Raw genomic sequence first — 57671 nt, 5'->3', positions numbered from 1 at the left:
GTCAGCAGCACGCCAAGCCGCTCGCCGGCCTGGGCGATCGCCTCTTCGGCCAGCGCCACGCTGAGGCGCGCCCGGCGACGGCCGAGCACCGGGCGGACGGTGAGCTTGCCGGAGAACTGTTCGGATTCCTCCAGCGCCGCCTCGGCCCCCGGCAACGCATTGCCGCCGTCTTCGGCCACCACGCCGCGAAACGCGAACTGCACCAGGCTGTCGGGGTTCTGCAGCGCCAGCGGCGAGAGGTCGGCGTCGAGCTTCTTCGAGCCGGCGCCGAGGAACTGGAAGAGGCGCTCGTTGGTGTAGATGTCGACGATGCCCGGCTGCACCACGTGATGGATGGCCTCGTGCGCCATCACCGCGGTGAGTCGGGTGGCAAAGCCCGCGTCGGAGGCGACCTGCGCGGCCTCGGTAGCTGAGTCATCGGGCACCTGGCGGACGCCTTCGGCACTGCCTATTTCACCCTCGGGGCGATAAACCGTAGGCACCTCGGGCGGATTGAGCATCTGCTTGGGCGACGGATTCTCGCTGCACACCACGATATGGCCCTGGCCGTAGTGAGCGGTGGCGCCGGTGGCGCACAGGTCGGTGCTGTTGGTCGGGTCGCAATGCACCGTGCCCGAGCCGGGCGGGTCGGACACCGTGCTCTGCCCCAGAAAGCTGGCCGCGGCGCGGTAGCGGTCGGCGGTCTCGGTGCGGGTTTTTGCGCTGTTGCTGCCCGGCCCGAAGCTGTTCTCGAACTGCCGCTCGATGGGCGGGGTGGGGTTGGCCAGCAGGTCGGCGGCGCGTTCGAACACGCCTTGGGCCTTGAGGCGCGCGGCATCGATGCGCGTCACCTGGTCGGCGGTGCAGGCACAAGCCGGGCACACGGCGCTGGCCGGCACCGGCGGCGCCGCACTCGGCGCGGTGGGCGGCATGCCGGGGATGCGGCCCGGCGGCAGCGCCGGCGTGCCGCCGGGGACCCCCGGCACACCGCTGGGCACCGGCGAGGGGGCCGGCGCGCGGCGCAGCACGGCCGCCCCGCCCCGCTGCTGGACGACATGGGTCAGCTCATGGGCGAGCAGCTGCCGCCCGGCGTGGGTGCCGGGCGCGTACTGGCCGTCGGCAAAGGCGACATGGCGGCCCACCGTGTAGGCCCGCGCGCCCACGGCCTGCGCCGACGCGTGGGCCTGCGCGTCGGTGTGGATGCGCACATCGCCGAAGTCGCGGCCAAAACGCGGTTCGAAGGCGCGCCGCAGCGACGGGTCGAGCGGGCGGCCGGGCGCCGCGAGGGTGCGGCGCACCGCGGGCGGCGCGGCGCCTGCGCCGGCGGGCGCACTCGCCCGGCGCTGGATGCGCGGTGTGGTCAGGCCACGGGTGGCCGGCTGGTCATGCCCGGGGTGGCGGGGCGCGGATGGGCGCATTACCTCGGCGGCCACGCGGTCGGCCTCGGCTTCGAGCGGGTCGTCGCTGCGACCGATGGCCAGCTTGCGCTGCAGTCCGAGCGCCTGCTGGCGGGTGCAGTCTTCGCACTCACCGCTCAGCGGCCCCGCCGCCGCGCCGCAGGCGCACTGCCGCTGGAGCACGCCGGTGTTGTCGGGTGTCGCCGAGGGCGTTGCCTGCAGGGCGGTGGTGTGGCTCATGGCTTGACCCCCCGCGCGATGCCGCCGGCGATGGCCTGCCCCATGGCATGGCCGTTGCCGCCATGGGGCACGGGAACGGACCCCGCGCGAATCCGGGGGCGATCCCCGCCGCCGGTCAGCGCGCCGAGCGCACCGGGCTGGGCGAGCAGGCGCTGCAACTCGGCCTGCACGCCGGCGGCGACGGCGTCGGCGTCGTGCCGGTCGATGCCGGTGAGTACCAGCCGGTCGATATGGAGGACCAGGCGTGTCATACCCACCCCCGTGTTTCGGCGTCGGTGGGCGACTTCTCACGCTTGGCCGCTTCGAGGTGGGCGGCGCGCAGCAAGTGGGCCATGCTCACCGGGGTGCCGGCCTCGGCGGCAAGGAAGGCGGCCGACAGCGCGATGTTGCGGATATTGCCGCCGGTGGCGTTGAGGCGGGCCAGCTTGGCGTAGTCGAGCTCGCCCAGCGGCGTCGTGGCGGGGAAAATGCTGCGCCAGATGGCTTCGCGCTGGACAGCGTCGGGGTAGGGGAAATGCACCACGAAGCGCAGGCGACGGCTGAAGGCGGTGTCGAGCGCAGTCTTGTGGTTGGTGGTGAGGATGGCCAGCCCGCGATAGGCCTCCATGCGCTGGAGCAGGTAGCTGACTTCGATGTTGGCGTAACGGTCGTGGCTGTCCTTGACCTCGCTGCGCTTGCCGAACAGGGCGTCGGCCTCGTCAAAGAGCAGCAGCGCGCCGATGTCTTCGGCCGCGTCGAAGACCTTGCGCAGGTTCTTTTCGGTCTCGCCGATGTATTTGCTGATCACGGCCGACAGGTCGATGCGGTACAGCGCGAGGCCGAGCTCGCCGGCCAGCACTTCGGCGGCCAGCGTCTTGCCGGTGCCGCTGTCGCCGCTGAACAGGGTGGCAATGCCGAGGCCCCGCGCGCTCTTGCCGGCAAAGCCCCAGTCGTGATGCACGGTGATGCGGTGGCGCGCATGTACGGCGAGCTGCTGCAGGGTGCGGCGCTGTGCCTCTGGCAGGATCAGGTCGTCCCAGGTGGCACGCGGGTCGATGGCCTGGGCCATCTCGCTCAGGGCCGTGCCGTCGCCGCGGCTGAGGCGGTGCAGCGTGGCGGCAGCCCGGGCCGGATCAGTGTGATCGATCTGACGCGCGCAGGCGGCGATGCGCCGGGCGCCGAGACGGTACTGGCTGGCGAGTCCGTCGAGCGTATCGGCGAGCATGTCGGCGGCATCGCCGAGGGCGGCTTGCCACAGCTGGCGCTGGCCGGGGGCGTCGAGTTTGTTGACCATGAAGTGCAGGCGGTCACCACCGATCTGCGGCGCATGCGTGCCGCTGACGATGAGCAGCCCGTCGATCTGCGGAATGAAGCGGCTGAGCGCGGCAGCGGCGGCATCCTCGCCCTGCACGATCAGCAAGCCGGCACCGAGCAGCGCGGCTTCGCGCTGCCACAGGCTGACCAAGGAGGCCTGCTCGTGCGCGGCGGTGGGAATGTCGGCGGCGCGCAGTGCAAACAGTGCGACGCCGAGCGTCTGGGCCAGCGTGGCGGCGACATCGCGCTGGCCGTCGGTATCGTCGCCGGAGAGCATCACCACGGGCAGGCGACCGGCCTGATCGGCGAGTTGCTCGGCAGCGCGCTCGGCGATGTCGCGGTGAGCCTCGGCCATCAGGCTGGCCGGCGGCACGGCCTCGAGCAAGGCGGCAAGGCGGTGATCGAGATAGTTGAGGCCGGCGATGAAGTGCAGCACACGTTCGTCGAGGCGCAAGCGGCCGGCGGTGAGGCCGGCGCTCTCGTCGACCTCGACCAAACGCCAGCGCCGCAGCGGCGCGACCGGGGTGAGCGCGCTCCAGTGCGGGTCGGGCAGCACCGCCAGCGCGAGGCCGAAAGTGGCCCATGGCCGCAGCGGCTGGCCCGTAGCCTCGCCACACAGCGCCGCCAAGCGGGCATCCATCTCGGCGCCGGCCACCAGCAGGAGCAGATCTCGCTCGAAGTTGCTGAGTTCGAACAGCGTCACCAAGGTGTCGATGGCCGACGGGCTGGGCAGGCAGTTCGCCGCGCTGTCGACCTGTTGCTCGGCCTCGGCCACATCGGCCTCGCCCAGCCGCGCCCTGAGCCGGGCGAACTCGGCCACCAGCAGGCGCTGGTTGGCGGTGGTCCAGTCGAGCTCGAGTGGGGCGTTCATGGCCGGATCAGGTGATGGTGATGCGGTGATTGAAGAAGGTCGGCGGCGTAGTGCTGCGGTCGGCCACCGGGCTTTCGATGCCATCGATGCGCAGGCGAGCCAGCGGCGCACCGGGGTCGGCGTCTTCGACGATGAAGTCGAGCGTGGTGGTGGGCGCGACAAAGCTCTCGGGCCCGACTTCGACCTGCCCGATGAGCAGCGAGACGGTCTGTCCAGGCCGCAGCGCAGGGGTGAAGGTGAGTGTGATGTGCGCATCGCCGTTGCCGTCGCGCACCACCGCCTGCGGCAGATTGGTGATGTTGGGCGCGACGATGGCGGCGAGGCGGTTGGTTTCGCGGGCGATGGTGTCGCCCGGGCGGATGACATGGCCGGTGACGTCATACACACCGACCGGGAAGTCCGCCGCGCGCGACACCGGAATGACCAGCACCATGCGATCCGAGGCGTTGGGGCCGCTGGCGGCGATCAGTTCATCCACGCCGAAGCGCTCGTTGCGCAGATGCACTTCGCGCGCCGTGCCGTCGAGGTGATGGCCTTCGAGGCTGGTCGATTCGCCAAGGCGCACCACCGGCTGATGGCCGGCCGGCACCACGGCTTCGAGCATGGGCAACGGCGGGATCAGGCTGGGGGTGACAACCACGCCCCGCTCACGGCCGGAGACTGGATCGACCTCGCCGCGGCTGAGCACGGGCAGCGTCGGGCGGGTCGGCCGGGTGGCCTCGATCAGCACCACGGAAACCTGGTAGGCCGCGGTGGGCCGATAGTTGGACTGGGTGGCGGTCCACAGCTTGGACATCTCTTCGGTGTTGAGGAACTGCGGGGTGATCTTGAGCTGCTCGACCTGATCGGCCAGCCCGCACTCGGCCAGCGCACGCAGCGCCGGCGGCAGGTCGAGGCCGACATCGGGCGAGGGGTTGAGCGCGGTCTGGATCATCTCGCGCGTGAGCACCGGAAACTCGTGCATCAGCTGCATGGCGTAGCCGAGCAGGATTTCGGCGTGTAGGTCGCCGCCGCTGTAGGCGGAGATGAGGTAGTGCAGGTCGAGCGCCAGCGGCGCATTGGACAGGCGATGGCGACCGCTGGGGTCGCGCGCGGGCAGGCCCTCGTTGCGCCAGCCGGTGTTGGGGGTGACCTGATAAAGGAACAGGTTGAGGCCGCTGGCCTCGGTGCCGCCGGTGGCGACCACACGGTCGGGTGGCAAGACGGTGACCGACACCGTGCTGCCGGTAATGCCGGCCACATTGTGATTGACCAGCCCATCATTGAGCCGATCGCGCAGCACGGCGGTGACGCCGGCAATGGCCAGGGCGGTACTCATGAGGGGCTCCGCTGGCGCTTGGCCAGATAGGCGTCCAGCGACATCGGCGCCTGCGCGCTGCGCGCCGGGCGCCTGGGCGGCGCGGGCGCTTGCACGGCGGTGACGTCGATACGACCGATGTGGACATGGACTTCGGTGGGTTCGGCCGCGACGGGCGTGGACCGCGCGGGCTCGGTCGTTCGCGGGGCGACGGAGCCCGCGTGCGCCGGCAGCAGCGGCTCGGGCAGCGCGTCAGGCGTTGAGTTTCCGGGCGAGGTGCTGCCTTCGGCACGATGCGGACTAGCGCCCCGCGTGGCCGACGTGGTCAATGTGGCCGGCGCGGTGCGGTCGAGCAGGCGTTCGGGCGATACCGACGGGGCGGACCATACGTCGTCGCCCGCACCGGCCAGGTGCGGCGGCTGACGAACCGGCGTCGACTGGGCCGCCGGGGGCGGATCGGGCAGGCGCCCTGCGGTTTGTGGGGCATGCGTTGGCGCCGGCACCCGACGCTGCGCTTCCGTGGGCTCAGACGAGTCGGCCACCGTCCGCACATCGGCCGGGGTGCGCGTTGGCACAGCCGGGCGCCTGGGCGCGTCATGTCGCGGTGGAGCGGTGCGGTCACCGGTGGCGACGGCCGATACCCTGCCGGCAGGCGAGTCGGTCGTATCACCCGGTGCCAGCAGCGCCCCCGCGCCATCGTCCATGGGCACCACGGGGGGCGGCGCCTGGAACGGCAGCCGGGCCATGGCATGCACCGTGGCCACCGGCTGGCCGGTGGCGTGGCGGGCGAGGCGTCGGAACAGGCCGCTCATGCGCGCACCCGGTCGAGATAGGCGGCGCGACGGGCGTCGCTGAGGGCGAGAATTGCCGGCTCGGTCCAGCCGTAGGCGCTGGCCAGGGCGTGGATATCGTCGAGCAGGCGGCGGGCATGGCTGTCGAGCTCTTCCCACAGATAGCTGGCGATGTCGAAGCTGGCCTCGGCTTCGTGCGCGCAGACCGGGCAGGCGATGGCCAGCGAGAGGTCGGCCCAAGGGTCGGCGGCTTCGATGGCGGCTTCGGCGGCCTCAAGCAGCTCGGCCAGCGCGGCCTCATCGCGCGGCAGGCCGTCTGCTGATTCGGCGCAGTCACGCAGCAGTTGCCGGGCAGCGGCTTCCGGGTCGTCGGCATTGACCAGCGCGGCCAGATGCCGACTGGTCGGGCGCAAAAAGCGATGGCCAGCAACGACGATCGGGTCCGTACTGGCGACCGGCATGGGTGGCAGATCGGCCGCGTCGAGCGCGAATTCCATCCGCTCGCCGCAGGCCGGGCAATCAACCCACGACGCCAGATGCCCGCCAAAACTGGCCCGGCGCAACGCCATCAGCGCGGCGTTGCGCGCGCCGATGGGCATATCGGCCAGACGGTCGGCCGGCTGCTCGGGGGCAGCCAGGGCGTAGAGCAGCAAGGCGCGATCGATCGGATGGCGTCGTGCGCCCTGCTCCCAGACCGACAGGAGGCGTTCCGGGCGGATGGCGAGCATGGTCTCAGGCCGGTTCGGTGAAGCTCGGCTCGGTCGGCTCGGTCACATCGTAATCGCGCTCCCAGCCCTCGTTCTCCAGCTTGAGCGTCTGGATGGCGACGGCGTTGGCGTTGGCATCGAGATCGGGCAGCGCCTGGTATTCAGACACCCAGCAGCGATACACCTTGTAGGCCAGCACGAGTTGCCCGGCTTCGTTGAAGACCTGAATGATGAGGTCTTTGCGGAAGTCCTTGAGCGAGACCTCGGCACCGAGACCGGAGCCGAAATTCCATACCTTGTTGGCCCACTGCTCGAACTCGACGTCGTGGGTGACGCCGCGCTCCAGCGTGATCGCCTCGAACTTGGTGCGCCCGGGCGACTTGCGCGAGGTGCTCGGATCGCCGCCTTCGCGGTGCTCGACCAGCTCGGTGCTGCGCTTGAGCGCGCCAACCTTGCTGATGCCGGCGACGGCGCGACCATCCCAGATCACCCGGAATTTGAAGTTCTTGTACGGGTCGAAACGCTGCGTATTGACGCTGAACTGTGCCATCTGCGTTCTCCTTGATCAGACCTCGACCTGGCCGGCCATTTGCTGGATTTTGAGCACCACGAACTCCGCCGGCTTGAGCGGCGCGAAGCCGACGAGGATGTTCACCACGCCGCGGTCGATGTCATTCTGGGTGGTGGTCTCGTGGTCGCACTTGACGAAGTAGGCATCGCGCGGGCTGGCGCCCTGGAAGGCGCCCTGGCGGAACAGGGTCTGCATGAAGGCGCCGATGTTGAGCCGGATATTGCCCCACAACGGTTCGTCGTTCGGCTCGAACACCACCCATTGCGTGCCGCGATACAGGCTCTCTTCCAGGAACAGCGCGAAGCGCCGCACCGGCAGGTATTTCCACTCCGAAGCCAACAGATCGGCACCGGCCAGCGTGCGCGCGCCCCACACCAGATGCCCGGTGACCGGAAAGCTGCGCAGGCAGTTGAGGCCGATCGGGTTGAGCTGGCCGTTCTGCGGGTCGGTCATGGTGTAGGTCAGGCCCTGCGCGCCGGAGAAGCTCGCCGCCAGCCCGGCCGGCGCTTTCCACACCCCGCGCTGCACATCGGTGCGCGAGATGATGCCAGCCACTGCGCCGCAGGGGGCGAAGTCGGCCAAGCGGTTCTCGGACAGCGGGTCGGGCATGCGCAGGCGCGGGAAATAGGCCGCCGCGTTGATGGCGGCATCGTTCCCGATCACCCCGCGCAGCGTATTGACGCCGGTCACCGCGGTGGCGATGGCGGTGGCCGGGTTGGACGTCCAGGCGGCCGGCGCGTCGACGATCAGCATCGCCCGGCGGGTCTGGCAGTAGGTCGCGGCGGCGGCCCAGGTGGCGTTGGCCAGGTCGTTGGTGGGCGTGCGCGGCGGGATGCACAGCAGGTTGAAGAGGTCGGCCGATTCCAGCGCGAAGATGCCGGTGCGGGCGTTCTGGTCGCCGGTGATCTGAGCGTCGGCAATCGGGTTGCCATCGCTGCCAAGCGTGCCGGCGGCGGTGGCGGTGCCGTCCGGGTTGGCCACCGACACCGTGGCGTCGGTCGGGCTTTCGGTGGCCGGCGCCGAGGTTCGCACATTGACCAGCGCGGACTGTTCGTTCAGCACGGTATTCACGAAGCGCGGGCTGGTCGGGTCCACCGACACATTGCGGAACTGCTCCGAGGCAATCGCCCGCGTACCGCCGGGGCGATCCAGCTCTTCGATGAGCAGGTTGAACAGCAGGGTGTCGGCGGTGTCGCGGGTGAGGTGATCCACGGTGGCGCGCAGCGCGCTGCCCCAGGTGCCGGGGCTGGCCGCTTCAAGCACCAACGAACCCCCGGCGGTGGCGAGCGTGATGGTCGCGGTGCTGGTCGACACCGTGCCGTTGAACACCCGCACGATCAGCGCGTCACTGCCGCCGTGCTGGAAGAACTGATTCGCCGCATAGCTCAGGGTGCTCGGTTGCCAGAGCCCGCCGAACAGGCGCGAATACTCGGCAAAGCTCTGCACCCGCACCGGTGTATTAACCGGCCCGCGCAGAGCGCGACCGATGAAGGCAGTGATGGAAGTGGCAACCCCGGTGATGGTGCGCACCCCGCTGGGCACTTCTTCCACATAGACGCCGGGATAGGTCAAGGCAGACGGCATGGTCGTGACTCCTCTGTGCTGAGAAGCCGACAAGCGCCATGGCGACAACTTGCCGGCCCGGTTCTCTATCAGCCCGGCGGGCTCGCGGAGGCCACGGCCACGCGATGCCACTCGGACGGTTTCCCAATCGACGCTGACGACAATGGTTGCCGCGACGGCGCGTGGATTAACGCAGCCGGGTCACGGTGACGTCCTGCCCCGAAACGTCGCTGCCTTGTGTGGCGTCGACGTGGGCCGAACGGTTGATTCAATGCCTTTTCAATCTAGAAACGATGCCATTCGAATGCAACCTGCAAGACTGAAAAACAGTCGCCGACGCCCGACACGCCACTCAGCGGCACTTCAATAAAATGCCTTTGGGGTAACACATACCGTCATCGACCACGTTAAAAAATGTGTCGACAAATCCGGCAGATAGCGAGGGGCATTGGAACCCGCAGGCTACCTGGACATCCAATACGGATGCACGACTGAACCCGGCATCCGCTTCACAATTTCGTTTGCAACAAGATGTTTTCTTCCGGCCTGGGCGGCTATAAAAAAACGGGCGTGCCTTTAAAAGGCACGCCCGTGAGCGATTTTCAGCCCGCTCGCCCTTGGCGAAACGGCGTGCGACAGGCGCTACTTTGCGGCTGCGCCAGCCGCCCGCTGATCCGCCTCGGCGTCGAGCTGACGCACCAGCGCGTCGAGTGCGGCGTGGTCGCCGTCGGCATAGCGCACACATTTTTCGTAGTCCGCCAGGCGCACACACACCTCGGTGCTCGCGCGATCGAGCAGGCGCATATGGCTGGTGCCGACCGTGCCGTCGTCTTTCAAATACACCGAATACCGCGCCACCAGATCGGTGGGAAGATCGAAAAAGCGCATGCGGTAGAGCGTGTTGAGCACATCAATCAGGTCGGCCGCGGCGTAATCGAACGAGGTGACCCTTTCCCCGCGGGTAAGCGTGGCATGCCCGGTACCAGGCAGCACCCACTGACGCACTTGCGCACCCCGTACCGGCCCCGGCGACTGCCGAACCGTGACGCGCACGCCATCGAACGGATAGTGCAGCGGCGGCCCCTCGGGCCCCTGGCTTGCGTCAGCGGCCATGGCCGTTCCCGCCACGACGCCGGCCGACACCAGGAGCACACGGGCCAGCCGGCGCCAGACGCGAAAAACCAGCCCCGTGCAACGGGGGCTGGTTGCCTTGCGGCGGTGCGTCATCAAGCGGCGCGACGACGGCGAACCTGCCAGCCGACCAGACCGAGACCGGCCAGCATCATGGCGTAGGTTTCGGGTTCTGGCACCGGGGTGACGGCGGTATAGCCCAGGTCGGTCAGGATGCCCACTTCCACCGCCGAGAACACACGCGGCGACGGACCATCCGGACCGGCATGCGTCATCATCATCGCTTCGAGTGCCGGGTTGTCGGTATCGAGGTGGGAGACGCTCGAACCATCGCTCCAGACCGTCGGGCTGTAGAGGCCCACGGCCTGTCCGCCGTTGGCCGCCATGGCGTTGGCACCGTAGAAGAACATGCCCTCGGCCGGGCTGGCGCCGCCGACGCTGGCGGCTTCCCAGGCGGCCTGATTGAGGGTGTAGTCCGGGTTGATCATCATCGTGCCGTTCTTGTTACCGAGGAAGCGGTCGTATTCGCTCCACGCCAGGTTGCCGGCACCGAAGGCCGGTTCGCCGTTCTGGCCGATGCTCGACGAAAAGCCGATGGCATGGGTAAATTCATGGAACACGGTGGAGTAGAAATCGTACAGGCCATAGGGCGCGTCGCTGCTCAGGTCGAGGTGCCAGGGCTGACCCCAGTTGACGTCCACTGTGCCGTCGGCCGCCCCGTCATTCAGATCCACCCCCGTCACCAGCTTTTCGCGGACAACTTCCTGATAGGTAAAACCCTGGGAAACACCGTCCCACTGGCCGGCAGAGCCCGCCGACGCGAGGGTGCTGGAGTTCGGATCGTCAGACGAACTCACCGCCAGCACGATGTTGCCGGTGTTGGTGAAGTACTGACCAAACAGGCTGGAGAAGGCATTGCCAGCGGCAGTCAGCGCGTTCTGACGGTCGGTGCCGTAGGTCGCGTCGAGGAAGCCCGCGCCCGGGGTGTTGTTCGAGTAATCAAAGGTAAAGCTGATCGCGGCATTGGCGCTGCCACCGAAGGCCAGGCAGCCGGCGACGAGCCCACTGCTGAGCATCATGTGCGTGAGCCGTGACAGGCGCCCGCGGGTTTGCGAAAGAATCTTCATTCGAAAGTTGTCCTGAAAAAAGTCATTGTGGGGTGCCGCACATCCGGCTGCCGATTGCCTCGAGGCGGTTTTTACCTGTCATGAGCCGGGCCGATAGCAGGAATGCGGCGCAACATGCCATCGGTCTTTATGCGCAGCAAGACTAGCATGCTTATTGCATTGCTCGTCAATCGTCTCTATGTGAATTTGTGACATCTGGATACGCCACAAGATGGCGTGGCGGCGTGCTTGCGCAAGGTCGGTCAGTCGACGCATCTCAGCGCAAAAAAGCCAGACGTCATCTGAACTTCAGGCGGGGTCTTGCGTATCCGGACCGGCGCTGGCCGCGTCCGTTGTCGGCCGCGCATCCGTCGCGCCTGCTTCCGTGAGGGGATGGCCGTCCGTCGGTTCGACCTCGAGGGACATCTCGGCGCTCGGTTCGGGCTGCGCTGCGGCAAGCGCCTCGTCTTCCATCTCGGTGAGCGATTTGGCGGGCGCAGGGTCAAGCACGGCCCGAGCATGGCGGAGCAGGCTGCGGTCGGCGTCGTCCATGTCGGGGATGAGGTTGTAGTCATCCATGTAGACGTCCAGGCCATCGACCTGATTGAAATGCGCATGCGAGAAGAGCTGTGCCATGGCCTGGCGCTTGAGCGCGGCAGGCACTTTGGGGCGCAGGAAGGCACTGAAGTCATCGGCCAGGGTGAGCGACGCGGGGTCGGGCAAGGGCAGTTCGTCCCGCGGGTCGGGCGCCGGCGCGGATGTGCCGACGGGTGCCGGCGCAACAACCGGTTCGGGCGGCGCCTCGCCGCGCGCGATGGCTTGCTTGCGCTGCGACCAGCGACGCAGGAAGCCGGTCTCCTCGGCAGCGGGCGCGGGCGCGGGCGCGGGCGCGGGCGCGGGCGCGGGCGGTTTAGTGTCCCGGTCGGTCACGGTGGTCTCCGGTGGCGGCGTAGCGCTTGCCGCGCTTTTTCTCGGGCTCGCGCCAATGGGCCCGCGCAAAGGCGGCGATGATCTCGCACCAGCCTTCGGGCAGCGGCAGGCGTTCGACGCTCTCACCGGCATCCATCCAGCGCGCCGCCTCGTAGAAATTCGCGCTCACCGCCGCCACCGTCGGCGGTCCGTCGGGCTGGTCTTCGTTGGCGGGCCGCAGCATGAAAAACAAGGAGGGCTCATCGGCGCAGGTGTTCATGTGATACCCCTCGGCTTCATCCCCATGCAGCTCGAGCTTGAGCCCCGAGACCACCACCTGGTCCGGCCCATCGGGCTGCGGCACCTCGCCAAAGGCCAGGCCAACCAACGCCCAGCGGTGGTCGATCCACGGGTTGCCGTCCACCGTTTGGCGCGCGAAACACACGGCAAGCTGGTCGGCGCCGTTGAGCGTTTCAACACCTGGATTTGGTACGTCTGGCACGATCGCTTCTCCCGACGGCCTGTTCACCGTGAACAGGCCCTAAAATACGCCTTCAAACATAAACCGAGACGGCCCGGTTCCGCCAGGGCGCCCCCGACATGACGGAGACACCACCCATCGACACCGACGCCCCCATCGACATTCCGCTTGGCAGCGGACCCGATGCGCCACGCCTGTCGATTACCCGCGCGCGGCGTCCGGCCACGGCCACGGCGCAGGTGATCGACCATGAAGGCCTGCCGCGCGAGGTCGAGGTGCCGGGCGAACATGCGCTCACGGTGTATCTCGACAAGCACGAGGTGGTCACCCTGATGACACTCGGCCAGGCGCCCGAAGCCTTGATCATGGGCTATTTGCGCAATCAGGGTCTGGTCGAATCGCTGACCGACCTGTGCTCGGTGCATGTGGACTGGAGCACCGGCGCCTGCGCGGTGACGACCCGAAGCCAGCGCCCGCCCACCGAGCGCATGGCCAAACGCACGGTCACCACCGGCTGCGGTCAGGGGACGATGTTCGGCAACTGGCTGGAGGAGTTGCGCCCGCTGGACACCGACGCGAGCTTGCCCGTCGCCACGCTCGACGCGGCATTGGCCCGCATCCTCGCGCTCGACACCATCTACAAGCGCTCCGGCTCGGTGCATGGCTGCGCGCTGCTGCACAACACGCCCGAGGCGCCGCTGCTCTATCACGTCGAGGATGTCGGCCGGCACAACGCGGTCGATGCCATTACCGGCTTCATGTGGCTGGACGAAGAAACCGGGCAGGGAAAAATCTTTTACACCACCGGCCGACTGACCTCCGAAATGGTCATGAAGGCCGTCCAGATGCGCGTTCCCTTCCTGGTGTCGCGCTCCGGACTGACCCAGATGGCGCTCGCACTGGCCCAGGAAATGGGCGTGACCTTGATCTGTCGGGCGCGCGTGGGTCGTCATCTGGTCTACACTCATCCGCACCGCATCACGAGAACCCCTGAATGAGTCACCCACGTATTTCCGGCCTGGTCCTGGCCGGCGGACTCGGCCGCCGCATGGGCGGGGCCGACAAGGGCCTGGTCATGCTCGATGGCCGCCCGATGGTGGACCACGTACTGGCCCGCCTGCACCCGCAAGTCGACGCGCTGCTGATCAACGCCAACCGCAACACCGAGGTCTATTCGCGCTTCCGCATTCCGGTGCTGACCGACCGCCACAGCGGTTTCGTCGGCCCGCTGGCCGGGCTGGATGCCGGCTTCGCGCATCTTGGCAAGGCCGACGGCTGGGTAGTCACCTGCCCCTGCGACTCGCCCTTTGTGCCGCGCGACCTGGTCGCCCGGCTGCTCGATGCGGCCGAAGCGGAAGACGCCGACGTGGCGATTGTCCGCTCGGACGATCAGCTGCAGCCGGTGTTTTTGCTCGCGCACACCCGCACCGCCGCTGCCCTGCACGCCTATCTGGCGGCGGGCGAACGCAAGATCGACCGCTGGGTATTCACCCAGAAGCATGTGATTGTCGACTTCGACGACTGCCCGGAAGCCTTCGCCAATATCAATACGGCCGACGAACTGGCACAGCACGGCCGAACCACCCCCTGATCAATCAACCGTGGCGCAACCCGCACCACGGTTGGTTTCCAACGCTCAGTGCGCGGTCGATGGCCGCCCCGCGCCGGACGCTACCGGTGCCGCACCGCTGCCACCCTTGGCTTCGCGATACCAGTACTCGTGGTGCTCCCTGGCCCAGGTTTCGTCCACATAGCCGGTCTTCATCGACTCCAGCGCGCCTTCCATGCCGACGCTGCCGATGTAGATATGGCCCAGCGACAAGGCGATGAAGATGATGGCCCCGCTGGTGTGGATGATGTGCGCCAGCTGCATGTCCTGACGGATCTGGCCATAGCCCGGGAAGTCGAGCACCAGCCCGGTGATGCCGACCGTCAGGCCAAGAATGACCACGCCAATCCAGAACCAGGTCTTCTCGCCGAAGTTGAAGCGCCACGAAGGCACATGCTCACCCGAGAGCAAGCCGCCGGCCTTGCGAATCCACAACGCGTCGATGGCCTGCCACACGTTGTCGCGAGCAAACAAGGCCATCATCACCAGGGTCGACGCGAAGAACAGCGGGCCAACAAAGTTGTGCACGTTCTTGCCCAGCGCCGCGATCCACGAGAAGGCGCTGTAACCGATGACCGGAATGATCACATGCTTGCCGAACAGCAGCGTCAAGCCGGTAATCGCCAGCAGCACAAAGCTCAGCGCCACCGTCCAGTGGGTCATGCGCTCGACGGTTGAAAAGCGCTGGATCAATCGCCCGGTGGGCGGCCCTTCCAGCACGATCTTGCCGCGAACCAGGCGGAACAGCACCAGCGCAATGAACACGCCGGCCAGCAACCAGCCGCCGATCTGGGTGATCGGGCCGTTGCGCCACTGCCGCCAGGTCTGGCCTTCGGACTGAATCAGCGTGCGATCGGCCGGGGCGGTGAAGGTAATGGACTGGGCCGTGCCGTCGCGCACGGCTCGGTAGACGTCGGCGTTGTTATCCGGCGGCGCGGCCACCGCGGGAGCGGCGATCCAGCTCAGACCGAGGACGGCCGCCAGCAGCACGGCCCGCAATGTCACGATGAGGTGTGCGCACATGGTGTCCTCCTCAGCCCGGGGGCATGCGGCCGATTTCGGTCTGCTTGCGGGCGCGAGCGCGCATGTCACTCTCCCACTTTGCCTTGTCGCCACCGTAGGCGGCCGACTCCCAGGGGCGGGTGTCGGGCTTGCCCGAGTAGGTGCCGGCCTCGTAGTGAGTCACCTGCGGGGCTTCGCTGCAGGCCGCCAGGGCCAGCGCGGCACCGATCAGGAGCACGAGTCGGGTCGGGTTCATTTGTCACCTCCGCGAGTCTGCTGACGCTTCTGCTCGCCACTGCCATACGCCGTGTTCCAGCCGATCATCTCGGCCCCGCTACCGCCGCGACGCACCACCCGCTCGCGGAAGATATCGGCCAGGGCCGTGCCGTCACCGGCCAGCAGCGCCTTGGTGGAGCACATCTCGGCGCACATCGGCAGCTTGCCCTCGGCAAGGCGGTTTTTGCCGTATTTTTCGAACTCGGCATCCGAGCCATCGGCTTCCGGGCCGCCGGCGCAGAAGGTGCATTTGTCCATCTTGCCGCGCTGGCCGAAAGTGCCGGTCTGCGGGAACTGCGGCGCGCCAAAGGGACAGGCGTAGAAGCAGTAGCCGCAGCCGATGCAGGCGTCCTTGTCGTGCAGCACCACACCGTCTTCGGTGCGGTAGAACACGTCGACCGGGCACACCGCCATGCAGGGCGCATCGGAGCAGTGCATACAGGCGACCGACATGGATTTCTCCTGCCCGACCACCCCATCATTGATCGTCACCACGCGTCGCCGCTGGATACCCCAGGGCACTTCGTGCTCGTTTTTACAGGCGGTCACGCAACCGTTGCATTCGATGCAGCGCTCGGTGTCGCACAGGAATTTCATTCTCGCCATGTTCGTCTCCCCTTAGGCCTTCATCACCTGGCACACCGTGCTCTTGGTCTCTTGCATCATCGTCACCACGTCGTAGCCGTAGGTAGTGGCGGTGTTGACCGCCTCGCCACGGACGATTGGCGCCGCACCTTCCGGGTAATACTTGAGCATGTCCTCGCCCATCCAGCGTCCGGAGAAGTGGAAGGGCAGGAAGACCGTGTCCGGCCCCACCCGCGGCGTGACCAGCGCGCGTACCTTGAGCTGTGCGCCGGTCGGTGATTTGACCCACACCCAGTCCTGATCGACGATGCCGCGATCGGCTGCCGCGCGCGGGTTGAGCTCGACGAACATGTCTTGCTGCAACTCGGCCAGCCAGGGGTTGGAACGGGTCTCCTCGCCGCCGCCCTCGTACTCGACCAGGCGGCCGGAGGTCATGATCAGCGGGAAGTCCTTGCCCACGTCGTGGTACTTGTCCTGCACTGACTTGAACAGCGTCGGCAGGCGCCAGTGCAGCTTCTTGTCTTCGTGGGTCGGATACTTGTCGACCAGATCCGGGCGGGTCGAATACAGCGGCTCGCGGTGCTTGGGCACCGCATCGGGGAAGTTCCACACCACCGCACGTGCCTTGGCGTTGCCGTAGGGCATGCAGCCGTGGTTCTTCATGATCACGCGGATCATGCCGCCGGACAGGTCGGTCTTCCAGTTCTTGCCCTCGGCGGCGGTCTTCTCGGCGTCAGTGAGTTCTTCCCACCAGCCGAGCTTCTTCATCAGCACATGGTCGAACTCGGGGTAGCCCATCTTCAGGTCGGCATCGAGCGATGAGGAGCCATCGCCGGCGAGCAGCGACACGCCGTCCTTTTCCACACCGAAGCGGGCGCGGAAGTTGCCGCCGCCGTTCATCACATGGCGGGTGGTGTCGTAGAGGTTGGGCGAGCCCGGGTGCTTGAGTTCGGGGTTGCCCCAGCACGGCCACGGCAAGCCAAAGTAGTCGCCATCGCAAGGGCCGCCTTCAGCCTTGAGCGTGCGCGGGTTGAAGGTGCTCATGTGCTGCATGTGCAGCTTGAGCCGCTCGGGCGACTGGCCGCTGTAGCCGATGGTCCAGGTGCCGAGGTTGATCTCGCGCAGGGTGTCCTCGACATCCGGCTCGTCCCAGCCCTTGGCGTCCTTGGCGATCTTGATGTTCTTGCAGAACTCGTTCGCGAAGCCGAACTTCTTGGCGAAGGCGTACATGATGGTATGGTCGGGCTTGGACTCGAACAGCGGCTCGATGACCTTCTCGCGCCACTGCAGCGAGCGGTTGGAGGCGGTCACCGAACCGACCGTCTCGAACTGCGTTGCCGCCGGCAGCAGATACACGCCGTCGGTGCGCACCGACGCGGCCATCGCGGCCGTTGCCGACGGGTAGGGATCGACCACCAGCAGCAACTCGAGCGCCTTCATGGCTTCGAGCATGTCCTTGCCGCGGCTTTGCGAGTTGGGCGCCATGCCCCAGAACACCTGAGCCTTGATGTTCGTGGCCTGATCGATCAACTCGGGGTTTTCGGTCACGCCGTCGATCCAGCGCGACACGGTGATGCCCGGTTTTTCCATCATCGCCTGGCTGACAAAGCGACCCTTGAGCCACTCGTAATCGACACCCCAGACCGCGGCCCAGTGCTTCCAGGAGCCGGTGGCGATGCCGTAGTAGCCGGGCAGCGAATCGGGGTTGGGGCCGACGTCGGTGGCGCCCTGCACGTTGTCGTGGCCGCGGAAGATGTTGGCGCCGCCGCCGGCGACGCCGACGTTGCCCAGAATCAGTTGCAGCACACACATCATGCGGGTGATCGCGTTGCCCACCGTGTGCTGGGTCTGGCCCATGCACCACACCACCGTCGAGGGACGGTTCATGGCCATGGTCTCGGCGATCTGGCGCACCTCGGCGTCAGGCACGCCAGTCGCCTCAAACACCTTATCGGCGCTCCACGCCATGGCCTCGGCGCGAATCTGGTCCATGCCGTACACCCGGTCTTCGATGTACTTGGCGTCTTCCCAGCCGTTCTCGAAGATGTGGCGCATGATGCCGTAGATCAGCGGAATATCCGAGCCCGAGCGCAGCCGCACATACTGGTCGGACTTGGCGGCCGTACGCGTGTAGCGCGGGTCGGCCACGATCACCTTGGCGCCGCCTTCCTTGGCATGCAGGATATGCAGCATCGACACCGGATGCGCTTCGGCGGCGTTGGAGCCGATGAAGAAGATCGCCTTCGAGTGCTGCATGTCGTTATAGGAGTTGGTCATCGCCCCATAGCCCCAGGTGTTCGCCACCCCCGCCACCGTGGTGGAGTGGCAGACACGCGCCTGGTGATCCATGTTGTTGGTGCCAAACATGCTGACAAACTTGCGGAACAGATAGGCCTGCTCGTTGGAGTGCTTTGACGAGCCGATCCAGTGCGTCGCATCGGCGCCGTGCTTCTCGCGGATCGCCATCAGCTTGTCGCCGACCTCGGTGATCGCGTCTTCCCAGCTCATGCGCACCCACTTGCCGCCCGACAGCTTCATCGGCGTACGCAGGCGATGTTCGCCGTGACCATGCTCGCGCACCGAGGCACCCTTGGCGCAGTGCGCGCCGAGGTTGATCGGGCTGTCGAAGACCGGCTCCTGGCCGACCCACACGCCGTTCTTCACTTCGGCGTCGATGGCACAGCCGACCGAACAGTGGGTACAGATGGTGCGTTTGATCTCGATCTCGCCCGCGCCGGCCGCCTTAGCCGCCTCGGCCGGTTTGACCATGGCAAACGGCAGGCTGGCGCCGATGGCGCCCGCACCCGCGGTCAGGCCGGAGCGCTTGAGAAAGCTGCGTCGATCGAGTCGCTTCGGCGTGGCACGACCACTCAGCGCTTCATTCAGTCCGCTGCCTGCGGGCGTCGCGGCCCGGTTGGATTTTTTTACCAGCATGGTCGTCTCCCTTACAGACGGGTGGAGCGGTAGTAACGGGTCACGTGCGCGGTCTCGCGGTAGCCCGAGGCGCTGCCATCGGGTTCGCTGAGCGCGTCAGCCACCGCGGGCGTGCTCGTGCCCATGCCGGTGACTGCCGCCACGCCGGCGGCGCCGGTGCCGGCCGCGGCAAACAGAAAACTGCGACGGCCAAAGCTCGATGGCGCGCTCTCCGGTTCGCGGGTGGGCGTTTCGCGTGTCTCACTCATTTCTATTTCTCCCCGATTGGCGCTGTGTGCGCGCATGGCTCTTGGTTCAGGTCTCGAAACTCAGCGCCCGCGCCTCAACGGCGAAGAACGCTGCAGCAAATGCGCCGACCGCGCGGTAAAACTGCGCATCGGCCGCCACCATCAGGTCGGCACAACAACGGCCGATCCAGCGCTGAAGGTGGCGTTGAAAAAATGGGATCTGCACATCGACGCCGTGCTGGCCGTCGGTGATCAGCGCGCGCATGGCATCGCACAGCGCGGCCAGATGGTCTTCCGGCTCGCCGCAACCGGTCTCGCGCGCCAGGCCGAGCGCGGCCAGATCGTCACGCACACGGGCCAGTGGTTTTTCCATCAAGAAACCGGTTTCGTAAAAGGACGCATACGGCAGCACCGGCGGACGGCCGGTACCGCAAAACAAGGCATTCCATTCGGCGCGCACACGCTCGCCGTCACATTGGCCGGCGAGATCGCACAATTGCTCCCAGGCCGTGGCCAGTGTTTTGCCTTCGGGCACATCGGCGTCGGCCTGCAGGCGGTCGGCCCCGGCCAGCGCCGCCAGCAAGGCATCGCTGGGCGGCGCGGCCATCAGATTGGCCAGCACACCGTAGAAGCCGGCGCGGTCGGCGTCTTCGGGCAACAACTCAAACACGTCGGCGAGAGGGGCGGTGGCAGCGCTCATGACAGATCCTGGATGGTGGTTTCGCGCTGACCGTCGGCCGGCGACATCATGTCGATGACCCGGCAGTCGCCGCACATCTGCAAACGGCGACGCTGCTCGGGCGCAGCGAAATGCGGGTTGCCGATGAGGCGGTCCATCAGCGTGCGCACCGTGGCGCTGGAGCCAAAGGCCTTGCCGCAGCGCAGGCAGGTGCAGGGCGTGTCTTCGTGCAGCACGGCGGGCTGCTTGGCGGCCGCGGCGAGATTGAGGCGCGGCACCAGTGTGATCGCGTCTTCCGGGCAGGTGGCCACGCACAGGCCGCACTGCACACAGCTCGCTTCGCGGATGCGCAGGCGCGGCGCCTCGGTGTCGTCCATCAGGGCCTGCGCCGGACAGGCGCTGGCACAAGACAAGCACAGCGTGCACTTGTCGCCGGCCACGGCCACCGTGCCGTAGGCGCTGCCGGCGGGCACCGGCAAGGGCTCGGCGAGCGCCTCGGGTGCGGCCAGCGTGGCCAGGTGGGCAAAGCACAGGTCGAGCGTGGCGCGCTTGTCGAGCTGCGGATGGAAACGCGCCGGGGCACCAATGGCCGGCGCGGTGGCGCTCAGGTGGGCCATCAGGTCGTCGGCATCGGCGGTGACCGACGCAAAACGTTGGCCGGTTGTCATCAGGCCCAGGCCGGCGACCACGGCATCGGCAAAACGCACCGCCCGCCCGGCCGAGGCCTGATAGGTGGCTGGTGCGTCGGCGCTTTGCCAGATCACCACCCGACCGGCACCCGCGCACAGCGCGTAGAGCAGCAGGTCGGGGCCAACGCTGGCCGCGTCATGCACCGCCAGCGGTAACACCGGCGCAGCGAGCGACTCGGTTTCGGTCCAGATCTTGAGCGCGCTGGCCTGATCGCGACCATGCAGGAGCAGGGTCGGCGCAGCGCCACCGGCCTGCGACCAGGCCGTCAGTGCGGTGCGAATCTGCAGGCCGATCTCGACCACCGAGGGGTAGTTGTAACGCATCGCGCCGCTTGGGCAGACGCTGGCGCAGGCACCACAGCCCATGCACAGGTGCGGCTCGACGAACACGCCATTGCCGTCAGCGCGGATGGCCGAGGTGGAACAGGTATCGATGCAGCGCGAACAGGCGTCGATACGGTTGCGCGAGTGGGCGCACTTGGCGCGGTCGTAATCAAAGAAACGCGGTTTGTCGAACTCGCCGACCATCTCGGTCAACGCGAGTGCGGCTTCGGTCTGGGCCAGCGCATCGCTGCCGGGCGCGAAATAGCCCTGCGGCAGATGCGGCATGGCCAGACGCGGGGCGTCAGACAAGTCGAGCACCAGATCGAAAGTGGCTGAACGCGGCGTGAAGCTGAAATCGATGGCGCCGACCTCACACACCTCGATGCAGCGGCGCTTGTCGTTGCAACGCGCAGCGTCAACATAGGCGGCCACGCCATCGCGCACGATGGCGTCGGAGCTACAGGCGGTGAGACAGGCGCCACAGCCGGTACAGACCGAGGCATCGACGGCATTGCCGGGCGTCCAGGCAATATCAAACGCGCCCAGCCAGCCCTCGACACTGATCTGCCGCGCGCGATGCACCGGCACCCGGCGCGGGCTGGCGGCAGGCAGGGGTTGCTCGTCGTCGGCAAACACGGTGACCTGCAGCTGCCCGTCGGCCTTGCCGTGCAGGCGTTGCGCCCAGGCCATGGCTAGCGGTCCATTGCCAACAATGGCCAGCCGGCCGGCACTGGTGTAGCTGACGGAATCGACCGGCGGCGGCTCGGGCAGGCGAGCCATGGCGATCAGCGCGGCCAGACGCGGCGCGTCGGCGACGCCGCCACTGGCGTATTCACGGGCAGGGAAGAAGCGCAGGGCGCGGTCGGTGAGCGCGGCGGCTTCAATCAGTGGCGCTTCGCGGGTACAGCCGATCTGGCGAACCGCCTCGGGCAAGCTGGCCGACCCGCCGTTGCGGCACAGGCCGTCGGTGATCGCGATCCGTGCATCCGCCGCGACGCCGTCGATGGCCGCGTCGGCTACCCGCCCCTGGCAGCGGCACAGCACGGTATCGCAGTCGGTGGCGGCAGGCGCGCCCTTGCTTGTCTTGAAACTCACCTTGTCCCCTTTTGGCGTTATGCAGTCCGGCGGATAACGCTTGTCGCGCGTCAGGCCGGCTGTGATGCCGTCATTTGAGAAGACTTAAGGCAGTTTTCGTGCCAAACAGGAAAACCCTTTCCTGCGAATGGTTTAGCGATTTAGCGCGGCGCAGCAAACGAGACATTTTGTCTCACGCCGGCGGCCACCACGGACAAAATGTCTCACTCGGTCGGACCAAACCAACGGGCCCGGAAGCCCGGCGCGTTGGGGCTCTCGTCGTATTCTGGCGTGCTTCGCAGCCAGATGCAGAAGGTCGTGCCACGGCCGGGCCGACTATCGACGGTGATGCGCCCGCCGTAGCGCTGAACCAGGGTCTGGCTGATCGACAGGCCCAGACCGGTACCGTGCCCCTTCTTGGTGGTGAAGAAGGGGTCAAAGATGTGCTGCAGGTCGGCTTCGCGGATGCCGGCGCCGGTGTCGGCCACGCGCAGGCAAACGCCAACACACTCGCCGCCCTCGACCCAGTCCTCGCTGCTCAGCGTCAGCTGGCCGCCTTCGCCCATGGCCTGCACAGCGTTAACGATCAGGTTGATCAGCACCTGCTGCAACTCGCTGCGGTTGATCTCGACATCCAGCGTGGCCGCATCGCGCCGCAGCACCTCGATGCCGCGCTTGTCGAAGGTGTGCCGCGCCAGCACCAGGGAGTCGGCGATCAGCGTGGCCACGTTCACCCGCTCGGTGTAGCCCGCAAACTCGCCCGGCCGCGCAAACTGCAGCAACTTGGTGACGATCTGGCGGATGCGGTCGGTTTGCTGATGGATGAGGCGGATCTCTTCGCGCACCGGCGTGGCCGACGCACCGAGGATGTCGGACAGCACATCGAGGTTGCCCTGGATGACGGCGACCGGATTGTTGATCTCGTGCGCCACGCCGGCAGTCAGTTCGCCCACGGCGGCGAGCTTCTCGCTCATCACCAGATGCTCTTGCGCCTTGCGCAAAATGGCATTGGCCTCGGCCAGTTCGGCGGTGCGCGCAGCCACCTTGCGATCGAGCTCATCGGCCCAACGCTGCAGCTCTTCGCGCTTGCTGGCCAGCGTATCGAGCAGGTGATCGAACTCCTGCGCCAGGCGACCGAGCTCATCCCGGCTGGCGAGCGGCCCGACGCGTGCCGCGGCATCGCCCTGCTCGACACGCTGGATCACCGCGTTGATGCGCTCGATGGGGCGGAAAATACTGCGTGCCCAGCGCAGCGACAACAGGCTGCCAAGGACCGAGATCGCCACGAAAATGGCGAACAACACGCCCATCACCGTTTCTTTGGCTTCGCGGAAGGGCGTCTCGAGAAATCCGACATAGAGCATGCCGACCCGGTTGCGGTTGCCGTCCAGAAAGGGCTCGTACCCGGAGACATAGAAGTCATTGACCACGAAGGCGGTGTCCAGCCACACCTGGCCGGTGTCGAGCACCTGGGTGCGCACCGCGTCAGACACCCGCGTGCCGAGCGCGCGCACGCCTTCGAACAAGTGCACATTGGTCGTCACGCGGGTGTCGTTGAGAAACAGCGTGGCCGTGCCCTGGCTGCCCAGCGGCAGAGAGCCCTCGCGATAGACGATGGCGTTGATGCGGTCGACCATGCCGAGGTTGCGATTGAGCAAGATGCCGCCTTCGAGCACACCGATGAAGCTGCCCGTGCGGTCATAGATCGGTGCGGCCGCGTGGATCATCAGCCCGCGCTCTTCGCTGGCGCGATCATCCGGCCGCGCCGCCGGAGTCGGCACCAGCGTGATGTGCGCGCGCCGCCGCAGCGCCGGGTCAATCGCCTCGAGCTCTTCCGGGTTGAACACCTCGATGCTGGTGTGTGCCGCCCCCGACACGGCCGCCGCGACCGTCGACCAGCGCGTTCGATCGGGCAGCGGGCCGAGCGGTGCGCGCGCCGACGCGATCGGCCGCCCCCGCGTGTCCAGCAGATGCAGGAAATCCAGCCCGTAGCGTACGCCCATGCTGGCGAGCAGTTCCGTCATGGCCTGCCGCGTGCCGTCGGGAAAATCCGCGGCGAGGCGGCTCGAACCGGCCAAGGCCTGAAGATCACGGCCGACGCCCTGCTGCACCCGATCGAAATACTCGTGGGCAATCACCAGATCGGCCTGAACCTTGGCCTTGAGGAGGCGCTCGTAAGTGTCATTGCCCCAGGTCCACACCAGCGCCAGCAGCACCGGCACGCCAATCAGCAAAGGCGCCAGCACCAGCGCCAGCAATTTGGCCCTGACCGAGGCTGAAAAGCGCGCACGCAGTGCGCTGAGCGGATTCATCACGCGGCGTTGGTCGCCCATTCGGCGCACTTGCGCTCCAGCGTCTTGCGCGAGACGCCCAGCAGCTCGGCCGCACGGGTCTTGTTGCCGTCACACTGACGCAGCACCGCTTCCATGTGCCGGCGCTCGACCTCGGCCAGCGTCAGCGGCAGCGCCTCGCCACCCAGTGCTGCCGGCGCCTCGACCGGGAAATGCCCCAGAATCAGCGCCCGCTCGATGAAGTTGCGCAGCTCCCGGGCATTGCCCGGCCACGCGTAGCCGACCAGCCGGGCCGCCACTTCGGGCGTGATGGGCAGCGGCGGCAGGCCAAGCCGGGCCGCCAGCTGGCCGTTGAAATGCTCGGCCAGCGGCACGATGTCATCCGTGCGCTGACGCAGCGGCGGGATGGTGACGGTGAGCACTTCGAGGCGATAGAACAGATCCTGCCGGAAGCGTCCCGCTGCGACTTCGATGCGCAGATCGCGATTGGTGGCCGCAACCACGCGGACATCCACCGGGATCTCCTTGGTCGAGCCGACCGGCCGCACGCGCTGCTCTTCGAGCGCACGCAACAGCTTCGTCTGCAAGGCCAGCGGCAGTTCGCCGATCTCGTCGAGAAACAGTGTGCCGCCGTTGGCGTAGGTAAACAGGCCGCTGCGGCTCTCACTGGCGCCGGTAAACGCCCCCTTCACATGCCCGAAAAGCTCGCTCTCAATCAGCTCGGCCGACACCGCAGCGCAGTTGACCGGCACAAAGGGACGCTCGGCGCGGGCGCTCATCTGATGCAGCGCGCGGGCAGCGAGCTCCTTGCCAACGCCCGATTCCCCCTGGATAAGCACCGTGGTCGGCGTGGGCGCCACCCGTTTGATCAGGCTCCACACCTGGCGCAAGGCCTGCGACTGGCTGACCAGGCCCTCGGTGCCGCCCGCCAGGCCGGCCACTTCGCGGCGCAGCACGTAGTTCTCGCGTGTCAGCCGGCTACGCTCGAAACAGCGGGCCAGCGAATTGATGATCTGATCGACCCGGAAGGGCTTGAGGATGAAGTCCGCCGCACCAGCCCGCAGCGCGTCGATGGCGGTTTCCATGTCGGCAAAGGCGGTGATCAACACCACGTCGCCCGAAAACGCGCCGGCGCGCAGCTCGCGCAGCCAGGCAATACCGGCCTTTCCGGGCAAGGCAATGTCGAGCACGATGACGTCAAAATGGGCGTCGGCCAGCAGCATGGCCGCTGCCTCAGCGCTCTCAGCCACCTCCACGGCGCAGCCGCGCGCGCTGAACGCCCGCTGCAAGAAGCTGCGCATGCCAGCTTCATCATCGACCACCAATACCGCGTAGTCCGACCATTCCGAGCGCGCCTCGGCCGATTTGTCACTGTGCTGCCCTGCGCCCATGCCCACATTCCCCCCGATCCAAGAGCCTGATTAGAGCATGCGGAGCGATCAAAAAAAATGCGCGGCCCGAAGGCCGCGCACACGGTGACGATACTCGCGAGACGAAAATCAGCGCATGGCGCGCAAGCGGGCAATGCGCTCTTCGGTCGCCGGGTGGGTTGAAAACAGGCCTTTCAGGCCACCACCCGAGAGCGGGTTCATGATCATCATCTGCGCGGTTTCGGGGTGTTCATCGGCCGTATGCATGGGAATGCCCCGCGCGTAGGCGTCGATCTTGGCCAGCGCATCGGCCAGCGCGGCCGGATCGCCGGAAATCTCGGCGCCCCCCCGGTCGGCCCCGAACTCGCGGGTCCGCGAGATGGCCATCTGGATGAGCATGCCGGCAATCGGCGCGAGGATCATGATGATGATCGACACCACCGGGTTGGGACGATCTTCACCCCGCCCGCCAAAGAACATACCGAACTGCGCCAGCGCTGAAATCGCACCGGCGACGGTAGCGGAAATGGTCGAGATCAGAATGTCGCGGTTCTTCACGTGCGCCAACTCGTGCGCCATCACGCCGCGCAGTTCGCGCTCGGAGAGCATGCGGATGATGCCGGAGGTGGCGGCCACGGCGGCGTGCTCGGGGTTGCGGCCCGTCGCAAACGCATTGGGCTGCGCCTCGTCGATGATGTACACCTTGGGCATCGGCAACTCGGCCCGGCCGGCCAGCTCACGCACCATGTTGTAGAGGTAGGGCGAGGTGGCGGCATCGACTTCGCGCGCCTTGTACATCTTGAGCACCATCTTGTCCGAAAACCAGTAGGCCCAGACGTTCATCCCGCCGCCGAACAGCAGCGCCAGCAGCATGCCTTGCTGGCCGCCGATCATGCCGCCGATCACGCCGAACAGCGCGACGATGCCGGCCATCAGCAGAGAAGTTTTGATCCAGTTACCGAACATTACGTGTCCTCGTCATCAAGTGCGGAGCACACCTCCGCGCACACTTAGATGGGGGTCAGGCAGAAAGATTCAATGCGCCGATGCGAGCGCCAGTTGCGTCCCCGCCACGACGGGGCTGGCCTGCAAGAACTCGGCTGCCGATACCCGGCGTCCACCCGGCTGCTGCAACACCGTCACCCGCAAAGCGCCCTCACCGCAGGCGATGAGCACACCGTCGGCATCGGCCTTGAGCACCGTGCCAGGCACACCGACAGCGTCGGACACGGTGGCTTGCCACAGCTTGATCAGCCGTCCATCAAATTCAGCCACCGCCCCGGGAAACGGATCAAAAGCCCGCACCTGACGCGCCAGCTCAAGCGCCGGCCGGCGCCAGTCGAGGCGGGCCTCTGCCTTGGCAATCTTGTGCGCATAAGTCACGCCTTCGTCCGGCTGGCGCTCGCCTTCGAGCGACTTGATGGCGAGGCGGCAGATGGCGTCGACGATCATCTCGCCGCCGAGCGTGGACAGCGTGTCGTGCAGGCTGGCGGTGGTGGCATCGGGCGGAATCGGCACGGCCTGGCGCAGCAACATGTCGCCCGTGTCGAGGCCGGCGTCCATCTTCATGATGGTGATGCCGGTTTCGGTATCACCCGCCTCAATCGCGCGATGAATCGGCGCCGCCCCCCGCCAGCGCGGCAGCAAGGAGGCGTGAATATTGAGGCAGCCGATGCGCGGGATGTCGAGCACCGCCTGCGGCAGAATCAGGCCGTAGGCCGCGACCACCAGTACATCGGGTTCGGCGGCACGCAGCGCGGCCTGTTGCTCGGGCGTGCGCAGCTTCTCGGGCTGATCAACCGGAATGCCGTGCGCCAGCGCGACCTGCTTGACCGCACTGGGCTGCAGTTTCATGCCGCGCCCGGCGGGGCGGTCCGGCTGGGTGAGCACCAACACGACCTCAAAACCACCGTCGATCAGGGCAGTGAGCGCCGTCGCGGCAAACGCCGGCGTACCGGCAAAGGCTATTCTCATGGAGGGGTCCGTCTCGCCCTCAGGCGGTGATGCGCGCACGCTTGGCCAGTTTGTTCTTGATGCGGCCTTGCTTGAGCAGCGACAGGTATTCGACAAACACCTTGCCATCGAGATGGTCCAGCTCGTGCTGGATACACACCGCCAACAGGCCGTCGGCCTCGAGCTCGAAGGATTCGCCCTTTTCGTTCAGCGCGCGGACCTTCACGCGCTCGGCGCGCACCACCTTGTCGTAGACGCCGGGCACCGACAGGCAGCCTTCTTCGCCCACCTGCTCGCCGGAACGCTCAAGGATCTCGGGGTTGATGAAGGCCTGAAGGCTGGACTGGTCTTCGCTCACATCGATAACCACCACCCGCTCATGGACGTTGACCTGCGTGGCCGCCAGACCGATGCCGGGCGCCTCGTACATGGTTTCGGCCATATCGCGGATCAATGTGCGAATGCGATCATCCACCTTGGCCACCGGGACCGCCTTGGTGTGAAGTCGTGGATCAGGAAAATGTAGTATTGGGAGTAGTGCCATAAAAGCTTGCCGCGTTATGGGATTACGTGCAGAATTTCAAGTAATTTGCCATCCCCGATGATGCACGTTTGTCATCGGAACGCTCAACTTCCGGGATATATGACCGTCATTGATGGTACGAATTCCCGGCAGGGCGTCGGAATGCCGCCTGCATCGAAACGGAAGCGAGTGATGATCCGCATTATATTCTCTCTAGTCATTGGCGTCGCCGCCCTCGTCCAACCGGCCCTGGCCGCCTCGCCTGTCGAGCTGGCGCAGAATGCGCCAGACAGCCATACGGTGCGCAAAGGCGACACCTTGTGGGACATCTCCGGCAAGTTCCTGCGCGAGCCCTGGCGCTGGCCGGAAGTGTGGCAGCTCAACAAGGACCAAATCCGCAACCCGCATCTGATCTATCCGGGCCAGATCATCGTCCTCGACCGCAGCGGCCCCTATCTGCGCCTGGGTCGCCGGGTCGGTGATGGCAAGCTGCAACCGCAGATCTACTCGGAAGCGACCAACCAGGCGATTCCCAGCATTCCGCAAAATGAGATTGCACCCTTCCTGACCCACCCGCTGGTGGTGGACGAGAAGCGCATCCTGAATTCAGCCACCATCGTCGCCACGCAAGAAAACCGGCTCTACACCGGCCAGGGCGACACCGTGTTTGCCAAAAACGTGGCGGCTGGCGTCAATACCTGGCACATCTACCGCCCGGCCAAGCCGCTGACCGACCCGCTGACCAAGAAGATTCTCGGCTACGAAGCCGTGCATCTGGGCACCGCCGACGTCACCCAGCCAGGCGAGCCGGCCGCGCTCGAGATCGCCATGGCGCGCCAGGAAATCGGCACCGGCGAACTGATGCTGCCGGCCGACCGCCCCGAGCTGCTGTCCTACGTGCCGCACGCACCGACCGCCAGCATCGAAGGCCGCGTCATCGCCATCTACGGCGGCGTCAGCGAAACCGGCCGTCAGGGTGTCATCACCCTCGGCGTTGGTCAGCAAGATGGTGCCGAAGTCGGTCACGTGCTGGCGCTCTACCGCCATCGCGGTTCGGTGATCTACAAGGACGAAGACACCAACAAGAAGGAAACCTTCGAACTGCCGGAGCACCGCTACGGCCTGGTCTTCCTGTTCCGGGTGTTCGACCGGGTGTCCTACGGCCTGGTGGTCGATGCCACGGCACCAATTAAAGTCAGCGATACGGTACGCACGCCCTGACCAACCGGTTGTCCCCCTCCGAACTGGCCGACTGGCTACGCCTGACGCTCATCCCCGGACTCGGTGGTGGGCGTCAGCGCCGTTTACTCAAAGCCTTCGGATTGCCCGCGGCGGTGTTTGCGGCCCACCAAAGTGCGATCGCCGAACTCATCGGCGACAAACTCGCACGTGCGCTGCACGATCACGATGCCAGCGACGCCATTGCCGCCACGCAGGTCTGGGCTGACCAGCCCGGCAACACCCTGCTGACCCTGGCCGATGCCGGCTACCCACAGCGCCTGCTCGAACTGCCCGACCCGCCCACGCTGCTGTATGTCAAAGGCGATGTCAGCCTGCTGAACCGGCCGGGGCTGGCCATCGTCGGCGCCCGCAGCGCCACCCCCCAGGGCGAGTCCAATGCGGCCGCCTTTGCCGGCGCACTGGCGCGCGCTGGCCTGGCCATCATCAGCGGCCTGGCGCTGGGGATCGATGCGGCTGCCCATGCAGGCGCGCTCGACGCCGACGGCGCCACCATCGCCGTGATCGGCACTGGCGCCGACCGCATGTATCCGGCGCGCAACCAGGCCTTGGCACGGCGCATTCTCGAGCGGGGCGCCATCGTCACCGAATTCCCGCTGGGCACCCAGGTCGCCGCACACAATTTCCCGCGTCGCAACCGCATCATTTCGGGCCTGGCCCAAGGGGTGCTGGTGGTCGAGGCCGCGCTGAACAGCGGCTCGCTGATCACCGCGCGGCTGGCCAGCGAGCAAGGTCGCGAGGTCTTCGCCATCCCCGGCTCGATCCATTCGCCACAATCCAAAGGCTGCCACCGGCTGATCCGCGACGGCGCAAAACTGGTCGAAACGGCCGAGGACATCCTCGAAGAAAGCGTCTTTTCGGGTTACGCCAGCGCGCCGCCCATGCCCCTCGACACCCCGGCCGAACCGGTCGCCGAGACCGACGAAACCACCGACCACCTGCTGGCGGCGCTCGGCCATGATCCCGTGAGCCTTGATACACTCGCGGCCCGTACCGGCTTGACGGCCGATGCGCTGTACGCCATTCTGCTTTCACTGGAACTGGACGGTCATCTGGCGCGACTGCCCGGCGGCCGCTTCCAGCGACTCACATAGAGCCCCCGCTTATTCATGTTTGATGTTCTCGTTTATCTCTTCGAAACCTATATCCACGCTGAAGCCTGCCCGGCGCCGGAGCAACTGGCTCGCCGACTGACGGCCGCAGGCTTCGAAGAAGACGAGATCAGCGACGCCCTGGCGTGGCTGTCGGATCTGAACCAGACCGCCAGTGAATACACCGCCTTCAGCACGCCAAGCGCCGGTGCGATGCGCTTGTATTCGTCCGAAGAAACGGCCAAGCTGGGGCGCGAAGGCATTGGTTTCCTGCTGTTTCTGGAAGACTCAGGCGTGCTCGATGGCGCCAACCGCGAACTCATCCTCGATCGCCTGATGGCGCTGCCCGACAGCCATGTATCGATCTCGCGGCTGAAAGTCATCGTGCTGATCGTGCTCTGGAAACAGGCATATCCTATGGATTCGCTGGTCCTCGACGAATTGCTGAGCGAGGACGACGACATCTCGCCGGCACTCCACTGACGCGTGCAAGGGCCTCGGCCACTTGCACCTGCCGCCGCGACGTCCTTAAGATGTCGCGCTTAACCACTTGATTTTCCGGGAACCCTGACCGGCACCGCCGGTTCTTCCGCATGCCATGAGCAAACAACTGATCATCGCCGAGAAACCGTCCGTCGCGCAGGACATCGCCCGTTCACTGGGCGGCTTCACCCGCCAAAAAGACTATTTCGAGTCCGACGACTACGTGCTGGCATCGGCCGTGGGCCACCTGCTCGAGCTGACCGTGCCGCCCGACGAAGAGGTCAAGCGCGGCAAATGGTCTTTCGCCAACCTGCCGGTGGTGCCCTCGCGTTTCGCGCTGCAGCCCATCGCCAAGAGCGAAGACCGCCTCAAGCTGCTGACCCGACTGATCAAGCGCAAGGATGTCGACGGCCTGATTAACGCCTGCGACGCGGGGCGTGAGGGCGAGCTGATCTTCAATTTCATCGCCGAACACGCCAAAACAAAGAAGCCCGTGCAGCGCCTGTGGCTGCAGTCGATGACCACCGGCGCGATTCGCGACGGTTTCTCCCACCTGCGCTCGGCCGACGAAGTCGACGGTCTGCGTCAGGCCGCGGTGTCGCGTGCCGAGAGCGACTGGCTGATCGGCATCAACGGCACGCGGGCGATGACCGCCTTCAACTCCAAAACAGGCGGTTTCCACCTGACCACGGTCGGCCGGGTACAGACCCCGACCCTGGCGCTGGTGGTCGAACGCGAACAACGCATCCGTGAGTTCAAGTCCCGCGACTACTGGGAACTGCACGCCAGCTTCGGCTGCGCCGAAGGCAGCTACGCCGGTCGCTGGTTCGACGAAGGCTTCAAGAAGAACGACGACGAGCACGCCCGCGCCGAGCGGCTGTGGGACCTCGCCCGCGCCGAGGCGATCCGCGCCAAGTGCGACGGTAAGCCCGGCACGGTCGAAGAAGAATCCAAGCCCTCCACCCAGCTCTCGCCGCTGCTGTTCGACCTGACCAGCCTGCAGCGCGAGGCCAACGGCCGTTTCGGCTTCTCGGCCCGCGCCACGCTGCAGGTCGCCCAGGCGCTGTACGAGCGCCACAAGGTGCTCACCTACCCGCGTACCGACGCCCGCGCCCTGCCCGAAGACTATGTCGATACGGTCAAGGAGGTGCTCGGCAACCTGCCCGCCGAATACGCCAAGTTCGCCAATGAGATCAAACGCGAAGGCTGGGCTGGCCCGAACAAGCGCATCTACAACAACAGCAAGATTTCCGACCACTTCGCGATCATTCCCACCGGCACCGCGCCCAAAACACTGTCCGAGCCGGAACAGAAGATCTACGACCTGGTCACCCGCCGCTTCCTGTCGGTGTTCTACCCGGCGGCCGAATTCCGCGTCACCACCCGCATTACCCGCGTCGAGGGCGAAGCCTTCAAGACCGAAGGCAAAGTCATGGTCAAGCCGGGCTGGCTGGTGGTGGTTGGCCGCGACAAGCCCAGCGATGACGCCGAAACCCTGGCAAGCGTCGCGCAGGACGAAAAGGTCAGCACCGACGAAATCGAGGTCAAGGCCCAGCAGACGCGGCCGCCCGCACGCTTCAACGAAGCGACGCTGCTCTCGGCCATGGAAGGCGCCGGCAAGATGGTGGACGACGAAGAACTGCGCGCCGCCATGGCCGGTCGCGGTCTCGGCACGCCAGCGACGCGTGCGCAGATCATCGAGAACCTGATCGGTGAGCAATACATGCACCGCGATGGCAAGGAACTGATCCCCACCGCCAAGGCCTTCTCACTGATTACCCTGCTCAAGGGCCTGGGCGTGTCGGCGCTGACCTCGCCTGAACTCACTGGCGAATGGGAACACAAGCTGTCGCAGATGGAGCGCGGCGGGCTGACCCGCGACGCCTTCATGGAAGAGATCGCCAGCATGGCGCGCGACATGGTCGAACGCGCCAAGCAGTATGAATCCGACACCGTGCCGGGCGACTTCGCCACGCTCGAAACGCCGTGCCCAAAGTGCGGCGGGGTGGTCAAAGAGAACTACAAAAAATTCGCCTGCCAGGCCTGCGACTGGAGCACCTGGAAGATCGTTGCCGGTCGTCAGTTCGAGATCCCCGAGATCGAAGCCTTGCTGCGCGACGGCCACATCGGTCCGCTGATGGGCTTCCGCAACAAGATGGGCCGGCTGTTCAATGCCGACATCAAGCTCAATGACGAGCTGAGTCCGACCTTCGACTTCGGTCAGCCGCGTGACGACGAAAACGCTGAGCCAGTGGATTTCTCCGAGCAAACGCCGCTGGGCGCCTGCCCGAAGTGCCAGGCCAAGGTGTACGAGCATGGCATGGCCTATGTCTGCGAGAAGTCGGTCGGGCCCGACAAGACCTGCGACTTCCGCTCCGGCAAGATCATCCTGCAGCAGCCGATCGAACGCGAGCAGATGGGCAAGCTGCTCACCGATGGCAAGACCGACCTGCTCAAGGGCTTCGTGTCGAACAAGACCAAGCGCAAGTTCTCGGCCTTCCTGGTGCGCAAGCCGGACGGTGGCGTGGGCTTCGAGTTCGAACCGCGCGCACCGAAGAAACCGGCCGCCGCGAAGAAGCCCACCAAAAAAGCTGCCGCCAAGGGCGACGAGTAAGCCACCCATGCCGACGCTACCCGACGCCGCCCGCCAAGTCCTTGATTTCTGGTTCGGCGCGCCGGACAGCGCCGACTACGGCACCCACCGGCCCCTGTGGTTTGAAAAGCGCGACGACACCGACACCGCCATTGCCGGGCGCTTCGGCGCGCTGGTCGATCAAGCACTGGCTGGCGGATTAACGGACTGGGATACCACCGAGCGCGGCGCCCTCGCGCGCATCCTGCTGCTCGACCAATTCACCCGCAATGTCTTCCGCAACACCCCGCGCGCCTTTGCCGGCGACACGCTGGCCCTGAGCGCCGCGCGGGCACTGGTCGACCCCGGCCATGACGCACAGCTCAAGCCGGTCGAGCGGGTGTTTGCCTACCTGCCCTTCGAACACGCCGAAGATCTCGCCGAGCAGACCCGTGCCGTCGCCCTGTTCAAGGCACTCCACGACGCCCACCCCGGCTTCGACAGCACCTACGACTACGCCTTGCGCCACCAGGCGGTAATTGCGCAGTTCGGCCGATTTCCGCATCGCAATGCGATTCTCGGCCGCGCCAGCACGCCGGCCGAACAGGCCTTTCTGGCCACGCCCGGCTCGGGCTTCTGAAAAAACGGCCGGGAAGCCCCGGCCGTCGATGACGTGATGCGTGCTGCGATCAGTTCGCCAGCATGCTGCGCAGCATCCACGCGGTCTTCTCGTGCACTTGCATGCGCTGCGTCAGTAGATCGGCAGTCGGCTCATCGTCCGCCTCATCCACCACCGGCATGATCTCGCGGGCGGTGCGAATCACCGCTTCTTGCCCCTTCACGAGTTGACGGATCATCTCTTCCGCACTGGGCACGCCCTGCGGCTCTTCCAGTCGGGACAGCTCGGCAAAGGCACTATAGGTGCCCGGGGCCGGCTCGCCCAAGGCGCGAATCCGCTCGGCAATGGCATCCACCGCCAGCGCCAACTCGGTGTATTGCACCTCGAACATCTGGTGCAGGGTATTGAACATCGGGCCGGTCACATTCCAGTGGAAGTTGTGGGTCGTGAGGTACAGCGTGTAGCTGTCCGCCAGCAGGCGCGACAGCCCGTGCGCAATCGCCGTGCGGTCTTTCTTGCTGATGCCGATATCAATATCCATGGTGGCGCTCCTTGTTCTGTGGTGATCAATTCCTGATGCCTCAAGCCTACGTGCCTGGCATGACAAAATCCAATCGATTCTCCATATCCGGTCGATTGATCGGGTCTATGCGGTCACGTCCTGGCAGGCGGCGTTGAGCGGCAGCACGCCGGGCAGGGTGCAGGCGAGAATGGCTTTGCGAATCACGTCGATCGCACCGCTGCGCGGGTAGGTGACCCGCCAGGCCAGCGCAATCGTGCGCGAGGGCTCGGGCGCCTCGAAGGGCCGGGTGGCGAGCAGGCTGTTGCGCTCGGGGAGGTCATCCGCCGCCGTCGCCGGCAACACCGTCACACCAATGCCGCTGGCCACCATCAGGCGAATCGTTTCGAGCGAGCTGCCCTGCAAGGTGCGCTGCAGGCCGCCGACGCCACTGCACTCGGGACACACCTCCAGCACCTGGTCGCGGAAGCAGTTGCCCGCCCCCAACAGCAGCAACTGGTCTTCGGCCAACTGGTGAGCGCCGACCGCCGTCTGCTGCGCCCAAGGGTGGGTGCTCGGCATCAACACACGAAACGGCTCTTCGTAAATCGGCTGAACCACCAGCCCCGGCTGCTCGAAGGGCAGCGCCAGAATGGCAACATCGAGATCCCCGCGCTTGAGCGACTCAGCCAGACTGGCGGTGTAATTTTCCTCGAGAATCAATGGCATGCGCGGCGCCAGCGCCTTAACCTGAGGAATCAGCCGCGGCAGCAGGTAGGGCCCGATGGTGTAGATCGCGCCGACCCGCAGCGGACCGCCCAGCGGGTCCTTGCCGGCCTGGGCGATCTCCTTGATCTGACCCGCCTCAACCAGCACCCGCTGCGCCTGCTCGACAATGCGCAGCCCCAGCTGCGTCACTTTGACATCGCTGGTGCCACGCTCGAAGAGCATCACGCCGAGTTCTTCCTCGACTTTCTTGATCGCCACCGACAGCGTCGGCTGACTGACATGGCAGCGCTCGGCCGCCCGACCGAAGTGGCACTCCCGCGCCAGCGCCACAATGTATTTCAGGTCGGTCAGCGTCATGTTTTTTCCCTTCCGGAACAGTTTGGCGATTCCATGGTCTGCTTCATCATGATTATCACAGGCTATGACGTAGCCGGCCAGTCCAGGTTCCTTACGGCACCCGAGCACCGCCGGCCCAGCAGTTGAACCAGACCCCGACACCCCCAGATATGGCAGGATGCCGAGGTTCGCGATCCGCCCGCTTGCCCGGCGAGGTCGACACCCCGATGACACAGGAGGACGCATGAACCGACTCACCCCCCGCCTCACCGCGCTGGCCGGCGCCACCGGACTGGCCCTGGTCGCCTGGCTGAATCTCTCGCCCGGCCTCACCGAGGCCCACGCCACCGTCACGACCCCGGTCGCCGCGATGCCCGCCACCCGCCAGACCCTGCCGGACTTTGCCGAGCTGGTATCCCGCGTGGGCCCGGCCGTGGTCAACATCAGCGTGGTACAACAAGTCGCCAGTCCGATGGGCAATCCCGAAGACCCCTTCTACGATTTCCTGCGCCGCTTCGGCGTCCCGGTCCCCGGCATGCCGGGCGGCCCCAACATTCCGGGCGTCCCGGGCCAGGGCGGACGGCAGATCGCCCGCGGCGTGGGCTCGGGCTTCATCGTCAGCGCCGACGGCTATGTGCTGACCAACGCGCATGTGGTCGACGATGCCACCGAGGTGACCGTACGCCTGACCGACAAGCGCGAATTCAAGGCCAAGGTCGAAGGCGTGGACAAGCGCACCGATGTGGCCCTGCTCAAGATCGACGCCAAAGACCTGCCCACCGTGCGCATCGGCGACCCCGAAGCGACCCGCGTCGGCGAATGGGTGGTGGCGGTCGGCTCGCCCTTCGGCTTCGACAACACCGTCACCGCCGGCATCATCTCGGCCAAGGCGCGCCGCCTGCCGGATGAAACCTATGTGCCTTTCATCCAGACCGACGTGGCGATCAACCCCGGCAACTCGGGCGGGCCGCTGTTCAACCTGGACGGTGAAGTGGTCGGCATCAACTCGCAGATCTACTCGCGCTCCGGCGGCTTCATGGGCATCTCCTTCGCTATCCCGATCGACGTGGCGATGAAGGTCAAGGAACAGCTGCAGACCTTCGGCGTGGTGCGTCGCGGCCGCCTCGGTGTCATCATTCAGGGGCTGGACAAGGAACTGGCCGACTCCTTCGGGCTGGACGATCCGAAGGGCGCGCTGGTCTCCAGCGTCGAGCCTGGCTCGGCCGCCGCCAAGGCCAAGCTGCAACCCGGCGACGTGATCCTCGGCGTCAATGGCGACCGCGTCGCCGATTCGGCCGATCTGCCGCGCATCATCGGCGAGATGCCCCCGGGCACCACGATTCGGCTGGAGATCTGGCGCGACCGCAAGGCGCGCAGCATTGAAGCCACGCTGGGCGGCCAGGACAATGAGCGCCTCCAGGCGCGTGGCGGTGGTCAGCAAAATGCCGGCGGCAAACTGGGCCTCTCGGCCCGCCCCCTGAGCGCAGCCGAAGCCGAACAGCTCAAGGTGCCCGGCGGTCTGGTGGTCGAAGACGTCGATGGCCCCGCCGCACGCGCCGGTATCCAGAAGGGTGACGTGGTGCTGGCGCTCAACAACACGCCCGTCAAGGACGTGGCGGGCTTTCGCAAGCTGCTGGAACAGGCCGGCGACCGTTTCGCACTGCTGGTACAGCGCGGCGAGGGTCGGCTCTACCTCGGCGTTCGACTGAAGTAATCGCTTGACCCCAACAGTGCGCCGCCCGTCGGCGGCGCACTGTTGGGGTATGCCAAACCGCTATCGGACGGCACTGCGGTCATTTCACACAAACTTTTTGCGCCCTTGCGGTATAGTCTGCGGGTTTGTCCGATCGCCGCGTAGATGATGATGAATGCGATGACAGCTGCCGTCGGAGAGCGCGTCCGGCGTAGGTCAGCGGTCTCCCTGTTGCTGAGCCTGCCTGCGCTCGCATCGGCGTCGCCGATTCTGGACGAGCGCGAAAACGCGTACTTCGAACACCTGCCGGTCGTTCTGACCGCCTCCCGACTGCCCCAACCGCTGCAAGACGCCCCCGGCGCCATGACCGTCATCGACCGCAGCGTCATCGAACGCAGTGGCTATCGCGATCTGGCACGCCTGCTGCGGCTGGTGCCAGGCATGCTGGTGGGGCAGGAGCGAGGCAACGCCAGTTGGGTCAGCTATCACGGCCTCGGACAATCCATCCCGGGTGAGCTTCAGGTGCTGATCGACGGTGCACCCACCTACGTGCCGGTGAGCTTTGGCACCTCTGCCTGGAGCGGCCTGCCCGTCTTTCTCAGCGAAATCGAACGTATCGAGGTGGTGCGCGGTGCCAGTGGCAACAGCTACGGCGCCAGTGCGCTGCAAGGCGCGGTCAACCTGATCACCCGTCCGGCGGCGGAAGACCCCGGCAGCCATGTGCAGATCGCCATCGGCGACCCATCGATACGCGATGTCGAAATGGGCTGGTCCGGCGGCACCGCCCCCCTGGCCTTGCGCATCACCGCCGGCGAACTCACGGACGAGGGGTTTCGCGGCCTGCATGATCACCGCCGCACCCAGCGCGTCAGCCTGCGCGGCGACGCGCAGATCAACCCGGAAAACAACTTCAGCTTCCGACTCGGCAGCACACACGAAACCACCGGTCGCGGCTACCCGGACTCGCCCTTCGGCAACAATGCCCTGCGCGACGGCGAAGACACCGCCCACCTACTCCACCTGCGCTGGCAACATGTCGACAACATCGATAGCGAATGGTCGCTAAGTGCCTATCATCATCAGCTCGACTACCGCGACCGCTGGATCGGTGGCATCCCCAGCATCCCGGACGTTCCCCTTTCACGCGACCGCCGGGATCTGCGCAGCAGCATCGAATTCCAGCAGCGCGATCGCTGGTCAGAGCACGTTCGCGGCGTCTGGGGGGCCGAGGCCACCCAAACACAAACGCGCTCACCCTTCAGCTTCGCCAGCAACACGTCGGTCCGTGTCCCGATCTATCGCTTGTTCAGCAATATCGAATGGCAAGCCACCAATGCAACTCAGCTCAATCTGGGCCTCGCCCTGGAACGCAGCAACGATGACGGCTGGCGTTTCAGCCCGCGCCTGTATGCCAACCATCGCCTGACGCCGGCCGACACACTGCGAATCGGCGTGGCGCGGGCCTGGCGAAGCACCAGCCCGTTCGAGCGCCACAGCGATACGCGCATCTACCACCCGGTCAGCGGCGCGCTGCTGGCACGGCCGTTCCTCCCCAATCCGGATCTTCGCCAGACGCGTGCCGACACCTTTGAACTCGGCTACATCCGGCAGTTGCTCTGGGCGCGCAGCACCGCCGAAATCCGCATCTTCCAGGAGCGTCTCCGCGATCTGGTGATCCGTCAGCAGGTCACGCCGCCACCGCCCACACCCTTGCTTGCGGCGCAAATCCCCACCACGCGCGAAGAGAACTTCGGCAACGATCTCTACGTCCGGGGGATTGAGTTGCAGTGGGAAGCGCATCCGTGGCGAAACGGCGATATCCGCCTGGCCTGGAGTGTCTTGCAACGCGACGCCGGCGACGCTCAGGTTGAAGCGGGAATTGCACCCTACACGGCAAGCCTGATGTGGATGCAGCGCTGGCCACAACGCTGGAGCAGCATGGTGCATCTCAACCGGGTCGGTCCGGTAGCCAGTGGCGACAGCTACATCGCCGGCAAGCCCTATGTGGTGCGCGCTTACACTTCACTGGATATCGCCCTTTCCCGGCCGATCCGGCTGGCGGGGCAATCCGCCCGACTGACTTTGGCGGCGCTCAATCTCGGCCCGCGCCACCAGGAAGTGGCCAACCCGGCGCAGCAACTGAACAGTACTCAGCCCGTCAACCGTGTGTCACGCCAAGTCTATCTTGGCCTCGACATGCGCTTCTGAGCGCGCTCAGGCCGACGGCCGGGTCAGCACCCAGGCACCCACCACGGCGCAAAACCCCGCCGGCACCATGTGCCAGCCGGGCGGCAACAAAAACCAGCCCCCCAACGCGCTGACCAGCATCATCAGCACCGCCAGGCGCTTACCCTGCGCGGGAATCGCGCCGCGCTCTCGCCAGGCACGGATCGACGGCCCAAAGCGCGGATGGGCCAGCAGACGCGCTTCCCAGGCCGGATTACCGCGCGCAAAGCAGAAGGCCGCCAACAGCACGAAAGGCGTGGTCGGCAGCAGTGGCAGGAAAATGCCGGCAAAGCCGAGGACAAGCGACAGCGCCCCGGCGGTCAGATAGATCGGTTTTCGCATCCGCTCATCCCGCTCATGTCACCGCCTCGGCCCGCGTTCGGCGCGCCTCCAGAAACTCGCCCAGCAGCCGCGCGGTGTGCCCCGCGCCCGCCTTCAACACCGCATCGACCGCACCGCAGCCGACCACGGTGCCGCCGCCATCACCGCCTTCCGGCCCCAGATCGACCAGCCAGTCGGCCTCGGCCATCACGTCCAGATCGTGTTCGATCACCACCACCGTGTTGCCGGCCTCGACGAGGCGGTGCAGCACATGGATCAGCTTTTCCACATCGGCCATGTGCAGACCCACGGTTGGCTCGTCCAGTACGTACAGCGTGTTCGCCCCGCTGCCGCCGCGTCCCGGCCGGGTCGGTGTGCGCGCCTTGGCCAGCTCGGTCACCAGCTTGATGCGCTGCGCCTCGCCGCCCGACAGCGTCGGGCTGGCCTGGCCGAGCGTGAGGTAGCCGAGGCCGACGTCCTGCAGCAGCGACAAGGTGTGGTGGATGCGCGGATGGGCGGCGAAGAAATCCACCGCCGTATCCACGTCCATCGCCAGCACCTCGCCGATGTTCTTCTCACGCCAGCGCACCGACAGGGTTTCGCGGTTGAAACGCTTGCCGCCGCAGGTCTCGCAGGGCACTTTCACGTCCGGCAAAAAGCTCATCTCGATGCGCTGCTGGCCCTGGCCCTCGCAGCTCGGGCAGCGGCCGGCGCCGGTATTGAAGGAGAAACGCGCCGCCGTCCAGCCGCGCATGCGCGCCTCGTTGGTATCGGCGAAGCACTTGCGGATCAGGTCCCAGAAGCCGACATAGGTCGCCGGGCAGGAGCGCGGCGTCTTGCCGATGGGGGTCTGGTCCACCTCCAGTACGCGGCCGATCTGCTCCCAGCCCTCGATGCTCGCGCAGCCGATCGGCGCACCGCCGGCCACCAGCTGCTTGAGGCTGTCGAGCAATACGTCGCGCGCCAGCGTGGACTTGCCTGAGCCAGAGACGCCAGTCACCACACTCAAGCGCGCCAGCGGCACGCGCACATCCACGGCTTTCAGGTTGTGCAGGCTGGCCCCACGCAGCCACAGGCTGTCGGTGTCTTTCTTGACCGGGCGTGGCGGTGCCAACGGGTGTTGCAGCGGTGTGCGCAGATGGCGACCGGTGACCGAGTCGGGCGACGCCATCAGCGCCGCAGCGTTGCCCTCGGCCACGATATGCCCACCCCGGCGGCCGGCGCCCGGCCCGAGATCGATCACATGATCGGCGCGACGGATGGTGTCTTCGTCATGCTCGACCACCACCAGCGTGTTGCCCTTGGCCTCTAGCCGGGCCAGGGTGTCGAGCAGCACCTGGTTGTCGCGCGGATGCAGGCCGATGGTCGGCTCGTCGAGGATGTAGCACACCCCGGTGAGGCTGGAGCCGAGCTGCGCCGCCAGGCGGATGCGCTGGGCCTCGCCACCAGAGAGCGTCGGCGCGGCGCGGTCGAGCGCCAGATAGCCCAGCCCGACCTGCTGCAAAAAGCTCAAGCGGCTGCCCAGTTCGCTGACGATGTCGCGTGCGATCTCAGCCTCGCGGCCGGCCAGCGACAGATCGCTGAAAAACGCTTCCACCGCATCCACCGAGCCCGCGGTCAACGCCGAGATCGGTTGCTCGCGGTAGCGCACATTGCGCGCGATCGGGTTCAGCCGCGTGCCCTCGCAACTCGGGCAAGGCGTGCTCGGCTCTTCGTCGAAGCTGGCGAAGTCGAGTTCGTGCACGTCCTCCGCCTTGACCTTGCCCACCACCAGCCCGGTGCCAAAACACGCGCCGCACCAGCCGTGCTTGCTGTTGAAGGAGAACAGGCGCGGGTCCAGTTCCGGAAAGCTCTTGCCGCAACACGAGCAGGCGCGGTGGATCGAGAAGGTTTCCGGCGTCGCGCCCAGCGTGCCCAGGCGCAAGACCCGCAGCACGCCCTTGCCCACCTCCAGCGCCTCGCGCACCTGCTCGCGCAACAGCGCTTCATGCTCGGGGCCGACCTTGACCATGCCGACCGGCAGTTCCAGCGTATGTTCCTTGTAGCGGTCGAGGCGCGGCCACTTGCGCGTCGGCAGATACTCGCCATCGACCCGCAGCTGCTCGTAGCCCTTGCCGCGCGCCCATTTGGCCAGATCGGTGTACAAGCCCTTGCGGTTATTCACCAGCGGCGCCAGCAGCTCGACCGACTCGCCGCGATGCTCGGCGCTGATGCGCGCGACGATGGCCTCGAAGCTCTGCGGCGCCACCGGCACCTGGCAGTCCGGGCAGTACTGGGTGCCCAGCTTCACGTAGAGCAGGCGCAGGAAGTGGTACAGCTCGGTGAGCGTCGCCACCGTGCTCTTGCGCCCGCCGCGGCTGGTGCGCTGCTCGATGGCGACCGTCGGCGGGATGCCGTAGATGGCGTCGACGTCCGGCCGCGCTGCCGGCTGTACAAACTGGCGTGCATAGGCGTTGAGCGATTCGAGATAACGCCGCTGGCCCTCGCCGAACAGGATGTCGAAGGCCAGCGTGGACTTGCCCGAGCCGGACACGCCGGTGATGACCGTGAAGCCGCTGCGCGGGATCTTCACGTCCACGTTCTTGAGGTTGTGCTCGCGCGCATGGTGGATGCTGATCGCCCCGTCGCCGCGCGCCCGGTAGGCCACTACCGGCTCGGCGACGAGGCGTGCGGGCGGGGCCGACAGCGCCGCTTCGTACTCGGCCAGCGCGCGGCCGGTGTGCGAGGTCGGGTGTTTCGCCACCTCTGCCGGCGTGCCTTCGGCCACCAGCAATCCCCCGCCTTCGCCGCCCTCGGGGCCGAGATCGACCAGCCAGTCGGCGGCGCGGATCACGTCCAGATTGTGTTCGATCACCAGCAGCGAATGGCCGGCGGCAACCAGCTTGCGGAAAGCACCAAGCAGGCGGGCAGTGTCGTCGAAATGCAGGCCGGTGGTGGGCTCGTCGAACAAAAACAGCGTGCCACCGGCGGTTTCAGGCTCCGTGGTCTTCTTGCGCTTGCCCGCCTTGGCGGCAAACTGCGCCAGATGCCCGGCCAGCTTGAGGCGCTGCGCTTCGCCGCCGGACAGGGTGGGCACCGGCTGGCCGAGGCGTACATAGTCGAGGCCGACATCGATGATCGGCTGCAGCGCGGTGGCCACCGCCTTGTCGCCGTCGAAGAAGGCCAGCGCCTCGGAGACGGTCATCTCCAGCACGTCGGCCACGTTGCGCCCGTCGATCTCCAGACCCAGCACCTCGGGGCGGTAACGCTTGCCGTCGCAGTCCGGGCAGCGCAGATACACGTCGGACAGGAACTGCATCTCCACATGTTCGAAGCCCGAGCCGGTGCAGGTCGGGCAGCGCCCCTGGCCGGCGTTGAAGCTGAAGGTGCCCGGCGTATAGCCGCGCTGCTTGGCCGCGGGCAAGGTGGCGAAGCGGGTGCGGATGGCGTCCCAGGCGCCAACATAGCTCACCGGATTGGAGCGCGAACTCTTGCCGATGGGCGACTGGTCGACCATCACCACGTCCGTGATGTGTTCGATGCCGTCGATGCCGGCATGCGCGCCGGGGGTCTCGGTGGGCTGGCCGAAGTGCTTGAGCAGAGAAGGGTAGAGCACGTCCTGCACCAGCGTCGACTTGCCCGAGCCGGACACGCCGGTGATCACCAGCATGCGGTTCAGCGGCAGCGCGACGTCGATGCCTTGCAGGTTGTGGTCACGCGCCTCGCGAATGATGAGGCGCGGGGTGTCGGCATCGACCGGGCGCTGCGCCGTGCCCGGGTCGACATGCTTGCGGCCGGACAGGTAGTCGGCGGTCAGCGTGGTGCCCTCAGCGCGCAGCGCGGCCGGCGTACCGGAAAACACGATCTGCCCGCCGCGCTCGCCAGGGCCGGGGCCGATGTCGAAGATGTGGTCGGCGGCCAGCATCACCGCCGGGTCGTGCTCGACCACCACCAGCGAATTGCCCGCGTCGCGCAGCCGACGCATGACCTGCACGATGCGGTCCATGTCGCGCGGATGCAGGCCGATGGACGGTTCGTCGAGCACGAACAAGGTATTCACCAGCGAGGTGCCCAGCGCCGTGGTGAGATTGATGCGCTGCACCTCGCCGCCCGACAGCGTGCGGCTCTGGCGGTCGAGCGTGAGATAACCGAGACCGACCTCGGTGAGATAGCGCAGCCGCGCGCGGATCTCCTCGCAGACCATGCGCGTGGCTTCGTCCTCGGCCGTGGTGCCAGTCGCTTCAATGCGATCGACGAAGCCGGCGAGGCGGTCGATGGGCAGCTGCATCAGGTCGTGCAAGGTCAGACCCGGCAGGGTCGCGAGGCGTTCGCGCCCACCATTCAGCCCCGGTGGCAGGAAGCGCGCGGCGGCGGGCATCACCGCGTCGGCGGCCGCGGCATCGCCGACACGCCACAGCAAACTCTCCGGCTTCAGGCGAGATCCCTGGCAGGCCGGGCATTCCGTGTAACTGCGGTATTTCGACAGCAGCACGCGGATGTGCATCTTGTAGGCCTTGCTCTCCAGCCAGTCGAAGAAGCGCCGCACGCCGTACCACACGCCCGGCCAGGAGCGGTTCCAGTTCTTCCACTGCGGCTCGCCTTCGAGCACCCAGTGGCGCTGTTCGTCGGTCAGATCGCGCCAAGGCACGCCGAGCGGAACGCCGGCCTTGGCGGCCATCTTCTCCATGTCGTCCTGACATTCGGAATAGCTCGCCGTCTGCCACGGCTTGACCGCGCCCTGCGCCAGCGTCTTGCTCTCGTCGGGCACCACCAGGCCGTGGTCGATGCCGATCACGCGACCGAAGCCGCGGCAGGTTTCGCAGGCACCGAGCGGCGAGTTGAAGGAGAACAGGCTGGGCAGCGGCTCGCCGTAGTGGATGTCGCAGTCGGCGCAGTGGAAGTCGTCCGAGAAGCGCCACACCGCGCTCTCGTTGCCCTCGCCATCCACCGCGCGCACCGCCAGCCGCCCCTGGCCGGTGCGCAGCGCGGCCTCGATGGCCTCACCCACACGCGCCGGCTCGGTGTTGCCGAAACGGAAGCGGTCCTGCACCACCCAAAGCTTGTCGCCCTCGCGGCCATGGATGCGGGTGTAGCCCTGCTGCTCGAGGTAGCCGCGGATCTCGTCCTCGGTGAAATTGGCCGGCACCTCGACCGGAAAGGTCACCAGCAGGCGCGGATCGCCGGCCGCCGCCGTGCGCTCGGTAAGCGCGGCGGCGATACTCTGCGGGGTGTCGCGCTGCACCGCCGCGCCACAGCCGCGGCAATGCAGATGCGCGGTGCGGGCGAAGAGCAGCTTGAAGTGATCGGTCAGCTCGGTCATGGTGCCAACCGTCGAGCGCGAGGTGCGCACCGGGTTGGTCTGGTCGATGGCGATCGCCGGCGGCACGCCCTCGATGCGCGTCACATGCGGCTTGTCCATGCGGTCGAGAAACTGCCGCGCATAGGGCGAGAAGGTCTCGACATAGCGGCGCTGGCCCTCGGCGTAGAGCGTGTCAAAGACCAGTGAAGACTTGCCCGACCCCGACGGCCCGGTGAACACCACCAGCTGCCCGAGCGGGATCTCCAGGTCGAGATTTTTCAGATTGTTCTGGGTGGCACCGACAATGCGGATGCTGTCGGTGGGCTTGGGGTCGGGCATGGAGGTCTCGGCGGGCGGGGTGAACCTCAAGAGAATACCCAATTGGCGGAAAAGTTCGCGCTCTCTGCGCCGCCGCCGCACCCCAGCCACCGGCGGCGCTGTCGGTGGCACGGCCCATCCCCTACCGGATGGCTGCGTAAGGCACTGAACTCAGTCGAGTTTTCCGATCTCGCCGCCCGCTGACAGTGCCCCGGCCCGGCGGTCCGCACGCTGCCGCCACGGCGGCGCCAGCCGGGCAACCAACAACACGGCGACCACCCCGGCGGGCCCGAAGGGCTGATCGAACAGCAGCGCCACCACAAAGCCCAACACATAAGCCACCAGCCCAATCACAATCGCCCGCCACAGCGCCGAGCGCCACGACGGCGCCGTGCCAAACACCCGCCAGGCCGGCACAAAGGCCAGCGCGAAGCTGGCCATCACCCCCAGCGAGAGAATCGCCACCCCCACGCTGGCGCCGGCCACCAGGTCGAAGGCCAGGCGGGTGGCCGCATCCGGTGGCCCCAGCGCCGGATGGACGCGCGCGCGCAACATCGCACGATGAGCGCGCACCAGCACTAGCACGCCGATGCCCAGTACCGCCGCCGACGCGGCCAGATGCCCCCCGCCGGTGAAATACAGTTGCCCGTCGAACACCGCCCCGGCAGCCTGCTCGGCCAGCGGGTGGTTGCTCATCACCGCCACCGCGGCCGACCAGCCGAGCAGCAGCATCGCCGCATAGGCGCTGTCGCTCGGCCGCTTCAAGCCCCACTTGGCCAGTGCCGCGAGCAGCCCGGCGCTGGCCCCGCCGGCCACCGCCGGCAGCCCCAGCACCGCCCCGCCGAGCGCGCCGGCCGAGGCCAGCTGCGCCATGCCGAGCACCGCCAGCCATTCGCCGCGCAGGCGCAGGTAGAGGCCCAACACCGGCAGCCAGACGGCCAGCAGCAGGCCGGTGAGGAAGGGAAGGCGGAACAGCGGGTCGAAGATCAGATCGATATTCATGAGGCAATCCGGATCACGGTCTGGCGCGCGGCATCGACCAGGCTGTCGTCATGCGTCACCAGCACCACCGCCTGTCCGGCCGGCGGCGTGTGCAGCCAGGCGCGCAGCGCCGCCAGCCCACGCGCGTCGAGATTGTTGCCGGGCTCGTCGAGACACAGCACATCGAAGGGCGCGGCGGCGATCGACCAGAAGCGCAGGTATTGCAGCTGGCCGCCCGAGAGGCGGTCGAGCCGGGCGTCCAGACAGTCGGCCAGCCAGGGCGGCAGGCCGTCGGCGGACGCCCCGGTGAGCGCCAGCAACTCGCGACCGCACAGCGGCAGCTCGGCCTGGCCCTCGGCCGCCTGCGCCAGATGGCCGAGGGCCAGGCCGGGCGCCTGCCACAGCTGCCCGGCCAGGCGCAGCTGCGGCTCGCCGAGCGCGCGCAGCACGGTGCTCTTGCCGGCACCGTTGGGCCCGAGCAGCGTGGTTACCCGGCCGGCCACCAGCTGCAGGTCCAGGCCCTGCAGCAGCGGCCGCTCGTAGCCGACGCCCAGCCCCTGCGCCCGCAGCAGTACGCTGCCCGACGGCCTCACCGCCTGAGCGCCAGCAGATGGTCGATCATGCCGTCGAACCAGGCGTTCAACCCGGTCTCGTCCGCCGACTGCTCGACGCTGATCGGCAGGCGCAGCAGCGGGATGTTGCTCTGCTGCGCCAGCCACTGCCCCGGCCCCTCCGGCGCATAAGGCGGGCGCACGATGGCCAGCACCCGCTGGCCGGCCAGCGCATCGCGCAGCGCCGCCAGATGCGCCGAACCCGGCGCCACGCCGGGCTTGGGCTCAAGCGTGCCGGCCCGGGTCAGCCCCAGCCAGTGGGTGAAGTAGGGATAGGCGGTGTGGTGCACCACGATGGCCTGGCCACGCAGCGGCGCGGCGCGTGCCTGCCAGCGGTCGATGGCTGCCTGCCAGCGCGTGCGGAAGGCCGACCAATTGGCGTCATAGACCGCCGCCTGCGCCGGATCCAGCGCCGCCATGCGCGCCTGCAGCGCCGCGCCGACCGTCAGCAACAGGCGCGGGTCGAGGCCGATATGCGGATTGCCGGCCGGGTGCACATCGCCGTCGGCGCGGTCCACCCGCACCGGCACCTCGAGCAGCGCCACCTGCGTGGCGGCCTCGAAGTAGCCCGGCAGGCCGGGCTGGATGGCGCGATTACCAGCGGCAGAGAGCACCGCCGGCAGCCAACCGATCTCCAGCTCCGCGCCGTTGGCCACCACCAGGTCGGCCTGCCGCGCGCGGGCGATCAGCGAAGGCCTGGCCTCGATGTGGTGCGGGTCCTGCCGCGCATGGGTGGCAACGAACACCCTCACCGCGTCGCCGCCGATGACGCGTGCCAGCGCGCCCCATTCGGGGAGCGTGGCGAAGACGTTGAGCCCGGCGCGGGCCGGGCCGGCCAGGCCCAGACACAGCAGGGCGAGAAGAAGCGTCCGTATCATCGTCGGCCCCTCAGAAGCTGTGTGCGCCATGCGCACCCAGGCTCATCACGTATTGCAGCCACAGCTGGTTGTCGGTCTCGCCGGCCATCGACTGGTCACGCGCCAGTTGCAGGCGCAGGCGGGAGAACTCGCTCGGGCTCCAATCCACCATCACACTGTTGCGCTTGGGGGTGTGGTTCTCGCGCGCGATGTTGGCGTTGTTGTCGCCATAGTCGCGGGTGCCCGGATCCAGCCGGTCATGGCGCAAGCCAACGCGCCATTGCGGATGGAACTTGTACACCGCTTGGGCATACCAGCCGCGCTGGCGGGTGCGGTAGTCGCTGTCGACCGCCGTCGCGCAGGCGCTGCCGGCCTCGCCCTCGCAGCTCAGGTCGCCGTCTTCGCGGCGTTGGAAGAATTCTGCCTGCAGGGTCAGCGCGCGCGCGCCGGCGTTGCCGTCGGGCGCCCATTTCCACACCGCATCGGCGATCCACATCCGGCTGCGGCCGGTGAAGTCTCCCGTCACCTCCTCGCCACCAACATCCTCGAAGTGCGAGTGGCGGTCGGCGGCGCGCGCATTCAGGTAAGACAGCCCGGCGCGCCAGCTGTGGCTGCTGCCGACATCGCCGCCGAGGTGGGCGAAGATGGCGCTGCTGCCGATGCCGTTCACATCGCGGTCGGTACCGGGAAACTTGGCCCCGCGGCCGATCTCGACGCCGACTTCGGCGAACAGGTCGGTGGGCAGCACCCACTTGAGCTGCAGGCCGTCGTTGCCGTAGTTGGCATGCTCGCCGAACAGCGCGGTGTACATCAGCGGCGCGTCGGCAAAGTCCCAGGCATGGGCATGCTGGGCGTTGAGGTAGCCGATGCTGGACAGGAAGCGGCCGCCGCGCAGCGTCAGGCCGTGGCCCAGGCCGGTGGTCTGGAACCAGGCTTCTTCCACCTCGACTTCGTCGTCGGCGATGCCGAAGTTCACCAGGCCGCGGTAGTGGCTGTCGATGTTGGCGGCCAGCACCAGTTCGGTGTGGTCGAGGGAGAAGCCCCGCTCGCCGCCGCCGTGATCATGGTCGTGGTCGGCGAGGGCGGCGAAGCCGCTGATGTGACGCTCGTCGATGTCCTTCATGCGACGGTACTGGCCTTGCAGGGTCAGCGAGATCTCGGGGTTGAAGCCCTTGCCGGTCGACGCCGTCTGGGTGGGCGCCGCGACGGGTGCGGTGTGCTGGCTCACCAGACGTTGTTCGAGCTCGGCCAGTCGTTTTTCGTACTGGGCACGCAGTTGCTGGATTTCTTCGCGCAGGCTGGCCACTTCGGGCGACGCGGCCGAAAAAGCGACGGGGGAGGCGAAAGCGAGCGCCACCGCGCTGGCCAGAATTCGGGAGTTTTTCATCATCTGATACCTGTGTGTGTGCGCGAATCGGGCGCACGAAAGCTCACACCGGCGCCGCGGAGCGGGGCCGGCAAGGACGTTGCGAGACGGTAATCAGACGGTCGGGGGCGAACGGTTTCGCGCGCGGCGCACGCGAGAGTGAGGGACTGGCGTCGACGACGCCGCCACCGTGACGAGGCCGGGTGACGGCAAGCGCGCGGCGACGCCACCCTCGACCAGCATGTCTGCGGTGGCCGATGCGGCCACGCAGTCCAGACACAGCAGATCCGCCGCGTGCTCGGCCGGATCACCGATGTGCACGGTATCCGCCGGGTGCGCCTCGGACGCCGGCAGATGCTCGTACGCGTGCGTCAGCGGCATGCCCATCGAGAACTGCAGCAGCGCGGCCAGCAACAGCGCCGGCAGCCAGGTCAGGCGACCTGAGAATGGAGAGCGTGACGCCCGCATGATCAGGCGATCATTCGAGATACGGCTCGACCTTGACCGCCGCGATACGGTAGCCCGCATCGCCCAGATCGGTCTTGGACGCGGCGAGACGCATCGTGCCGCTGACCCACACGGCGCCCATGTCCGGCCCGACCGGCACCGGCTGGTCGGGGATTACATGCACGACCTGGTTGGCCGGCGGCGGCGGCACGTGCACGCAGGCGCCGAAGTAGGGCACCAGCAGAAACTCGCGGATGTGTTTGTCGTCACCTTCGAGGCGCACGAGGAAGCCGGCCATGCGGATCTTCTGGCCATTGAGCGCCGGCACCACCGGCGCGGCCTCCCACGCCTGCTTGATCTTGGCCATCACCTCCATGGCGCGCGGATCATTATCTTTCAGGCTCTCCATGTCGAGCTGCTTGAAGATCGCGTTGGGGTCCCAGTCGGCCGGCATGAGGTCGTCGAAGGTGATGGTGCGAAAGCCGCCCGCGGTTTTCGGCGCCGGTTTGGCGAGGCGGTCACCGACGGCGTAGTCCTTGCCGGCCTGCGCCTGCACGTCGGTGCTGGCCAGACCAAACCACAGCGGCACGGCCGCCAGGCCCACCACAGCCAGCATCATCAGAAGTTTTATCTTCATGTCGGTCTCACATGCGAACGGTCATGCCGTCCGCGAGGGAATAGCGATAAGCGCGCCAGGCGGGGATCACACTGGCCAGCAGCGCGGCGGCGATCACGCCAGCCAACCACACCAACTCACTCTGATCCACAAAGCGGGCGACAAGTTGCACCCCGTGTTCGGCCATCAGCCAGGGCGCGATGCCCGCACTGAGCGCCCACAGCAACATGACGCCCAGCGCGCAGCCGGCCACCGCCAGCAACACGCTCTCGGTCATCAGCAATACGAATACATCACCCGGCCCGGCGCCCAGCGCGCGCAGAATGGCCAGCTCGCGCCGCCGCGCCGACAGGCTGCTGACCAGCGTCGCCACCAAGCCGGCCAGCCCGACCGCGACCACGAAGGCCGACACCGCCAGCAACACCCGCTCGACCACGCCGACCACGCGCCACAACTCATCAAGCGTCACGCCGGGCAGGATGGCGAGCAGCGGCTCGCCGTCCGAGGTGTTGATTTCGCGCTGCACCCGGAACACGGTCGAGCGCCGCTCCAGTCCAATCAACGCGGCGGTGACGCGCTTGGGGCTGAGGTCGAACTTGCCCACAAACTGCGCCGGAATCTCCACGCCAGGGATACGACTGCCGCCCTGCCAGTCGAGATGAATCGCCTCGATCGCCGCCAGACCAACCAGCACCGAGCGGTCCACCGGGGTACCCGTGCGCGCCAGCACGCCGGTCACGGTAAAGGGTTTGTCGCCATGCTCGGCCGCCGCAAACTCGCCGGCACCATGACTGAGCACGATCTTCGCCCCCGGCGCATAGCCCAGGCTCGCGGCCACCTCGGCGCCCACCACGGCGTCGAACACGCCGTCGAAAGCCTGCCCGGCGGCAAAACGCAAGGGCTGACGATCGCCGGTCTGCACATGAGCGAAGAAATCGGCTGTGGTACCGACCACCCGGAAACCGCGATGCGAGTCGCCCAGCGACACCGGCACCAGCCAGGCCACATCCTTGTGGCTGCGCAAGGCGTCGATGCGCGACCAGCTCACATCATGGGTCGCGTCGCCAATATGAAAGACCGAGTACAGCAGCAACTGCACCGCGCCACTGCGCGCGCCGACGATCAGGTCGGTGCCCGACAAGGTGTTGGCGAAACTGCTGCGGGCGTCATTGCGCAGACGCTCGACGCCCAGCAACAGGGTCACGCTGAGGGCGATGGCCACCAGTGTGAGCACCGTGGCCAGGCCACGGTTGCGGATACTGGCGAGGGTCAGATGCCATAGCGGCAGCCTCATGCCGTGGCCTCCGTCGTGGCGTTGATGTTGCTCAGCGCCACGCATCGATCGAAGCGCCCGGCCAGGCGCAGGTCATGGCTGACAAACAGCAGGCTCGCACCGGCCGCCGCGCACTCGCCCAGCAGCAGATCGAGGAAGGCATCCTGCCGGGCGGCATCCAGCGCCGAGGTCGGTTCGTCGGCCACCACCAGCGCCGGGGCACCGATCAGCGCCCGTGCGGCGGCGACACGTTGTTGCTGACCGACGCTCAGCTCGGCCGCCGGCCGTGCCAGCAGATCGACCGGCAAATCAAGATGCCCGGCCAGGCGCGCCACCGCCGCGCCGATATCGCCGGCGCGCTGCGCCCGCAGCGGCGAAAAGCGGCAGGGCAGGGCGATGTTGTCGGCCGCCGACAGATAGGGAATGAGGTTGAACTGCTGGAAGATGAAGCCGATGTGGTCGGCACGAAAGCGGTCGCGCCGCGGCCCGGACAGCGCCACCAGGTCGGTGCCCAGCACCCGCAGCGAGCCGGCGTCGGCACGCAATACCCCCCCGATCAGCGACAACAGCGTGGTCTTGCCGCTGCCGCTGGGGCCATGCAGAAACAGGCGCTCGCCGGCCGCCAGCGTGAAATCGGCAATGTCGACACAGGCCTGCGCCGCGCCCGGCCAGCCAAAGCGCAGCCCGCGCAGCGCGACGGCCGCGTCGCTCACCGTGCGGCCGGCAGCGACCATGTCGCCTGTGCCGGGCGCAGCACCGCCTTGCCCTGGCCGGCGGCCGTGGCCGCTTCGGCATCGATGCGCTGCAGCCGCGGGAAGGCCTGGAACAGGCCGATCGTCACCGTGTCCAGTGCAGCGGGCTGTGCACATTCGAAAACGTATTCCGCCTCCGCATCGGCGTGCGTGTCATGGTCGTCGTGCCCGTCGTGGGCCGTGTCACCAAAGGGCATATCCACCGTCACCGCACTGACGACGCAAGCGGCGGCGGCCGGCAGCGTCACTGCCGTGGCCGCGTTCTCCAGTGCCGCACGCGCTTTCTGCAAGGCCTGCTTCTGCGCATCGGTGCGCGGTGCATGTTCAAAGCCGACGAGACTGTCGAGCGGGCTCTCGAAACCGAGTGTGATCGTGGTGCCCTCCTGCACCAGGCTCAGGCGGGCCACGCCGTGTTCATGGGCGCCGCCGGCGGCCGCCGCCAGGAAAGGAACGGCGAGCAGGCACAAGCCACCGACAACATGCCGTGTTTTCATCGCAAACATTCATCCACTCCAAGGGGTCATGACAAGGCAGGCGCGCTGACGGGCGTGCCTTTCGATGGCGCAAATGCTACTATGTTGCAAAACCACCTGCAACTGACTTGCAACACTATGTCGACTCACACTCATCTCAGTGCTGCCGAATCGCTGATCACCGCCCAGGGCGGGCGCGTCACCCGCACCCGTGTGGCCGTGCTCGAGATCCTACTCGCCGCAGACCAGTCGCTGACCCATGACGAAATCGGCCTTGCGCTGGCCGAACAGGGCATCAAGCACGACCGCGTCACACTGTATCGCACGCTCGACTGGCTGGTGGAATCGGGTGTGGCGCACAAGATGGCCGGTGATGACCGCGCGCGGCGCTTTGGCGTGGCCGCCTCCGGCCCGCATGAGCATGCGCACTTTCATTGCGACCGCTGCGGCAAGGTGGTGTGCCTGGAAGGGCTGCAGCCGGCGGTGGCGGTGAATCTGCCCGGTGGTTACCAACTGGATCGGGCCGAACTGGTGCTGCATGGCGCCTGCCCGACCTGTGGCAAGGGCGCCTGAGCGCCTCGTTGACGCCTTGATTTAAACGCAACATTGTTGCAGTATAAACCCTGATTTTGTCGAACTGGTTGCATTCATGCCTTTGCACGTCCGCCCCTTTCATTCCTTGCTGACTCTCGGTGTCGGCGCTCGGCTCGCCATTGCCGCGGCCGCGGCGGCCGTGCTGTGGGCAGCCATGGCCTGGGCGCTGCTGTGAGCGCGGCGGCCCTGACGCTTACCGGTGTGAGCGCCGGCTATGGTGGCCAGACCACCGTCTCCGATGTGTCGCTGGCGGTGCCGGCCGGCGCACGCGTGGCCGTCATCGGGGCCAACGGCGCGGGCAAGTCGACCCTGCTGCGTACCATCGCCGGTGAATTGCCGCTGATGGCCGGCCAGATGCGGCGCTGCGAAACCTGCGCACGCATGGGTTACCTGCCACAAGCGGCAACCGTGGACCGACGCTTTCCGATCAGCGTGTATGAATTTGTGGCCATGGGTGCCTGGCAGCGCATGGGCGTGTTCCGGCGCATGAGCCCGGCGGTGCGCCAATCGATTGCCAATGCACTCGAACGCACCGGCCTGAGCGCCTTGTCGCGACGCCCGATCAGCGAACTCTCGGGTGGCCAGTTACAACGTGCCCGGTTTGCGCGTTTGATTCTGCAAGACGCAGCCATGCTTCTGCTCGATGAACCCTTTGCCGGCGTCGATCGTCCGACGCGCGAAGCGCTGATGACCCTGGTCGATAGCTGGCATGCCGAAGGCCGCACGACCTTGGTGGTTTTGCACGATGTCGAACTGGTGCGCCAGCGTTTCGAGCTGTGCCTGACCGTCGATGATGGTCATGCCCAGCTCACCCCCACCGTCGAACTGTTGACCCTGCGCCCCACCCCGGCCGACGGCAAAAGCACGCGCCACGACTTTCTGCGGAACGCCCTACGCGCATGAACTGGCTGATCCAACCCTTTGAATTCGAGTTCATGCGCGGCGCCCTGGCCGCCTGCGTGGCCTTGTCGCTGGGCGCGGCGCCGATTGGCGTCTTCATGCTGCTGCGCCGGATGAGCCTGATGGGCGACGCGATCTCGCACGCGATTTTGCCCGGTGCGGCAATCGGCTATCTGGTGGCCGGCATGTCCCTGGGCGCCATGACGCTGGGCGGCATCATGGCCGGCGTCGCGGTGGCGCTGGCCGCGGGTGCGGTGGCGCGGCGTTCGGCATTGCGCGAGGACGCCAGTCTGGCGGCGTTCTACCTGATTTCCTTGGCCATCGGTGTGTTGCTGGTATCGCTGCGCAGCCGCAACGTCGACTTGCTGCATGTGCTCTTTGGCTCGGTACTCTCGCTTGACGCAGACACGTTGATGCTGATCGCCGGCATTGCGACCGTATCGCTCTTCGGTCTGGCGCTGCTGTACCGACCGCTGGTCATTGAATGTGCCGATCCGGCCTTCCTGCGGCAGGCGGGCGGCCCGGGTGCGATCGCGCACATGGGCTTCCTGCTGCTGGCGGTGCTGAACCTTGTCGCGGGCTTTCACGCACTTGGCACCTTGATGGCGGTCGGCATCATGGTCTTGCCCGCTGCCACCGCCCGCCTGATTTCCGACCGGCTCGACGCCATGCTCGCGCTGGCCGTTGTCTTTGCGCTGGCCGGCAGTCTGGGCGGCCTGCTCTTGAGTTATCACATGGATGTGCCCGCCGGCCCCTCGGTGGTCATGTCGCTGGGCCTCATTTATCTGCTGGTGTTGATGACCAGCGCGCTGCGGCCACGCCGCCACTGGCACACGGGAGAAGCCACCGGATGATGCATCGCCTTGTTTTGATGAGTCTGCTGTGTTTGGTGTCTGCCAGCACGCTGGCCGAAAAAGCCCCGATTCGTGTGCTCACCACCTTCAGCATTCTGGCGGATCTGGCGCATCAGGTCGGTGGCGAGCGGGTGGTGGTAACCAGTCTGGTCGGCCCTGACCAAGATGCCCACGGCTTCGACCCGCGGGCGTCGGATATCCGCCGGATGAGCCAGACTGATCTGGTGATTGCCAATGGTCTCGGCTTTGATCCGTGGATTGCCCGTATGGTTGCGGCTGCCCGTTACAAGGGGCGGGTACTGACGGTATCGGACGGCATCACGCCGCTGATGGCCGATGCGCATGAGGATCATGAGGACGAAAAATCGGCATCGCATGCCCATGGCGACCATGGCGCGGCCGACCCGCATGCCTGGCTCGATATCGATCATGCCAGACACTATGTTCGGGCGATCGCCGCCACACTCGGGACAATCGATCCGGCGGGCGCCGCGCTGTACACTGATCGGGCAAGCACCTACATCGCACAACTCGATGCCCTTGATGTCGAACTGCGCAATCGCTTTTCGGCGCTACCCGATCACCGCCGCACGGTGGTGACGCCGCATGATGCCTTCGGCTATTTTGCCCACGCCTACGGTCTGCACTTTGTCGCCCCGGCGGGGCTCTCCAACGAAGCGTCGCCCTCGGCGGCCAGTCTGGCCACACTGATCGAGCAGTTGCGTGAGCTGAAGGTGCCGGTGGTGTTTCTGGAGTCATTTGCCGATGAGCGTCTGATCGAGCGCATCCGCGCAGCGACCGGTGCCCGCCGTGGCGGCACGCTATATGCCGACGCACTGGCCAGCGGCGGCCCGGCCAGTACCTATCTGGGTATGATGCGCCATAACGCCGACACCTTGCTGAGCGGCCTCGATACGCAGTAAGGCCGGCATCGGCCCGTCCTGATTGACCGCTGACAGACCTAACGAGAGATCGCCCGCTCCAGCGCCTTGCGCGCTTCCGGGGCGCACATCACCACCAGAACCTGCCCCGGCTCCAAGGCAAAATCCAGGCTTGGATTGAAGTGAAACCGGCCGTGCTCGCGCACGCCCAGCAACACCACGTCGAAACCGGCCAGATCCAACGATCCGACCGTGGCTGACGCAAATCCGGCCGGCAGGGGAATGTCCTCCAGTCGGTGCGCTGTTTCGGATCGCGCCATGTCATCCATGAAGCTGAGCACGCCCGGACGCAACATGGCCGAGGCGATCCGCAAGCCGCCGGTGAAGTCCGGCGAGATCACCACATCCGCACCGGCCTTGCGCAGTTTTGGGCTGTTGCGCACCTCCATGCAGCGCGCGACCACCCGCACGTTTGGATTGAGTTGCTTGGCGGTGAGCGCAATCATCATGTTGCGGCCATCATCATCGGTCACCGCAAACACACCGGCCGCGTTGCCGATGTCACCAGCGAGCAGGATGTCATCATCGCTGCCATCGCCATCCAGATAGAGCAGATCGGGCTGTCGCTCGCGTGCCGTGACAAGGCAATCGGTGTCGATATCGATCGCCACGTAGTGCCGGCGGGTGGCGTCGAGTTCTTCGGCGATATTGCGGCCAACGCGCCCGAAACCGCAGATCAGATAATGGTTCTTGAGTTTGCCAATCTGCTTTTCCATGCGTCGTCTCCGCAAGGTGTCGTCCAGGTCGCCTTCCAGAAAGAATACCGACAAGGTAGTGAACGTGAAGGTCACCACGCCGAAGCCAACCAGCGAGATCACCCCGGTAAAGAGCCGCGGCCAGACGCCGACAATGGGCACCACCTCGTCATAACCGACTGTCGATAAGGTGATCAGCGTCATGTAGAGCGCGTCCGACCAGCTCGTCGTAGCGCCGCCGATCACCAGAAAACCGATCGTGCCGATCGCTACCATGCCCAACAGCACGATGCCGGCCACCACGATACGGCGGCGGATGCGATCGAGCTGACGGCTGCGATGGGCATGGATGGGCAGCGTGCGCGGCGCGGCACGCCACAGACGCTGGAAGAAGCGGGTCAGATACACGCGGAGCGGCGCCTCGACAAGTCCAGACAAGCACCACAGCATAACCCCCGACTCGCGCCGGAACAATTCGTCAGACGGGCCGGCGCCAGCGACACACCAGGCTTGCCAGGCCGATGCCCAGCGCATCGGCCAGCCAGTCCCAGCCATCGCCCATGCGGTGCGTCGTCATCGACTGCGCGATCTCGATCAGCGCGCCATAGGCCAGCAGACCGGCAGAGACGGCCCATAAACGGCCGCACCATGCCAGGTGACCCAGCACCCCAAGCGCGAGGAAGGCGAAGGCGTGCTCGAGCTTGTCCTGCCAGGTGAACACCATGAGTCCAGGCGGCACCGGCAGCAACGACAATACCAGCACGGCGACCAGCGCCGCCCAGAAGAACAGACGCAGGACGGCCGGTGTCATGTCGCGATCAGACCGCCGGTGTGGCCAGCTCGCCGCCGAGAATGCCGATCACGGCCGGGATCAACTGGCGCAGCTCGCCGGTCATCAGCGCGAAATACGCATCGAACAGTTCGGCCGCATCTTCGCTGCCAGCGCTGGCTTCTTCCTGCACCACATCGAGAAACTGCAGGCGCTTGATCTCGCCCTTTTCCGTCAGCAGGAAAGAAACCCGATCATTCCAGGTC

53 protein-coding genes (2 of these 53 cut by a window edge) are annotated in these 57671 nt (G+C 66.7%); 13 read left to right on the top strand and 40 right to left on the bottom strand.

The window, feature by feature from the left end:
- From FHP91_RS05010 to FHP91_RS04955, 12 genes are all read right to left on the bottom strand, one after another.
- Window positions 1-1616: the 5' portion of an eCIS core domain-containing protein gene (locus FHP91_RS05010; protein ID WP_222105109.1), read on the bottom strand. The gene continues 403 nt to the left of window position 1, outside the view; only the first 1616 of its 2019 coding nucleotides appear in the window; the start codon lies at window positions 1614-1616; its stop codon lies beyond the left edge, outside the window.
- Entirely contained in the window at window positions 1613-1867 is a 255-nt protein-coding gene (locus FHP91_RS05005) for a hypothetical protein (RefSeq protein WP_144308523.1), read from the bottom strand. Before FHP91_RS05005 ends, FHP91_RS05010 begins: the two co-directional genes overlap by 4 nt.
- Complete coding sequence (locus FHP91_RS05000) at window positions 1864-3780, bottom strand: ATP-binding protein (RefSeq protein WP_144308522.1); 1917 nt, start codon at window positions 3778-3780, stop codon at window positions 1864-1866. The genes FHP91_RS05005 and FHP91_RS05000 overlap by 4 nt, the downstream gene beginning before the upstream one ends.
- Before the next feature lie 7 nt (window positions 3781-3787).
- The gene (locus FHP91_RS04995) at window positions 3788-5098 is read right to left on the bottom strand and encodes a DUF4255 domain-containing protein (protein WP_144308521.1); all 1311 of its coding nucleotides are present in this window, start codon (window positions 5096-5098) and stop codon (window positions 3788-3790) included.
- Window positions 5095-5889: a hypothetical protein gene (locus FHP91_RS04990; protein ID WP_144308520.1), complete on the bottom strand. Its 795-nt coding sequence runs from the start codon at window positions 5887-5889 to the stop codon at window positions 5095-5097. Before FHP91_RS04990 ends, FHP91_RS04995 begins: the two co-directional genes overlap by 4 nt.
- Window positions 5886-6596, bottom strand: coding sequence for a hypothetical protein (locus FHP91_RS04985; RefSeq protein ID WP_144308519.1), 711 nt, complete (start codon window positions 6594-6596; stop codon window positions 5886-5888). Before FHP91_RS04985 ends, FHP91_RS04990 begins: the two co-directional genes overlap by 4 nt.
- 4 nt (window positions 6597-6600) lie before the next feature.
- Entirely contained in the window at window positions 6601-7125 is a 525-nt protein-coding gene (locus tag FHP91_RS04980) for a phage tail protein (RefSeq protein WP_144308518.1), read from the bottom strand.
- A 15-nt stretch (window positions 7126-7140) separates the two neighbouring features.
- Window positions 7141-8730, bottom strand: coding sequence for a phage tail sheath C-terminal domain-containing protein (locus tag FHP91_RS04975; RefSeq protein WP_144308517.1), 1590 nt, complete (start codon window positions 8728-8730; stop codon window positions 7141-7143).
- A 621-nt stretch (window positions 8731-9351) separates the two neighbouring features.
- Window positions 9352-9822 (bottom strand): hypothetical protein, encoded by a 471-nt coding sequence (locus FHP91_RS04970; protein ID WP_144308516.1) that lies wholly within the window; start codon window positions 9820-9822, stop codon window positions 9352-9354.
- A gap of 113 nt (window positions 9823-9935) precedes the next feature.
- Window positions 9936-10967 carry a PEP-CTERM sorting domain-containing protein gene (locus FHP91_RS21415; RefSeq protein WP_186301446.1) on the bottom strand — a complete coding sequence of 344 codons (1032 nt, stop codon included), beginning with the start codon at window positions 10965-10967 and terminating at the stop codon, window positions 9936-9938.
- A 288-nt stretch (window positions 10968-11255) separates the two neighbouring features.
- A complete protein-coding gene (locus FHP91_RS04960; protein WP_186301445.1) occupies window positions 11256-11876 on the bottom strand; it encodes a DUF3306 domain-containing protein in 621 nt (206 codons plus the stop codon).
- A complete protein-coding gene (locus FHP91_RS04955; protein ID WP_186301444.1) occupies window positions 11857-12357 on the bottom strand; it encodes a DUF3305 domain-containing protein in 501 nt (166 codons plus the stop codon). Before FHP91_RS04955 ends, FHP91_RS04960 begins: the two co-directional genes overlap by 20 nt.
- 98 nt (window positions 12358-12455) lie before the next feature.
- Here FHP91_RS04955 and FHP91_RS04950 point away from each other — a divergent pair, with 98 nt between their 5' ends.
- Window positions 12456-13334 (top strand): formate dehydrogenase accessory sulfurtransferase FdhD, encoded by an 879-nt coding sequence (locus FHP91_RS04950; protein ID WP_144308513.1) that lies wholly within the window; start codon window positions 12456-12458, stop codon window positions 13332-13334.
- Window positions 13331-13927: a molybdenum cofactor guanylyltransferase MobA gene (mobA, locus tag FHP91_RS04945; protein ID WP_144308512.1), complete on the top strand. Its 597-nt coding sequence runs from the start codon at window positions 13331-13333 to the stop codon at window positions 13925-13927. The genes FHP91_RS04950 and mobA overlap by 4 nt, the downstream gene beginning before the upstream one ends.
- Window positions 13928-13972: 45 nt before the next feature.
- On the opposite strand, the gene FHP91_RS04940 is transcribed toward mobA, so the two are convergent.
- From FHP91_RS04940 to def, 12 genes are all read right to left on the bottom strand, one after another.
- The gene (locus FHP91_RS04940; RefSeq protein WP_144308511.1) at window positions 13973-14968 is read right to left on the bottom strand and encodes a formate dehydrogenase subunit gamma; all 996 of its coding nucleotides are present in this window, start codon (window positions 14966-14968) and stop codon (window positions 13973-13975) included.
- A 10-nt stretch (window positions 14969-14978) separates the two neighbouring features.
- Window positions 14979-15203 carry a hypothetical protein gene (locus FHP91_RS04935; protein ID WP_144308510.1) on the bottom strand — a complete coding sequence of 75 codons (225 nt, stop codon included), beginning with the start codon at window positions 15201-15203 and terminating at the stop codon, window positions 14979-14981.
- Window positions 15200-15829 carry a formate dehydrogenase FDH3 subunit beta gene (fdh3B, locus tag FHP91_RS04930; protein ID WP_144308509.1) on the bottom strand — a complete coding sequence of 210 codons (630 nt, stop codon included), beginning with the start codon at window positions 15827-15829 and terminating at the stop codon, window positions 15200-15202. The genes FHP91_RS04935 and fdh3B overlap by 4 nt, the downstream gene beginning before the upstream one ends.
- Window positions 15830-15841: 12 nt before the next feature.
- Window positions 15842-18742 carry a molybdopterin-dependent oxidoreductase gene (locus FHP91_RS04925; RefSeq protein ID WP_144308508.1) on the bottom strand — a complete coding sequence of 967 codons (2901 nt, stop codon included), beginning with the start codon at window positions 18740-18742 and terminating at the stop codon, window positions 15842-15844.
- An 11-nt stretch (window positions 18743-18753) separates the two neighbouring features.
- Window positions 18754-18990, bottom strand: a complete 237-nt coding sequence (locus FHP91_RS04920; RefSeq protein ID WP_144176086.1) for a formate dehydrogenase — start codon at window positions 18988-18990, stop codon at window positions 18754-18756.
- A 46-nt stretch (window positions 18991-19036) separates the two neighbouring features.
- Entirely contained in the window at window positions 19037-19669 is a 633-nt protein-coding gene (locus FHP91_RS04915) for a TorD/DmsD family molecular chaperone (RefSeq protein WP_144308507.1), read from the bottom strand.
- Window positions 19666-21756, bottom strand: a complete 2091-nt coding sequence (locus FHP91_RS04910) for a 4Fe-4S binding protein (RefSeq protein ID WP_144308506.1) — start codon at window positions 21754-21756, stop codon at window positions 19666-19668. Before FHP91_RS04910 ends, FHP91_RS04915 begins: the two co-directional genes overlap by 4 nt.
- Before the next feature lie 203 nt (window positions 21757-21959).
- Window positions 21960-24068, bottom strand: coding sequence for an ATP-binding protein (locus FHP91_RS04905; protein WP_246116219.1), 2109 nt, complete (start codon window positions 24066-24068; stop codon window positions 21960-21962).
- Window positions 24047-25417, bottom strand: a complete 1371-nt coding sequence (locus FHP91_RS04900) for a sigma-54-dependent transcriptional regulator (RefSeq protein WP_144308505.1) — start codon at window positions 25415-25417, stop codon at window positions 24047-24049. Before FHP91_RS04900 ends, FHP91_RS04905 begins: the two co-directional genes overlap by 22 nt.
- A gap of 108 nt (window positions 25418-25525) precedes the next feature.
- Entirely contained in the window at window positions 25526-26362 is an 837-nt protein-coding gene (htpX, locus tag FHP91_RS04895) for a zinc metalloprotease HtpX (RefSeq protein ID WP_144308504.1), read from the bottom strand.
- Window positions 26363-26431: 69 nt separating this feature from the next.
- Window positions 26432-27370 (bottom strand): methionyl-tRNA formyltransferase, encoded by a 939-nt coding sequence (fmt, locus tag FHP91_RS04890; RefSeq protein WP_144308503.1) that lies wholly within the window; start codon window positions 27368-27370, stop codon window positions 26432-26434.
- Between the two features lie 19 nt (window positions 27371-27389).
- Window positions 27390-27893 (bottom strand): peptide deformylase, encoded by a 504-nt coding sequence (def, locus tag FHP91_RS04885; protein WP_144176093.1) that lies wholly within the window; start codon window positions 27891-27893, stop codon window positions 27390-27392.
- A gap of 171 nt (window positions 27894-28064) precedes the next feature.
- Here def and FHP91_RS04880 point away from each other — a divergent pair, with 171 nt between their 5' ends.
- The 5 genes from FHP91_RS04880 (at window position 28065) to FHP91_RS04860 (ending at window position 33897) form a co-directional block, all read left to right on the top strand.
- Window positions 28065-29093 (top strand): LysM peptidoglycan-binding domain-containing protein, encoded by a 1029-nt coding sequence (locus FHP91_RS04880; protein ID WP_144308502.1) that lies wholly within the window; start codon window positions 28065-28067, stop codon window positions 29091-29093.
- Window positions 29094-29101: 8 nt separating this feature from the next.
- Entirely contained in the window at window positions 29102-30205 is a 1104-nt protein-coding gene (dprA, locus tag FHP91_RS04875) for a DNA-processing protein DprA (RefSeq protein WP_144308501.1), read from the top strand.
- A 15-nt stretch (window positions 30206-30220) separates the two neighbouring features.
- Window positions 30221-30685 (top strand): DUF494 family protein, encoded by a 465-nt coding sequence (locus FHP91_RS04870; protein ID WP_144308500.1) that lies wholly within the window; start codon window positions 30221-30223, stop codon window positions 30683-30685.
- A gap of 115 nt (window positions 30686-30800) precedes the next feature.
- A complete protein-coding gene (locus FHP91_RS04865; protein WP_144308499.1) occupies window positions 30801-33299 on the top strand; it encodes a DNA topoisomerase III in 2499 nt (832 codons plus the stop codon).
- Window positions 33300-33306: 7 nt separating this feature from the next.
- On the top strand, window positions 33307-33897 hold the full coding sequence (locus FHP91_RS04860; RefSeq protein WP_144308498.1) for a DUF924 family protein: 591 nt from the start codon (window positions 33307-33309) through the stop codon (window positions 33895-33897).
- A gap of 49 nt (window positions 33898-33946) precedes the next feature.
- On the opposite strand, the gene FHP91_RS04855 is transcribed toward FHP91_RS04860, so the two are convergent.
- The gene (locus tag FHP91_RS04855; RefSeq protein WP_144176099.1) at window positions 33947-34417 is read right to left on the bottom strand and encodes a Dps family protein; all 471 of its coding nucleotides are present in this window, start codon (window positions 34415-34417) and stop codon (window positions 33947-33949) included.
- Window positions 34418-34522: 105 nt separating this feature from the next.
- A complete protein-coding gene (locus FHP91_RS04850) occupies window positions 34523-35461 on the bottom strand; it encodes a hydrogen peroxide-inducible genes activator (protein WP_144176100.1) in 939 nt (312 codons plus the stop codon).
- Between the two features lie 223 nt (window positions 35462-35684).
- Here FHP91_RS04850 and FHP91_RS04845 point away from each other — a divergent pair, with 223 nt between their 5' ends.
- Window positions 35685-37154: a DegQ family serine endoprotease gene (locus FHP91_RS04845; protein WP_144308497.1), complete on the top strand. Its 1470-nt coding sequence runs from the start codon at window positions 35685-35687 to the stop codon at window positions 37152-37154.
- 210 nt (window positions 37155-37364) lie between these two features.
- Window positions 37365-39341: a TonB-dependent receptor plug domain-containing protein gene (locus tag FHP91_RS04840; protein WP_186301443.1), complete on the top strand. Its 1977-nt coding sequence runs from the start codon at window positions 37365-37367 to the stop codon at window positions 39339-39341.
- A 6-nt stretch (window positions 39342-39347) separates the two neighbouring features.
- Here FHP91_RS04840 and FHP91_RS04835 read toward each other — a convergent pair whose 3' ends face one another.
- The 11 genes from FHP91_RS04835 to FHP91_RS04785 all read right to left on the bottom strand — a co-directional run bounded on the left by FHP91_RS04835 (window position 39348) and on the right by FHP91_RS04785 (window position 52682).
- Window positions 39348-39701 (bottom strand): YbaN family protein, encoded by a 354-nt coding sequence (locus FHP91_RS04835; protein WP_144308495.1) that lies wholly within the window; start codon window positions 39699-39701, stop codon window positions 39348-39350.
- Window positions 39702-39714: 13 nt separating this feature from the next.
- A complete protein-coding gene (uvrA, locus tag FHP91_RS04830; protein WP_144308494.1) occupies window positions 39715-45297 on the bottom strand; it encodes an excinuclease ABC subunit UvrA in 5583 nt (1860 codons plus the stop codon).
- Window positions 45298-45447: 150 nt separating this feature from the next.
- Window positions 45448-46278 (bottom strand): metal ABC transporter permease, encoded by an 831-nt coding sequence (locus tag FHP91_RS04825; RefSeq protein ID WP_144308493.1) that lies wholly within the window; start codon window positions 46276-46278, stop codon window positions 45448-45450.
- Window positions 46275-46850 (bottom strand): ATP-binding cassette domain-containing protein, encoded by a 576-nt coding sequence (locus tag FHP91_RS04820; protein ID WP_246116218.1) that lies wholly within the window; start codon window positions 46848-46850, stop codon window positions 46275-46277. The genes FHP91_RS04825 and FHP91_RS04820 overlap by 4 nt, the downstream gene beginning before the upstream one ends.
- Complete coding sequence (locus FHP91_RS04815; protein ID WP_144308492.1) at window positions 46847-47746, bottom strand: metal ABC transporter substrate-binding protein; 900 nt, start codon at window positions 47744-47746, stop codon at window positions 46847-46849. The genes FHP91_RS04820 and FHP91_RS04815 overlap by 4 nt, the downstream gene beginning before the upstream one ends.
- 10 nt (window positions 47747-47756) lie before the next feature.
- Window positions 47757-49112 (bottom strand): carbohydrate porin, encoded by a 1356-nt coding sequence (locus FHP91_RS04810; protein WP_144308491.1) that lies wholly within the window; start codon window positions 49110-49112, stop codon window positions 47757-47759.
- Window positions 49113-49205: 93 nt separating this feature from the next.
- Entirely contained in the window at window positions 49206-49505 is a 300-nt protein-coding gene (locus FHP91_RS04805; RefSeq protein ID WP_144308490.1) for a hypothetical protein, read from the bottom strand.
- 64 nt (window positions 49506-49569) lie between these two features.
- Window positions 49570-50175, bottom strand: a complete 606-nt coding sequence (locus FHP91_RS04800; protein ID WP_144308489.1) for a DUF3299 domain-containing protein — start codon at window positions 50173-50175, stop codon at window positions 49570-49572.
- A gap of 7 nt (window positions 50176-50182) precedes the next feature.
- Window positions 50183-51448 carry an ABC transporter permease gene (locus tag FHP91_RS04795; RefSeq protein WP_144308488.1) on the bottom strand — a complete coding sequence of 422 codons (1266 nt, stop codon included), beginning with the start codon at window positions 51446-51448 and terminating at the stop codon, window positions 50183-50185.
- Window positions 51445-52161 (bottom strand): ABC transporter ATP-binding protein, encoded by a 717-nt coding sequence (locus FHP91_RS04790; protein WP_144308487.1) that lies wholly within the window; start codon window positions 52159-52161, stop codon window positions 51445-51447. Before FHP91_RS04790 ends, FHP91_RS04795 begins: the two co-directional genes overlap by 4 nt.
- Window positions 52137-52682 (bottom strand): ZrgA family zinc uptake protein, encoded by a 546-nt coding sequence (locus FHP91_RS04785; RefSeq protein ID WP_246116217.1) that lies wholly within the window; start codon window positions 52680-52682, stop codon window positions 52137-52139. Before FHP91_RS04785 ends, FHP91_RS04790 begins: the two co-directional genes overlap by 25 nt.
- A 108-nt stretch (window positions 52683-52790) precedes the next feature.
- Between FHP91_RS04785 and FHP91_RS04780 the strand changes: the two genes are divergently transcribed.
- From FHP91_RS04780 to FHP91_RS04765, 4 genes are all read left to right on the top strand, one after another.
- On the top strand, window positions 52791-53225 hold the full coding sequence (locus FHP91_RS04780; protein ID WP_144308486.1) for a Fur family transcriptional regulator: 435 nt from the start codon (window positions 52791-52793) through the stop codon (window positions 53223-53225).
- A gap of 192 nt (window positions 53226-53417) precedes the next feature.
- Complete coding sequence (locus tag FHP91_RS04775) at window positions 53418-54149, top strand: metal ABC transporter ATP-binding protein (RefSeq protein ID WP_186301442.1); 732 nt, start codon at window positions 53418-53420, stop codon at window positions 54147-54149.
- A complete protein-coding gene (locus FHP91_RS04770) occupies window positions 54146-55000 on the top strand; it encodes a metal ABC transporter permease (RefSeq protein WP_144308484.1) in 855 nt (284 codons plus the stop codon). Before FHP91_RS04775 ends, FHP91_RS04770 begins: the two co-directional genes overlap by 4 nt.
- On the top strand, window positions 54997-55923 hold the full coding sequence (locus FHP91_RS04765; protein ID WP_144308483.1) for a metal ABC transporter solute-binding protein, Zn/Mn family: 927 nt from the start codon (window positions 54997-54999) through the stop codon (window positions 55921-55923). The genes FHP91_RS04770 and FHP91_RS04765 overlap by 4 nt, the downstream gene beginning before the upstream one ends.
- Before the next feature lie 38 nt (window positions 55924-55961).
- On the opposite strand, the gene FHP91_RS04760 is transcribed toward FHP91_RS04765, so the two are convergent.
- The 3 genes from FHP91_RS04760 to FHP91_RS04750 form a co-directional block, all read right to left on the bottom strand.
- On the bottom strand, window positions 55962-57044 hold the full coding sequence (locus FHP91_RS04760) for a potassium channel family protein (protein ID WP_246116216.1): 1083 nt from the start codon (window positions 57042-57044) through the stop codon (window positions 55962-55964).
- Between the two features lie 70 nt (window positions 57045-57114).
- Window positions 57115-57447 (bottom strand): VanZ family protein, encoded by a 333-nt coding sequence (locus tag FHP91_RS04755; RefSeq protein WP_144308481.1) that lies wholly within the window; start codon window positions 57445-57447, stop codon window positions 57115-57117.
- Between the two features lie 7 nt (window positions 57448-57454).
- Window positions 57455-57671, bottom strand: the final stretch of a protein-coding gene (locus FHP91_RS04750) for a recombination-associated protein RdgC (RefSeq protein WP_144308480.1). The gene runs 692 nt beyond the window's last position; the window shows 217 of its 909 coding nt (coding positions 693-909); its start codon lies off the right edge, out of view — the gene reads right to left on this strand; its stop codon occupies window positions 57455-57457.

Origin of the sequence: Denitromonas halophila (genome assembly GCF_007625155.1) — a bacterium.
Taxonomy (GTDB): domain Bacteria; phylum Pseudomonadota; class Gammaproteobacteria; order Burkholderiales; family Rhodocyclaceae; genus Nitrogeniibacter; species Nitrogeniibacter halophilus.
Note: the sequence above shows the minus strand (reverse complement) of the source record. Positions and strands in the feature narration are given on the sequence as shown.

Coding starts and splice junctions, on each gene's coding strand:
- FHP91_RS04970 (WP_144308516.1), bottom strand. CDS start 9,822: ATGGCCGCTGACGCAAGCCAGGGGCCCGAGGGGCCGCCGCTGCACTAT.
- FHP91_RS04810 (WP_144308491.1), bottom strand. CDS start 49,112: ATGAAAAACTCCCGAATTCTGGCCAGCGCGGTGGCGCTCGCTTTCGCC.
- FHP91_RS04815 (WP_144308492.1), bottom strand. CDS start 47,746: ATGATACGGACGCTTCTTCTCGCCCTGCTGTGTCTGGGCCTGGCCGGC.
- FHP91_RS04845 (WP_144308497.1), top strand. CDS start 35,685: ATGAACCGACTCACCCCCCGCCTCACCGCGCTGGCCGGCGCCACCGGA.
- FHP91_RS04790 (WP_144308487.1), bottom strand. CDS start 52,161: ATGGTCGCTGCCGGCCGCACGGTGAGCGACGCGGCCGTCGCGCTGCGC.
- FHP91_RS04800 (WP_144308489.1), bottom strand. CDS start 50,175: ATGAAGATAAAACTTCTGATGATGCTGGCTGTGGTGGGCCTGGCGGCC.
- FHP91_RS04855 (WP_144176099.1), bottom strand. CDS start 34,417: ATGGATATTGATATCGGCATCAGCAAGAAAGACCGCACGGCGATTGCG.
- FHP91_RS04835 (WP_144308495.1), bottom strand. CDS start 39,701: ATGCGAAAACCGATCTATCTGACCGCCGGGGCGCTGTCGCTTGTCCTC.
- FHP91_RS04915 (WP_144308507.1), bottom strand. CDS start 19,669: ATGAGCGCTGCCACCGCCCCTCTCGCCGACGTGTTTGAGTTGTTGCCC.
- FHP91_RS04905 (WP_246116219.1), bottom strand. CDS start 24,068: ATGGGCGACCAACGCCGCGTGATGAATCCGCTCAGCGCACTGCGTGCG.
- FHP91_RS04940 (WP_144308511.1), bottom strand. CDS start 14,968: ATGTGCGCACACCTCATCGTGACATTGCGGGCCGTGCTGCTGGCGGCC.
- fdh3B (WP_144308509.1), bottom strand. CDS start 15,829: ATGGCGAGAATGAAATTCCTGTGCGACACCGAGCGCTGCATCGAATGC.
- FHP91_RS04770 (WP_144308484.1), top strand. CDS start 54,146: ATGAACTGGCTGATCCAACCCTTTGAATTCGAGTTCATGCGCGGCGCC.
- FHP91_RS04985 (WP_144308519.1), bottom strand. CDS start 6,596: ATGCTCGCCATCCGCCCGGAACGCCTCCTGTCGGTCTGGGAGCAGGGC.
- FHP91_RS05000 (WP_144308522.1), bottom strand. CDS start 3,780: ATGAACGCCCCACTCGAGCTCGACTGGACCACCGCCAACCAGCGCCTG.
- FHP91_RS04850 (WP_144176100.1), bottom strand. CDS start 35,461: ATGACGCTGACCGACCTGAAATACATTGTGGCGCTGGCGCGGGAGTGC.
- fmt (WP_144308503.1), bottom strand. CDS start 27,370: ATGAGAATAGCCTTTGCCGGTACGCCGGCGTTTGCCGCGACGGCGCTC.
- FHP91_RS05005 (WP_144308523.1), bottom strand. CDS start 1,867: ATGACACGCCTGGTCCTCCATATCGACCGGCTGGTACTCACCGGCATC.
- FHP91_RS04880 (WP_144308502.1), top strand. CDS start 28,065: ATGATCCGCATTATATTCTCTCTAGTCATTGGCGTCGCCGCCCTCGTC.
- FHP91_RS04990 (WP_144308520.1), bottom strand. CDS start 5,889: ATGAGCGGCCTGTTCCGACGCCTCGCCCGCCACGCCACCGGCCAGCCG.
- htpX (WP_144308504.1), bottom strand. CDS start 26,362: ATGTTCGGTAACTGGATCAAAACTTCTCTGCTGATGGCCGGCATCGTC.
- FHP91_RS04755 (WP_144308481.1), bottom strand. CDS start 57,447: ATGACACCGGCCGTCCTGCGTCTGTTCTTCTGGGCGGCGCTGGTCGCC.
- FHP91_RS04975 (WP_144308517.1), bottom strand. CDS start 8,730: ATGCCGTCTGCCTTGACCTATCCCGGCGTCTATGTGGAAGAAGTGCCC.
- FHP91_RS04925 (WP_144308508.1), bottom strand. CDS start 18,742: ATGCTGGTAAAAAAATCCAACCGGGCCGCGACGCCCGCAGGCAGCGGA.
- FHP91_RS04765 (WP_144308483.1), top strand. CDS start 54,997: ATGATGCATCGCCTTGTTTTGATGAGTCTGCTGTGTTTGGTGTCTGCC.
- uvrA (WP_144308494.1), bottom strand. CDS start 45,297: ATGCCCGACCCCAAGCCCACCGACAGCATCCGCATTGTCGGTGCCACC.
- FHP91_RS04870 (WP_144308500.1), top strand. CDS start 30,221: ATGTTTGATGTTCTCGTTTATCTCTTCGAAACCTATATCCACGCTGAA.
- FHP91_RS04825 (WP_144308493.1), bottom strand. CDS start 46,278: ATGAATATCGATCTGATCTTCGACCCGCTGTTCCGCCTTCCCTTCCTC.
- FHP91_RS04935 (WP_144308510.1), bottom strand. CDS start 15,203: ATGAACCCGACCCGACTCGTGCTCCTGATCGGTGCCGCGCTGGCCCTG.
- def (WP_144176093.1), bottom strand. CDS start 27,893: ATGGCACTACTCCCAATACTACATTTTCCTGATCCACGACTTCACACC.
- FHP91_RS04920 (WP_144176086.1), bottom strand. CDS start 18,990: ATGAGTGAGACACGCGAAACGCCCACCCGCGAACCGGAGAGCGCGCCA.
- FHP91_RS04950 (WP_144308513.1), top strand. CDS start 12,456: ATGACGGAGACACCACCCATCGACACCGACGCCCCCATCGACATTCCG.
- FHP91_RS04860 (WP_144308498.1), top strand. CDS start 33,307: ATGCCGACGCTACCCGACGCCGCCCGCCAAGTCCTTGATTTCTGGTTC.
- FHP91_RS04980 (WP_144308518.1), bottom strand. CDS start 7,125: ATGGCACAGTTCAGCGTCAATACGCAGCGTTTCGACCCGTACAAGAAC.
- FHP91_RS04795 (WP_144308488.1), bottom strand. CDS start 51,448: ATGAGGCTGCCGCTATGGCATCTGACCCTCGCCAGTATCCGCAACCGT.
- FHP91_RS04995 (WP_144308521.1), bottom strand. CDS start 5,098: ATGAGTACCGCCCTGGCCATTGCCGGCGTCACCGCCGTGCTGCGCGAT.
- FHP91_RS04780 (WP_144308486.1), top strand. CDS start 52,791: ATGTCGACTCACACTCATCTCAGTGCTGCCGAATCGCTGATCACCGCC.
- FHP91_RS04865 (WP_144308499.1), top strand. CDS start 30,801: ATGAGCAAACAACTGATCATCGCCGAGAAACCGTCCGTCGCGCAGGAC.
- mobA (WP_144308512.1), top strand. CDS start 13,331: ATGAGTCACCCACGTATTTCCGGCCTGGTCCTGGCCGGCGGACTCGGC.
- FHP91_RS21415 (WP_186301446.1), bottom strand. CDS start 10,967: ATGAAGATTCTTTCGCAAACCCGCGGGCGCCTGTCACGGCTCACGCAC.
- FHP91_RS04900 (WP_144308505.1), bottom strand. CDS start 25,417: ATGGGCGCAGGGCAGCACAGTGACAAATCGGCCGAGGCGCGCTCGGAA.
- FHP91_RS04785 (WP_246116217.1), bottom strand. CDS start 52,682: ATGTTTGCGATGAAAACACGGCATGTTGTCGGTGGCTTGTGCCTGCTC.